General features: G+C 63.7%; 54 protein-coding genes, 1 tRNA gene and 1 pseudogene (1 of these 56 cut by a window edge). 28 read left to right on the top strand and 28 right to left on the bottom strand.

Going from position 1 to position 56827, the window contains the following annotated elements; all coding sequences use genetic code 11:
- The 5 genes from B4F51_RS08120 to B4F51_RS08100 all read left to right on the top strand — a co-directional run.
- Positions 1–197 carry the end of an OB-fold protein gene (locus tag B4F51_RS08120; protein WP_414706713.1) on the top strand. 496 nt of this gene lie to the left of the window's left edge, so only the last 197 of its 693 coding nucleotides appear in the window; the start codon falls outside the window, past its left edge; the stop codon is at positions 195–197.
- A 436-nt stretch (positions 198–633) separates the two neighbouring features.
- Positions 634–1011 carry a hypothetical protein gene (locus B4F51_RS08115; RefSeq protein ID WP_296224613.1) on the top strand — a complete coding sequence of 126 codons (378 nt, stop codon included), beginning with the start codon at positions 634–636 and terminating at the stop codon, positions 1009–1011.
- Between the two features lie 37 nt (positions 1012–1048).
- Positions 1049–1315: a PAAR domain-containing protein gene (locus B4F51_RS08110; RefSeq protein ID WP_296224612.1), complete on the top strand. Its 267-nt coding sequence runs from the start codon at positions 1049–1051 to the stop codon at positions 1313–1315.
- A gap of 639 nt (positions 1316–1954) precedes the next feature.
- The gene (locus B4F51_RS08105; RefSeq protein ID WP_296224611.1) at positions 1955–3019 is read left to right on the top strand and encodes a haloacid dehalogenase-like hydrolase; all 1065 of its coding nucleotides are present in this window, start codon (positions 1955–1957) and stop codon (positions 3017–3019) included.
- Entirely contained in the window at positions 3006–4070 is a 1065-nt protein-coding gene (locus B4F51_RS08100) for a porin (protein WP_296224610.1), read from the top strand. Before B4F51_RS08105 ends, B4F51_RS08100 begins: the two co-directional genes overlap by 14 nt.
- 1 nt (position 4071) lies before the next feature.
- On the opposite strand, the gene B4F51_RS08095 is transcribed toward B4F51_RS08100, so the two are convergent.
- Positions 4072–4986: a LysR family transcriptional regulator gene (locus B4F51_RS08095; RefSeq protein WP_296224609.1), complete on the bottom strand. Its 915-nt coding sequence runs from the start codon at positions 4984–4986 to the stop codon at positions 4072–4074.
- Between the two features lie 124 nt (positions 4987–5110).
- On the opposite strand from B4F51_RS08095, the gene metE reads away from it, so the two are divergent.
- Positions 5111–7432, top strand: coding sequence for a 5-methyltetrahydropteroyltriglutamate--homocysteine S-methyltransferase (metE, locus tag B4F51_RS08090; protein WP_296224608.1), 2322 nt, complete (start codon positions 5111–5113; stop codon positions 7430–7432).
- Between the two features lie 65 nt (positions 7433–7497).
- Here metE and B4F51_RS08085 read toward each other — a convergent pair whose 3' ends face one another.
- The 4 genes from B4F51_RS08085 to B4F51_RS08070 are packed head-to-tail and all read right to left on the bottom strand — an operon-like array spanning position 7498 to position 14189.
- Positions 7498–8283, bottom strand: coding sequence for a crotonase/enoyl-CoA hydratase family protein (locus B4F51_RS08085; RefSeq protein ID WP_296224607.1), 786 nt, complete (start codon positions 8281–8283; stop codon positions 7498–7500).
- Between the two features lie 43 nt (positions 8284–8326).
- Positions 8327–11446, bottom strand: a complete 3120-nt coding sequence (locus B4F51_RS08080; protein WP_296224606.1) for an efflux RND transporter permease subunit — start codon at positions 11444–11446, stop codon at positions 8327–8329.
- Positions 11443–12594 carry an efflux RND transporter periplasmic adaptor subunit gene (locus B4F51_RS08075; RefSeq protein ID WP_296224605.1) on the bottom strand — a complete coding sequence of 384 codons (1152 nt, stop codon included), beginning with the start codon at positions 12592–12594 and terminating at the stop codon, positions 11443–11445. Before B4F51_RS08075 ends, B4F51_RS08080 begins: the two co-directional genes overlap by 4 nt.
- Positions 12591–14189 carry an efflux transporter outer membrane subunit gene (locus B4F51_RS08070; protein WP_296224604.1) on the bottom strand — a complete coding sequence of 533 codons (1599 nt, stop codon included), beginning with the start codon at positions 14187–14189 and terminating at the stop codon, positions 12591–12593. The genes B4F51_RS08075 and B4F51_RS08070 overlap by 4 nt, the downstream gene beginning before the upstream one ends.
- A gap of 269 nt (positions 14190–14458) precedes the next feature.
- On the opposite strand from B4F51_RS08070, the gene B4F51_RS08065 reads away from it, so the two are divergent.
- Both B4F51_RS08065 and B4F51_RS08060 read left to right on the top strand, forming a co-directional pair.
- Positions 14459–15340 (top strand): Rossmann-like and DUF2520 domain-containing protein, encoded by an 882-nt coding sequence (locus B4F51_RS08065; protein WP_296224603.1) that lies wholly within the window; start codon positions 14459–14461, stop codon positions 15338–15340.
- A 107-nt stretch (positions 15341–15447) separates the two neighbouring features.
- Complete coding sequence (locus B4F51_RS08060) at positions 15448–16671, top strand: CynX/NimT family MFS transporter (RefSeq protein ID WP_296224602.1); 1224 nt, start codon at positions 15448–15450, stop codon at positions 16669–16671.
- 7 nt (positions 16672–16678) lie between these two features.
- Here the strand turns inward: B4F51_RS08060 and B4F51_RS08055 are convergent, their stop codons facing one another.
- From B4F51_RS08055 to B4F51_RS08040, 4 genes are read right to left on the bottom strand one after another with little or no spacing between them, the layout of a single operon-like run.
- Positions 16679–17248: a DNA-3-methyladenine glycosylase I gene (locus B4F51_RS08055; protein ID WP_296224601.1), complete on the bottom strand. Its 570-nt coding sequence runs from the start codon at positions 17246–17248 to the stop codon at positions 16679–16681.
- Between the two features lie 11 nt (positions 17249–17259).
- Positions 17260–18231, bottom strand: a complete 972-nt coding sequence (locus B4F51_RS08050) for a magnesium and cobalt transport protein CorA (protein ID WP_296224600.1) — start codon at positions 18229–18231, stop codon at positions 17260–17262.
- A 17-nt stretch (positions 18232–18248) separates the two neighbouring features.
- On the bottom strand, positions 18249–18734 hold the full coding sequence (locus B4F51_RS08045) for a MarR family winged helix-turn-helix transcriptional regulator (protein WP_296224599.1): 486 nt from the start codon (positions 18732–18734) through the stop codon (positions 18249–18251).
- Between the two features lie 59 nt (positions 18735–18793).
- Positions 18794–20386, bottom strand: coding sequence for an MFS transporter (locus B4F51_RS08040; RefSeq protein ID WP_296224598.1), 1593 nt, complete (start codon positions 20384–20386; stop codon positions 18794–18796).
- Between the two features lie 185 nt (positions 20387–20571).
- Here B4F51_RS08040 and B4F51_RS08035 point away from each other — a divergent pair, with 185 nt between their 5' ends.
- Positions 20572–21942, top strand: coding sequence for an APC family permease (locus tag B4F51_RS08035; RefSeq protein WP_296224597.1), 1371 nt, complete (start codon positions 20572–20574; stop codon positions 21940–21942).
- A gap of 374 nt (positions 21943–22316) precedes the next feature.
- On the opposite strand, the pseudogene B4F51_RS08030 reads toward B4F51_RS08035, so the two are convergent.
- From B4F51_RS08030 to B4F51_RS08005, 6 genes and pseudogenes are all read right to left on the bottom strand, one after another.
- Positions 22317–22617: pseudogene (locus tag B4F51_RS08030) on the bottom strand (VOC family protein); the annotation flags it as partial.
- A 51-nt stretch (positions 22618–22668) separates the two neighbouring features.
- The gene (locus B4F51_RS08025) at positions 22669–22971 is read right to left on the bottom strand and encodes a hypothetical protein (RefSeq protein ID WP_296224617.1); all 303 of its coding nucleotides are present in this window, start codon (positions 22969–22971) and stop codon (positions 22669–22671) included.
- Positions 22859–23218: a helix-turn-helix domain-containing protein gene (locus B4F51_RS08020; protein WP_296224596.1), complete on the bottom strand. Its 360-nt coding sequence runs from the start codon at positions 23216–23218 to the stop codon at positions 22859–22861. Before B4F51_RS08020 ends, B4F51_RS08025 begins: the two co-directional genes overlap by 113 nt.
- Positions 23219–23273: 55 nt before the next feature.
- On the bottom strand, positions 23274–24332 hold the full coding sequence (locus B4F51_RS08015) for a DUF4344 domain-containing metallopeptidase (RefSeq protein WP_296224595.1): 1059 nt from the start codon (positions 24330–24332) through the stop codon (positions 23274–23276).
- Positions 24333–24376: 44 nt separating this feature from the next.
- A complete protein-coding gene (locus tag B4F51_RS08010) occupies positions 24377–25003 on the bottom strand; it encodes a tetratricopeptide repeat protein (RefSeq protein WP_296224594.1) in 627 nt (208 codons plus the stop codon).
- A gap of 368 nt (positions 25004–25371) precedes the next feature.
- Positions 25372–26124, bottom strand: coding sequence for a helix-turn-helix domain-containing protein (locus B4F51_RS08005; protein ID WP_296224593.1), 753 nt, complete (start codon positions 26122–26124; stop codon positions 25372–25374).
- A 275-nt stretch (positions 26125–26399) separates the two neighbouring features.
- Between B4F51_RS08005 and B4F51_RS08000 the strand changes: the two genes are divergently transcribed.
- The 7 genes from B4F51_RS08000 (at position 26400) to B4F51_RS07970 (ending at position 32001) form a co-directional block, all read left to right on the top strand.
- On the top strand, positions 26400–27203 hold the full coding sequence (locus tag B4F51_RS08000; RefSeq protein ID WP_296224592.1) for a PASTA domain-containing protein: 804 nt from the start codon (positions 26400–26402) through the stop codon (positions 27201–27203).
- Between the two features lie 70 nt (positions 27204–27273).
- Positions 27274–28008 carry a hypothetical protein gene (locus B4F51_RS07995; RefSeq protein ID WP_296224591.1) on the top strand — a complete coding sequence of 245 codons (735 nt, stop codon included), beginning with the start codon at positions 27274–27276 and terminating at the stop codon, positions 28006–28008.
- Between the two features lie 14 nt (positions 28009–28022).
- Positions 28023–28616: a hypothetical protein gene (locus B4F51_RS07990; protein ID WP_296224590.1), complete on the top strand. Its 594-nt coding sequence runs from the start codon at positions 28023–28025 to the stop codon at positions 28614–28616.
- A 38-nt stretch (positions 28617–28654) separates the two neighbouring features.
- Positions 28655–30529, top strand: coding sequence for a hypothetical protein (locus B4F51_RS07985; RefSeq protein ID WP_296224589.1), 1875 nt, complete (start codon positions 28655–28657; stop codon positions 30527–30529).
- Between the two features lie 34 nt (positions 30530–30563).
- Positions 30564–31400, top strand: a complete 837-nt coding sequence (locus tag B4F51_RS07980) for a hypothetical protein (RefSeq protein ID WP_296224588.1) — start codon at positions 30564–30566, stop codon at positions 31398–31400.
- An 18-nt stretch (positions 31401–31418) separates the two neighbouring features.
- Positions 31419–31607, top strand: coding sequence for a hypothetical protein (locus B4F51_RS07975; protein WP_296224587.1), 189 nt, complete (start codon positions 31419–31421; stop codon positions 31605–31607).
- 97 nt (positions 31608–31704) lie between these two features.
- The gene (locus tag B4F51_RS07970) at positions 31705–32001 is read left to right on the top strand and encodes a hypothetical protein (protein ID WP_296224586.1); all 297 of its coding nucleotides are present in this window, start codon (positions 31705–31707) and stop codon (positions 31999–32001) included.
- Positions 32002–32117: 116 nt separating this feature from the next.
- Here the strand turns inward: B4F51_RS07970 and uxuA are convergent, their stop codons facing one another.
- The 5 genes from uxuA to B4F51_RS07945 all read right to left on the bottom strand — a co-directional run bounded on the left by uxuA (position 32118) and on the right by B4F51_RS07945 (position 38370).
- Positions 32118–33155: a mannonate dehydratase gene (uxuA, locus tag B4F51_RS07965; RefSeq protein WP_296224585.1), complete on the bottom strand. Its 1038-nt coding sequence runs from the start codon at positions 33153–33155 to the stop codon at positions 32118–32120.
- A 51-nt stretch (positions 33156–33206) separates the two neighbouring features.
- On the bottom strand, positions 33207–34754 hold the full coding sequence (locus B4F51_RS07960) for a UxaA family hydrolase (protein ID WP_296224584.1): 1548 nt from the start codon (positions 34752–34754) through the stop codon (positions 33207–33209).
- 39 nt (positions 34755–34793) lie between these two features.
- A complete protein-coding gene (locus tag B4F51_RS07955; RefSeq protein ID WP_296224583.1) occupies positions 34794–36080 on the bottom strand; it encodes an MFS transporter in 1287 nt (428 codons plus the stop codon).
- A gap of 120 nt (positions 36081–36200) precedes the next feature.
- Complete coding sequence (locus B4F51_RS07950; RefSeq protein WP_296224582.1) at positions 36201–37331, bottom strand: mannitol dehydrogenase family protein; 1131 nt, start codon at positions 37329–37331, stop codon at positions 36201–36203.
- A gap of 16 nt (positions 37332–37347) precedes the next feature.
- Positions 37348–38370: a zinc-binding alcohol dehydrogenase family protein gene (locus B4F51_RS07945; protein WP_296224581.1), complete on the bottom strand. Its 1023-nt coding sequence runs from the start codon at positions 38368–38370 to the stop codon at positions 37348–37350.
- 269 nt (positions 38371–38639) lie between these two features.
- On the opposite strand from B4F51_RS07945, the gene B4F51_RS07940 reads away from it, so the two are divergent.
- From B4F51_RS07940 to B4F51_RS07925, 4 genes are all read left to right on the top strand, one after another.
- Positions 38640–39347, top strand: coding sequence for a FadR/GntR family transcriptional regulator (locus tag B4F51_RS07940; protein ID WP_296224580.1), 708 nt, complete (start codon positions 38640–38642; stop codon positions 39345–39347).
- 137 nt (positions 39348–39484) lie between these two features.
- Positions 39485–39916 (top strand): YciI family protein, encoded by a 432-nt coding sequence (locus B4F51_RS07935; RefSeq protein ID WP_296224579.1) that lies wholly within the window; start codon positions 39485–39487, stop codon positions 39914–39916.
- Between the two features lie 11 nt (positions 39917–39927).
- Positions 39928–41244 (top strand): RNA polymerase sigma factor, encoded by a 1317-nt coding sequence (locus B4F51_RS07930; RefSeq protein WP_296224577.1) that lies wholly within the window; start codon positions 39928–39930, stop codon positions 41242–41244.
- A 90-nt stretch (positions 41245–41334) separates the two neighbouring features.
- Positions 41335–42471 (top strand): acyltransferase family protein, encoded by a 1137-nt coding sequence (locus B4F51_RS07925; RefSeq protein WP_296224575.1) that lies wholly within the window; start codon positions 41335–41337, stop codon positions 42469–42471.
- A 76-nt stretch (positions 42472–42547) separates the two neighbouring features.
- On the opposite strand, the gene B4F51_RS07920 is transcribed toward B4F51_RS07925, so the two are convergent.
- Complete coding sequence (locus B4F51_RS07920; RefSeq protein WP_296224574.1) at positions 42548–43366, bottom strand: class I SAM-dependent methyltransferase; 819 nt, start codon at positions 43364–43366, stop codon at positions 42548–42550.
- A 175-nt stretch (positions 43367–43541) separates the two neighbouring features.
- Positions 43542–44492: a LysR family transcriptional regulator gene (locus B4F51_RS07915; protein ID WP_296224572.1), complete on the bottom strand. Its 951-nt coding sequence runs from the start codon at positions 44490–44492 to the stop codon at positions 43542–43544.
- 99 nt (positions 44493–44591) lie between these two features.
- Here B4F51_RS07915 and pcaD point away from each other — a divergent pair, with 99 nt between their 5' ends.
- Both pcaD and B4F51_RS07905 read left to right on the top strand, forming a co-directional pair.
- Complete coding sequence (gene pcaD, locus B4F51_RS07910) at positions 44592–45407, top strand: 3-oxoadipate enol-lactonase (RefSeq protein ID WP_296224570.1); 816 nt, start codon at positions 44592–44594, stop codon at positions 45405–45407.
- 66 nt (positions 45408–45473) lie between these two features.
- Positions 45474–46085 (top strand): TetR/AcrR family transcriptional regulator, encoded by a 612-nt coding sequence (locus B4F51_RS07905; protein WP_296224569.1) that lies wholly within the window; start codon positions 45474–45476, stop codon positions 46083–46085.
- 74 nt (positions 46086–46159) lie between these two features.
- Here the strand turns inward: B4F51_RS07905 and B4F51_RS07900 are convergent, their stop codons facing one another.
- The 4 genes from B4F51_RS07900 to B4F51_RS07885 all read right to left on the bottom strand — a co-directional run bounded on the left by B4F51_RS07900 (position 46160) and on the right by B4F51_RS07885 (position 49353).
- On the bottom strand, positions 46160–47608 hold the full coding sequence (locus B4F51_RS07900) for a DHA2 family efflux MFS transporter permease subunit (protein ID WP_296224568.1): 1449 nt from the start codon (positions 47606–47608) through the stop codon (positions 46160–46162).
- A 28-nt stretch (positions 47609–47636) separates the two neighbouring features.
- Positions 47637–48164 (bottom strand): SRPBCC family protein, encoded by a 528-nt coding sequence (locus B4F51_RS07895; protein ID WP_296224567.1) that lies wholly within the window; start codon positions 48162–48164, stop codon positions 47637–47639.
- Between the two features lie 232 nt (positions 48165–48396).
- Positions 48397–48828 (bottom strand): VOC family protein, encoded by a 432-nt coding sequence (locus B4F51_RS07890; RefSeq protein WP_296224566.1) that lies wholly within the window; start codon positions 48826–48828, stop codon positions 48397–48399.
- Positions 48829–48912: 84 nt separating this feature from the next.
- The gene (locus tag B4F51_RS07885) at positions 48913–49353 is read right to left on the bottom strand and encodes a YybH family protein (RefSeq protein ID WP_296224564.1); all 441 of its coding nucleotides are present in this window, start codon (positions 49351–49353) and stop codon (positions 48913–48915) included.
- 121 nt (positions 49354–49474) lie between these two features.
- On the opposite strand from B4F51_RS07885, the gene B4F51_RS07880 reads away from it, so the two are divergent.
- The 4 genes from B4F51_RS07880 to B4F51_RS07865 all read left to right on the top strand — a co-directional run bounded on the left by B4F51_RS07880 (position 49475) and on the right by B4F51_RS07865 (position 53181).
- Positions 49475–50119 (top strand): TetR/AcrR family transcriptional regulator, encoded by a 645-nt coding sequence (locus B4F51_RS07880; protein WP_296224562.1) that lies wholly within the window; start codon positions 49475–49477, stop codon positions 50117–50119.
- 157 nt (positions 50120–50276) lie between these two features.
- Complete coding sequence (locus B4F51_RS07875) at positions 50277–51107, top strand: hypothetical protein (RefSeq protein WP_296224560.1); 831 nt, start codon at positions 50277–50279, stop codon at positions 51105–51107.
- 5 nt (positions 51108–51112) lie between these two features.
- Positions 51113–52495, top strand: a complete 1383-nt coding sequence (locus tag B4F51_RS07870) for an LLM class flavin-dependent oxidoreductase (protein ID WP_296224558.1) — start codon at positions 51113–51115, stop codon at positions 52493–52495.
- A 173-nt stretch (positions 52496–52668) separates the two neighbouring features.
- Positions 52669–53181: a hypothetical protein gene (locus B4F51_RS07865; protein WP_296224556.1), complete on the top strand. Its 513-nt coding sequence runs from the start codon at positions 52669–52671 to the stop codon at positions 53179–53181.
- 47 nt (positions 53182–53228) lie between these two features.
- Here the strand turns inward: B4F51_RS07865 and B4F51_RS07860 are convergent, their stop codons facing one another.
- Complete coding sequence (locus B4F51_RS07860) at positions 53229–54173, bottom strand: chemotaxis protein (protein ID WP_296224554.1); 945 nt, start codon at positions 54171–54173, stop codon at positions 53229–53231.
- A 114-nt stretch (positions 54174–54287) separates the two neighbouring features.
- Entirely contained in the window at positions 54288–55193 is a 906-nt protein-coding gene (locus tag B4F51_RS07855) for a LysR family transcriptional regulator (RefSeq protein WP_296224552.1), read from the bottom strand.
- Positions 55194–55388: 195 nt separating this feature from the next.
- Here B4F51_RS07855 and B4F51_RS07850 point away from each other — a divergent pair, with 195 nt between their 5' ends.
- Together B4F51_RS07850 and B4F51_RS07845 are read left to right on the top strand one after the other, a co-directional pair.
- Positions 55389–56450 carry an SDR family oxidoreductase gene (locus B4F51_RS07850; RefSeq protein ID WP_296224548.1) on the top strand — a complete coding sequence of 354 codons (1062 nt, stop codon included), beginning with the start codon at positions 55389–55391 and terminating at the stop codon, positions 56448–56450.
- A gap of 98 nt (positions 56451–56548) precedes the next feature.
- Positions 56549–56625: transfer RNA gene (locus B4F51_RS07845), tRNA-OTHER, on the top strand.
- Positions 56626–56827 lie beyond the last annotated feature (202 nt).

Here is a 56827-nt window from a genome sequence, read left to right as displayed (position 1 = left end):
AAATCGCTCAACGAGCTAGCTTGATGTCCCTGGATCGCCCCTGTTCGGACGACCCGGAAAATTGCTTCGCAGCCGCGATGTCACTTGGAAATTTCAGAGAGAGGGGGAATGCCTCAGCCCTGCAAGCTGTTATCGCTAGGTTCAAGAGTGCTGGACTCGACCTGAGCTTGTTCAGCCGCATTCCCATCAACCCGTAGCGGCTTGAACAACGAAATCGAAGAGCAGCAATGAACGGGGAAATCATCCGCGCCGGCAACAAGACCGACCACAGTGGTGTAGTGCTATACGACATCCCTGGCACCCACTTGGACGGTCGCCAGATGGCTTGGGTTATTCAGAGCTGAATATGGCGTCTTCCACATCGACCGCCGACTTCAATGATCGAGTTGAACTCCTTAGAAGAATCCGAGAAAACATGCGAAATCGTATAAAATTAAACTGGCAGTTATTATATTTACCATTCTGTTTCCAATTCTTTGCTATAGCGAGAATATTGACGACTGCCTAGCCATCGCCACAAAGAAAGGAATTTCAGCGCTCTTTCCATTAAAGAAAACAAGAGAAAAATGGGACTGGTATCGATTCGAAATAACAGAGAAGAGATCGGAATATGACTGGATTTCAGAGCCAGGCGTGTTTAAAAAAAATGGGAAGAAAAAAATATTTAAGGGGAATGGATCGGCGTTTGCGATTTCTCTAGGCACTGCGAATTTAATTAATCACAAGCAACAATCTGGCAGCCTAGGGGAATTGATCGAAAAAACCAGCAAGAATGCATATTTTACAAAAAGACCAGAAACACAAGAGGAAGCCATGAAAATCATCGATGCTTCAAACCTGCTAAGAATCTGGGCTAAAGTCTTAGATGGCGATGCAATTGTTATTGGAACCGTTGATAGCAAAACCGCATCTGTGATCAATGCTGGAAACCCAACGCACATGAAGATGACGGCTGTTTTGCCCTACCCCGGGGAGTCTTATGAGTGTTTTGCAAAGATAATGAAAGAATAGTGCTCATTGCCTTCAACCATCAAATCGAACAGCAACAATGAACAACGAAATCATCTGCGTCGGCGACGAGACCGACCACGGCGGCGTAGTGCTGGACGGCATCCCTGGCACCAACTTGGACGGCCGCCAGATGGCTGGACTTGGCAACATGGTGAAGTGCCCCAAGTGCAAGGGGGAGTTCCAGATCATTGAAGGCGCCTCGCACTACACCGTCAACGGCGTGCAGGTCGCCCTGCGCGGCATGAAAACCGCCTGCAGCGCCGTGCTGATCGCTGGCAACCCGCGCACCCAAGTGAGTCGCTAGCGCATGACCACACCTCCGCCAAAACCCACACCCTCATCCCCGCAAGACGCCGTCCACCTCCAGGGCGGCTGGCGCACAAACGACCCTGGGGGCGGTTACACCGTTAGCGCTAAGTGCGGCACCACTCTGCGTCACCTGCCGGATGGCAATATCGAAGGCCGGATGCCATCCATTCACGCAGTCGCAGTGTTGGACTTATCCAAGGTCACTCGGCATGTGATTGTCCACGTATACGACACCATCTCGCACACGCTGCACTTCGTCGGCGGCGGCACGCTCGCAATGGTCACGGCTACGAACTCTCGGGCCACAACATCGCCGTCCGCGTGAATCCAGATGGCGGGATCGTTGTGCTGGGGAGCACATCGGAACACGGCGACAAATAGCCGCCATCGCCTGACAAACCGTCCGAGCCATCGAGCAGCGGCGAGACTTGGCCTCAGCAAATCCGGGGCGGCTATACAGCGCAATTTCTTCTCATCAAAACGGTGCTCTCGCGTACCGCAATCTTTAAGCACAGTTCCATCGCTTCGCCAGCCGCCAGCCCAGATGTCAAATTGCGTGGCGATAAAGCACGCATCCCTCTTCACCGCCTACCCTCCGCGCTTCGCATAAAACAACGCGCATCAAGGAGGCCATATGGCACGCATGCTTGGAAGAAGGTGGTGGATCGGGCTGGCGCTGTGCGCGGCATCATGCCTGGCACGAGCGGACATCGCACTCGACCATTGGCCGCCGCAAGCCGCCAATGCACTGAAGACGGTCATCGCCAACCACGCTCACCAGGGCGCCTATGCCGTCTTCGACATGGACAACACCAGCTACCGTCATGACCTGGAGGAAGCGCTGCTGCCGTTCATGGAGATGCAGGGCCTGCTATCGCGCGACAGGCTCTCCCCCGCGCTGCAGCCAGTTCCGTTCAAGGACACGCCGCTGGCCAAAGAAAGCCTCTACAGCTACTACACACGGCTGTGCGAGATCGACGATCAAGTCTGCTACCCGTGGGTGGCACAGGTGTTCTCCGGCTTTACCCTGCGCGAGTTGAAAACGCAGGTGGATGCGTTGATGGCGCGTGACAAACCAGTGCCGGCACAGCGCCTCGTCAACGGCGAAATCGAAACTGTGCTAGTCGAGCCGCCCCGCGTGTTTGCGGGCATGCGCGAGCTGTACCGGGCGTTGATTGAGAACGGCATCGAGGTCTACGTGGTCAGCGCTGCCAGCGAAGACCTTGTGCGCATGGTGGCGTCTGATCCGCAATACGGTTACGGCGTGAAACCACAAAACGTCATCGGCGTAAGCATGCTGCTGAAGGATCGCCAAACCGGCGACGTGACAACGGTGCGCAAACTGGTTGCGCAAGGCGAATACCAGCCAGAGGCACTGCGCGATCACGAATTGCTCCCCGTGCTTTGGGCGCCGCTCCCCTGGTACGAAGGCAAGCCCGCAGCCATCAATACCTATATCGACGAATGGAAGAAGCCCATCCTGGTGGCGGGCGATACGCCGGCCAGCGATGGCCCGATGCTGTTTCAGAAGACCGATGTCGAGCGTGGCGGCGTGCGCGTCTGGGTCAATCGCAGTGCAAAAGCGATGCGGCTGTTGAACGACATGCGGCAGCAGCACGCCGCACGGCAAGAAGCACTCGGGCTGCCCGTAACGGCCGACAAGAACTGGATTGTGGTCACGCCCGATGCGATCCAGTAACGCCGTCAAATCGTGGGCCGCGCTGGGCGTTTGCGCGGCCGCCCTGGCAATGCTCTCAACGCCGGCGCAGGCATCGGTCTCCGTGTACGGCCGCATCGACACTGCCGTGCGCTACAGCACCAACCAGACCATCTCCGGCAACGATCTGCTGGAGCTGACATCAGGCGCCAGCAGTGCCAGCCGCTGGGGCATCAAAGGCAGCGAAGGCCTTGGTGGCAGCATCAACGCCATCTTTACGCTGGAAAGCGGCTTCCACCCCGGCAGCGGCCAACCCGCGCAAGGTGGCCTCCTGTTCGGCCGGCAGGCATGGGTCGGGCTTTCGGGCGGTTTCGGCACCCTCACATTCGGGCGGCAGTACAGCCCGGTCTATCTGGTCGAATTTGCCAATGAACCCTTCGGCTGGGCCAACCTCTACGAACCCGCCTTCATTTACGACAACTACACCGGTGGCAACCGGTGGAACCACTCTGTGTCGTACACCGGCAAGGCAGGCAGCACCACGGCCTCACTTGCTGTTGGTCTAGGCGAGCAAGCCGGAAATGGCCGCAGCGGCCGCAAGCTCGGCGGCAGCCTCGCATACGCGGCAGGCCCCATCAGCGCAAGCGCCGCCTGGCAGCAAACCCGCAACGCCAATGGAACCGCGAACCACACGGTCTGGACCGCAGGCGGCGTCCTCACCTTTAACGCGCTCAAGCTCTACCTGAGCCACCTCAACCATCGCAGCGCCCTGACGCCACAGCGCAACGAGGTATGGGTGACGGGCGCCTCATACGCAGTCCGCCCCGCCATCGAGCTTTACGCCGCGTTCTACGTCGACCGCCAGCACGCGCAACGCGGCAGCAGACGCACCGTCGCCGCCATGCTCAACTACAAGTTATCCAGCCGCACCAACGCTTACTTGCAGGCGGACACCAGCCGCATTGATGCAGGCTACGCCACCAACGTCTTCAACGCCTATGCGTTTCCGATGGCGACAGACACTGCCGGCCGCGTGACGGGCTTTGTGCGCTCGCGCAGCAGCGTCACCGTTGGCGTGCGGCATCAGTTCTGATTCACTCCAGCGGCATCAACTCCGGCAACTGCGCAAAACAGATCGACTTGGCCGTCTCAATAAAGTCCTGTGCAAACGGCGCCTGCGCGTAGTCGCGCGTCATGGCGGCGTAAAGGTCGCTCCAGACGCCTTCCTTGCCGACGCGCTTGGCGACAACGTATTCGTAGTCGACGTAGTTCTTGATGCCCCAGCTCGGTAGCGCGGCCAGCCCGCGGCGGCTGGCAACGAGCTGCAGCACGGCGATGGTCAGCTCCGCCGTGCGGCGATTGAACGCAATGCCGGCGGGCGTGAGCACTTGTCGGATCAGGTCGATACGCTCTTCCGGCACCGGATACGTGATAAGCGTCTGGTCGGTAAAGTCCTTGGCCTCAAGCCATTTCTTGTTGCGCAGCGGATGGTCCACGGGCAGCACGGCGAGGATTTCGAACCGGAACAGCGGCGCGAACACCACACCTCGGCGCATCTTGGCGTCGGAACCGATGATCACATCAGCCCGCCCTTCCTTGAGCAGCGCCAGCGGGTCGGTATGAAAGCCGGAGACGAGATCCATCTCCACCTCGGGCCAGCGCTGGCGAAAAGCGTCCATCACGGGCATCAGCCAGTCGAAGCAAGTGTGGCATTCCAGCGCAATGCGCAGCGTGCCGGCCGCGCGGCCCTTGATGCGCTCCAGGTCGCGCTCGGCGGTCTGAATGTCGGCAACCACCTTCTGCGCCAGTTCCAACAGGCGTTCACCGGCTTCGCTCAACTCCACGGTCTGGCCCTTGCGGCGCACCACGGCCAGCCCGTAGTGCGATTCCAGCGCGCGCAATTGGTGCGAGAGCGCCGATTGCGTCAGGTGCAGCCGCTCCGCTGCGCGTGAGACCGAGCCGCCATCAGCCAAGGCGATCAAGGTACGTAGATGACGGATTTCAAGCATGTTCGTGCGACTTCCGAATTATGAATTCAATTCAATGTTGTCGAAAATAATATCATTTGATTCATGCTCCGTCGTCGCCCATCATCGCAGGACTCAAAAACACATCTGCACTTTGGCGACCAACATGACGACCATCCACACCCTCGGCTACCCCCGCATCGGCGCACAGCGCGAGCTGAAGTTCGCCCTCGAATCGTTCTGGAAAGGCACCTCCAGCGAAGATGACCTGCGCGCCACCGGTCGCACGCTGCGCGAGCGCCACTGGGCTGCCCAGCGTGACGCGGGCCTCGATTTCGTCACCGTGGGCGACTTCGCCTGGTATGACCAGGTGCTGCAGACGGCCGCCCTGCTTGGCGCCATCCCCACGCGCTACGGCTTCGATCCAGCACAGCTCACGCTGGCGCAATCGTTCGTGCTCGCGCGCGGCAATGCCGAGCATGCGGCCATGGAAATGACCAAGTGGTTCGACACGAACTATCACTACCTCGTGCCGGAACTCACGCCCGACCTTCGCTTCGGCCCGGGCACCGAATGGCTGTTTGACGAGGTGCGCGAGGCGCAGGCGGCGGGCCACCGCGTGAAGGTGGCGCTGGTCGGGCCGGTCACATTCCTGCATCTGGCCAAGGCCCGCAATGGCCTGACCGACAAGCTGTCGTTGCTACCGCAGCTGCTGCAGGCCTATGCAGCCGTGCTCAAGCGTCTGGCCGCACTGGGCGTGGAATGGGTGCAGATCGACGAACCCGCGCTGGTGCTGGACCTGCCCAAGCCGTGGATTGAAGCATTCGGCCCGGCCTATCAGGCGCTGGCAGCGGCCAACGGCCCCAAGCTGCTGCTCGCGACGTACTTCGAGGCGGCATTGCATCACGCTGCGCTCATCAAATCGCTGCCGGTGGCCGGCGTGCATCTGGACCTCGTGCGTGCCCCGCAGCAACTCGACGCGTTCGCACCCTGGCCCGTGGACAAAGTGCTGTCGGTCGGCGTGATCGATGGCCGCAACATCTGGCGCTCGGACCTGGCACGCGTGCTGGAACAAGTGGCGCCGCTGGCCCAGCAACTCGGCGACCGCCTGTGGGTTGCGCCAAGTTGCTCGCTGCTGCACGTGCCAGTGGACCTGTCGGCTGAGACCAAGCTGGATGACGAACTCAAGGGCTGGCTGGCCTTCGCGCGCCAAAAGCTGGATGAGCTGGCCGTGCTCAAGCGCGCGTTGGTCGAAGGCTCTGCCGCCGTGCAAAGCGCCCTCGGCGCGAATCGCGCTGCCATTGCGTCTCGCGCCCAATCGCGCCGCGTGCACAACGCTGGCGTGAAAAAGCGTGTGGCAGCAATCCGCGCGGAAGATGCCGCGCGCGCCGCAGCCTACCCTGCCCGCGCAGAAGCGCAGCAAGCCCGCCTGAACCTGCCGCTGCTGCCGACCACCACCATCGGCTCCTTCCCGCAGACGGCTGAGATCCGCCAGGCGCGCGCCCAGCACAAGCGCGGCGACCTGCCGGCGCTGGACTACCTGCAACGCATGCGTGCAGAGATTGCCGACGTGGTGCGCCGCCAGGAAGCACTGGGCCTCGACATGCTGGTGCACGGCGAAGCCGAGCGCAACGACATGGTCGAATACTTCGGCGAACTGCTGTGGGGCTACGCATTCACCGCCAACGGCTGGGTGCAGAGCTACGGTTCGCGCTGCGTGAAACCGCCCGTCATCTACGGCGACGTCTACCGCCCTGAAGCCATGACCGTCGAGTGGTCCAAGTACGCGCAAAGCCTGACGGCCAAGCCGATGAAGGGCATGCTGACCGGCCCCGTGACGATGCTGCAATGGTCTTTCGTGCGTGACGACCAGCCGCGTGAGCAGACCGCGCTGCAGATCGCCCTGGCCCTGCGCGATGAAGTGTGCGATCTGGAAACCGCTGGCATCGCCGCCATCCAAATCGACGAGCCTGCTTTCCGAGAGGGCCTGCCGCTGCGTGCGTCGGATGTGCCGAGCTACCTGGAGTGGGCGGCGCGCGCCTTCCGCGTCTCGGCCTCGGGCGTGCGCAACGACACGCAGATCCACACGCACATGTGCTATTCGGAGTTCAACGACATCCTGCCCGCCATTGCGTCGATGGATGCCGACGTGATCACCATCGAAACATCGCGTTCGAACATGGAATTGCTCGATGCGTTTGGCGAGTTTGCGTATCCGAACGAGATCGGCCCGGGTGTGTACGACATCCATTCGCCGCGCGTGCCGCGTGTGCAAGAGATGGAAGCGTTGCTCGACAAGGCCACGCAGGTGGTGCCGGTGCAGCGCCTGTGGGTGAACCCGGATTGCGGCCTGAAGACGCGCGGCTGGCCGGAGGTGGAAGCCGCACTGCAAGGCATGGTGGAAGCCACACGCTGCCTGCGCGCCAAGCATGCCAAGGCGCAGCATGCGGGCAGCAAGGTTGTGCTGGCTGAGAGCGCCACGGCATAACGTCGGCAGTACCAAACAAAAGCGCCAACCGGCTTGCGTCGGTTGGCGCTTTTTTTCATACATGCTCAGGCCGAAGTGTCCGGCTGTCCGTGCCGCCCCGCTCCGCCTGCAAACCTTGCTGCACCGGTCACGCCTTCCGCAAATACGATAGGCGTCCCGTGGGCACCCTCCTGGCGCAGCGCCTCTGCCAGTGGCAACTCCCACTGCGCGTAAGCCGATTCGCGGTCCGTCAACATGCACTGCTGCGGAAACGCAGCAATCTCGCGAGCAAGCTGCTGAGCCGCGACAAGTGACTCACCCGACTCGACCACGCGGCTGGCGAGCCCCATGGTGAGCGCCTCTTCGGCGTGCACCGCGCGGCCTGTCAGAATCATGTCCAGCGCGCGCCCCATGCCCACAATGCGCGGCAGACGCACCGTACCGCCGTCGATGAGCGGCACGCCCCAGCGGCGGCAAAACACGCCAAACACCGCATCACGCTCGGCCACGCGCAAGTCTGCCAGCAAAGCCAGCTCCAACCCGCCCGCCACGGCATAGCCGCTCACCGCCGCAATGAGCGGTTTGGACAGTGCCATGCGTGACGGCCCCATCGGGCCAGGTGCCGCGCCATCGGGGTCGAGGTGATTGCGCCGCGCCGGATCGCCGACGGCCGTCAGGTCCGCCCCGGCACAGAAGTGTCCGCCCGTGCCGCCGAGCACCGCCACGCGCAGCGCCCCATCGGCTTCAAAGCGCTCGAACGCGGCGAGCAGTGCAGCGGCGGTTGGCCCATCTACCGCATTGCGGCATTCGGGCCGGTTGAGCAGGATCGTGCAGACCGGGCCATCGGTCTCGAACAGCACGGCATCGGGCATGAGCGGTCTCCGCTTCTGGGTCGATCTGGCAGACCGCCCGATGCTACACCTGCTGCGACGAGCGCTCCTGTGACGGCTCGGGGCTGCGCTCATTGCGCTGACTACGCTCGTGATGCCGCACGCCGCGCACCTTGCGCAACGTCCACTCCTTGATGTCGTCCACCTTCTCGAACACCACCGGCACCACCAGCAAGCTCAGCAACGTAGACGTAAGCAGCCCGCCGATCACCGCCACAGCCATCGGCGCGCGGAAGCCCGCGTCGCCTTCCAGGCCGAGCGCCATCGGCACCATGCCGGCCGTCATCGCCACCGTGGTCATGACGATGGGGCGGGCGCGCTTGTGGCATGCATCGATGATGGCCTCGGTGCGCGACAGCCCCATATCGCGCCGCGCGACGATGGCGTATTCCACCAGCAGGATCGAGTTCTTGGTCACGATGCCCATCAGCATCAGCAGGCCAATCAGCGCCGGCAGCGACAGGCTGAAGCCGAACAGCGCCAGCAGGCCGAACGCCCCACCCACCGACAGCGGCAACGCCGCCAGGATCGTCACCGGCTGCGTGAAGTCATGGAACAGCAGCACCAGCACCGCATACACGCACAGCACGCCCGCGAACATGGCGAGGAAGAAGCTGCCAAACAGCTCCTGCATGCCCTCCACGTCGCCGGAGGCAATGCGGCGCACGCCCGACGGCAAGTTCTTGATGGATGGCAACGCCTCCACCGCCTGGTTGGTGTCGCCCAGCGCCCGGCCCTCCAGCCCCACGCTGATGGTGACGTTGCGGCTGCGGTCGTAGCGGTCGATTTGCGCCGGGCCGCTGCCGATAGAGATATCGGCGATGTTTTCCAGCGGAACGGCACCATTGCGGCCCGGCACGCGCAACTGCCGGATCGTGTCGATCTGGTGGCGCGCCTTCGGGTCCAGCTCGACGCGGATGTACACCTGCCGCTCGGGCAAGTTGAGCTTGGGCAGGTTGACGTCATAGTCACCCGCAGTTGCCACGCGCACGGCTTGACCGATGGCGGCGGCAGTCACGCCCTGCTGCGCGGCGCGCGCAAAGTCGGGGCGAATGACAATCTCGGGCCGCAACAGACTTGCCGACGAGGTGATCGCCCCAAGGCCCGGCACCGTGCGCAGGTCGCGCATCACATCGCGTGCGGCCTGCTGTAGTGTGGCCGGATCGTCGCCGGCCAGCACCACTTGCAGTTGCTCGCCGGAGTTGATGGCGCCAAACGAAATGCGCACCCCCGGCACGCCCCCCAGCATCTCGCGCAACTGACGCTGCACCTCTTGCTGCCTGATCTTGCGGTCATGCCGATCGGTGAGCGAAATCGTGAGCGTACCGGTACGCACCTCGCCACCGCTGGAGCCCGGCACACCAGCCATCACACCCGATCCGATGGAGGTGTATACGCGGCGTACCTCCTTGTGCTGCATGACGATCTGGCGCACGCGCTCGGTGTTGTCGCGCGTCTGGGCAATGGTGCTGCCGGGCGGGCTTTCCACCGTCATCTGCAACTGCGCCCAGTCTTCGGGCGGCAGGAACGTCGCCGGAATCAGCCCGATGATGGCCACCGACACGACAAAGAACGCGCCCGCCATAGCGCTCGTCTTCCACGGGTGCTGCAGGCACCAGCGCGCGGCCAGCAGGTAGCGCGTCATGATCCAACTGTCGCGGTTGGGCTCGTCCTGCGGCTTGAGCAGGTAGGCGGCCATCATCGGTGTCAGCAACCGCGCCACCAGCAGCGAGGCCAGCACGGCAATCGATGCCGTCCACCCGAACTGCTTGAAGAACTTGCCCGAAATGCCGCCCATGAACGCGGTCGGCAAGAACACCGCCACCAGCGTGAGCGAGGTGGCAACCACCGCCAGGCCGATTTCCTGCGCGGCCTCCAGCGCCGCCTCGTAGGGTGGTTTGCCGTCGCGAAGGTGGCGCACGATGTTCTCCACCTCCACGATGGCATCGTCGACCAGGATGCCGACCACCAGCGTGAGCGCCAGCAGCGTAATGCCGTTGAGCGTGAAGCCCAGCATGTCCATGGCTGCAAAAGTGGGGATGATCGACAGCGGCAGCGCCACGGCGGAAACGAACGTCGCCCGCCAGTCGCGCAGAAACAGCCACACCACCAGCACGGCCAGGATGGCGCCTTCATACAGCGCATCCATGGACGCCTTATACGAGTCCTGCACCGGCTTGACGAGGTTGTACACCTCGGTCACGTGCACGTTGGGGCGCTCGGCCTGCAGCCTGGCAATGGCCTCGCGCACCCCCTTGGCCACCGAGATTTCACTGGCGCCGCGCGAGCGGAATACCTGGAAGCTCACCACCGGCTTGCCGTCAAGCAAGGCCATCTGACGCGGCTCCGCAGCCGTGTCGCGCACATCGGCCACGTCCAACAGGCGAACGCGTCGTCCGTCTGACAGCGGGATATCCATCTGCGCCAATTCGCGCGCGCTCTTAACGGTGCCGAGCGTGCGCACCGCCTGCTCCTGCCCGCCGACGTTGCCGCGTCCGCCAGGCGCCTCCTGCTGCATGCCGCGCACCTGCGCGCTGATGTCGGCAGCCGTTACGTTCAGCGCCTGCAGACGCACGGGATCGAGCTGCACGCGCACCTCGCGATCCACCCCGCCCTGGCGCGCAACCTTGGCCACGCCGTGCACGGACAGCAGCCGCTTGTTGACGATGTTGTCGACGAGCCAGGAAAGGTCCTCGGCATCCATGTCCTTCGCTTCCACCGCATACGTCAGCACCGGGAGGCTTGCGAACGTCACGCGCGAAATGACCGGCTCCTGCACATCGGACGGCAACTGCGCGCGGATACGGCTGACGGAATCGCGCACATCGTTCACCGCTTCCTGCACATCCTTCTCCAGCTCGAACTCGACCATCGTGGTCGAGCTGCCGTCATTGATGGTGGACGTGATGTGCTTGATGGCTCCGATGCTGGCAATGCTGTCTTCGATCTTGCGCGTGACCTCGGTCTCCATCTGCGTGGGCGTGGCGCCCGGCAGGCTGGCAGTCACGGACACGGCGGGAAAGTCGATGTCCGGAAAGTTCTGGATCGACAGCATCTTGAACGACACCAGCCCCGCCACCGTGATCAGGATGAACAGCAGGATCGACGGAATCGGCTTGCGGATCGCCCAGGCAGAGAAGTTCATGGCTTGGCTCCTGCCGTGACCGTGGCCGCTGTCGGTACCGCTGCGGCGGAAGCCACCACGCGCACCAGATCGCCATCGCTCAGGAATGCCGCGCCTGCGGCCACCACGGCGTCATTCGGGCCGAGGCCCTGCACGATCTCGACCTGGCCATCCTGGCGGCGGCCGACCGTGATTTTGGTCTGGCGCACGCGGCCCTGTGGGCCGGCCACCATGGCGTAGTCGTAACCGTCGCGCGAGAACACGGCGGTCTCGGGCAGCGTCGTAGCAGGCGCGTCGCCCAGCAGCACATCGCCCGACAGGTACATGCCTGCCTTCACGCCCGATATTGCGGCCTCTGGTGGCAGGTCCACATAGACGAGGCCGTTGCGCGTGTTGGCATCCACCGTGGGGGCGATCTGGCGCACGCGGCCGTTCACGATACCGCCGTCCATGCGGCGCAGGCGCACGGCCTGGCCGGGCCTGATGCCAGGCAGCGCATCGCCGTGCATCTCGGCGCGCCATTCGAGGCGGTTCTTGCGGATCAGCTTGAAGAGTTCGGTGCCGGACGACACCACCGCACCCACGGTGGCCGAACGCGCGCTGATCACGCCATCGTCCGGCGCCACCACGCGGGTGTAACGCAGGCGCAGTTGCTGGCTTTCAAACTGCGCACGCGCCGAGGCCAGCTTGGCCGCAGCGGTCTTGGCCTGTGTGTCGTACTGGACAAGATCCTGCTGGCTGATCGCGCCGCTCTTGTCGAGTTCATGCGCGCGGCGAGCCTCACCGGCGGCTTGCGCGGCGGAGGCTTCGGCCTCGGCCAGGGCCGCACGCTGTGCGGCCACGTCGGCACGCACGGTCTCATCCGACAGACGCGCGAGCAATTGCCCCTGCTTGACCACATCGCCCACGTTGACAAGCACCTCGGCCAGCTTCAGGCCGTTCACCTCGGCACCGATGCTCGCTTCCTGCCACGCCTGCACCGCGCCGCTGGCCGTCGCGGTGCGCGGCCAGACATGCTGCGCGAGATGCGCGACGTTGACGGTCAGCGCCGGCTTGACCGCTGCGCGGTCCTTGGTCTCCTTGGCCTCCGATGTCGGCTTGCCGCACGCCGCGAGCACACCGGCCAGCACCACGGCCAGCCCGGCCATCCAAACACGTTGTCCTGTCATGAAGCGTTTCCGGTATGCGCCAGACCTTGAGCGGCCGGCGCGGGGGCATTGGAAGAATTCTGGTGAGGTTCGGTGGCGGCATCGGCACCCTCAACGTGCCAGCCCCCGCCCGCGGCCTTGTAGAGCGCCACCCACGCCTGCGCCCGCTCGAGCCTGACGGCTGCCAGCGACTGCGACGCCTGCAGTGTCGTGCGGCGCACGTCTTCGAGCTGCAGCAGGCTGCCGGCACCCAGGCGGTAGCGCGCACTGGCCGCTTCCAGCACCTTCGCATATTGCGCGTCCGCCGTGGTGGCGGCGTCGAGCCGGCGGTCGGCGGCATCCAGGCGCACCAGCGCGTCTTCGACTTCCTGTACGGCCTGGCGCACCTTGGCGCGGTAGCTCGCCAGTGCCTGGTCGTAGCGTGCGCGTGCCGTCTCCACGCGCGCGGCTCCCGCACCGCCATCGAAGATCGGCAACGACACCGACGGCCCGAACGACCATGATTTGCTCGTCAACGATTGCCCGCTGAGACGGAACGAATTGATGCCGATGGAGCCCGCCAGCGTGAGCGATGGCAGGCGGCTCGCCACGGCCACGCCGATGTCGGCGCTCGCCCCCGCCACCGCGCGCTCAGCCGACGAGACATCGGGCCGCTGCGACAACACCCGTGCCGGCACATCAGGCACGCCGGCATCGGGCGGTGCTGGAATCTGCCCATTCGCCCTGGTCAACAGGCTGCCGAGCGCATCGTGACCCAGGCCGGTGAGCATGACGAGCTTGTCGATGCCCTGCGCGCACTGCGCCCGCTGGCCCTCCAGCGCGTTGACGGCATCGGCCACGCTGGCCTGCGCTTGCGCATAGTCGGCCGGGGCGACAAAGCCCACGCTGAACTTGCGCTCGGTCAGTTGCAGCGTCTCCTGCCGCGAAGCTAGTGTTGTGGCATCAATATCGACGAGCGCCTCGCACTGGCGCTGCTGCAGATACGTGTTGGCGACCTCCGCGGCGAGCGTCACGCGCGCGTCGTGCCAATCGGCCTCGCTTGCCGTGAGGCGGGCATCGGCGCCCTCCAGGCTGCGGCGCTTGCCACCAAACAGATCAAGCTCCCACGAGGCGTCGGCCTGGGCCGCCAGCGTGGTGATTGTGCCCAGCCCCAGCGTCGGGCTCAGCGTGCCGGCTGACAGACCACCCAAACCCGCGCTGCTGCCAAGCTGGCTGCTGCCGAATCCGCCCTGGCGCGTAGCCGAGCCGGCACCAGTGAGCTTCGGGAACAGCGCTGCCTGACTGCTGGCAACCGTGGCGCGCGCCTCGCGCACGCGGCCGACGGCCTGGGCGATGGTCGGGCTAGAGGCGTCGGCCTGCTCCACGAGCTGTGTGAGAATCGGGTCGCGAAACTGCTCCCACCACCGCGCCAGCGCCATGCGGCTGCCGTGGTGGGGCAACGTAGCGTGCCAGCCCTGCGGCGCTTCAGTGCCGCTCAGTTGCGGTGTACGGTAATCGGGCCCGACGGCGCAGCCGGCCAGCAGCATGGCCAGCATCAACGGCGCACATCGGGCAGGACCGCCGGACAGCCTCCTACCGGCGTGTCGGCCTGTCTGGTCTGTTTGGCCTGTCTTCATGGGAAGTGTCCTTCAGGAACGCAGCGGAAATTATGCCCAGACAGGCGCTCCCGAAACAGCCGGCCCAGTACAGTGCTCAGGCAACCCGCAAAGATGGATCAGGCGATCCTCAGAGAGATGTGCGCGGCGGAGATCATCCCGCAATCGGGTTCAGCTAACCCCCTCTCATGTCGGCATGTTTGTGGTTGCGGCAAAATCCTGGCGGTTAATTGCGAATAAGTGGAGTCACCAAGCTTATGATCCGCCCGTTCTGACCAAGGGCTTCAGGTATGACTTCTTTTGCGATCGAATCGCCGGTCTCGATCGGCTGGATCGGAGCCGGGCGGTTGGCGCGAGCGCTGGCGGTGCGAGCGCACGATGCCGGCGTACGCAACGCAGCGGTGGCCAGCCGTACGCCAGCGCATGCGCAATGGCTGGCGCAAGGGATTGGTGCGAAGGTGCGCGACGCGCAAGGCGTGGCAGACGCGGCGGACTGGGTGTTCGTGACCGTGCCGGACGACGCCATTGCCAGCGTGGTGGCCGGCGTGCGCTGGCGCCCTGGGCAGCTCGTGCTCCACTGCAGCGGCGCCGGCGAGCGTGACCTGCTGGATGCCGCGCGCCAGGCCGGCGCAGACACGGCCAGCTTCCACCCGCTGTTCCTCTTTGCCGGCCTGCCGGACGATGCCGAGCGCCTGGGCGGCGCATCCATCGCCATCGAGGCCGACACGCCGCACGACGCCGCGCTATCGAACTTCGCCCTGCGGCTTGGTTGCACGCCGCTGAAGGTGCAGGCCGGACAGCGGGCGCTGTATCACGCGGGTGCCAACTACGCCGCCAGCTTTCTGCTGTGCGCGCTGCATGAGGCTGCCGCGCTGTGGCAGGCCGCTGGCATCGACCGCGAGGCCGCCGTTGCAGCCATGTGGCCGCTGGTGGACGGCACGTTGGCCGCTGCCCGTGCACGCGGCCTGGCCGGCGCGCTGGCGGGGCCGGTGTCGCGCGGCGACGGCGGCGTCATCGAGCGACACCTGCATGCCCTCGAAACGCTCGGCGCCGATCATGCCGCGCTGTACACCGCACTCACCCGGCGCGCGCTGGAGCTGGCGGCCGAACGCGGTGCCCCCTCCGCCGATGTACTTGCCGACCTCGCCGCTCGGCTTGAGCGCCCGCAGTAAGCGCCTGCAATACCAACGTCGGCATCATTTGTGATTTGCGGGAGGTGAATGCACCGATCTGGCGCACGCACTTACAATCGACTGCTTGTCCTAATGCCCGCCCCACCATGTCCCGCACGCCACCGCCTACGACTGCTTCACACACCGATACCGCTGAACGTCGCTCGACCGGCGCGCTGGCGCAGCTGGTGGTCGGGCTCGTGCTGGTCGGCGTGAACCTGCGGCCGGCGCTGTCGAGCCTGTCGCCGGTGCTCAAACAGGTGACAGCGGGCACGGGGTTGTCGGGCGCCACAGCGGGCTTGCTGACAACGCTGCCGGTGGTCTGCCTGGGCGTGTTTGCGCCGGCGGCGGCAGTATTGGCCAGGCGCTTCGGAGCGGAACGTGCCGTGGGCGGTCTGCTGATCGCGCTGGCCGCGGGCATCGCATTGCGCAGCGCGGGCGGGGTTGCCCCGCTCTTCATCGGTACGCTGGCGGCGGGTGCCTGCATTGGTGTGACGGGCATCCTGCTGCCCGGCATCGTCAAGCGAGACTTCGGCCGTCAGGCCGACCTGATGACGGGCGTCTACACCATGGCGCTGTGCCTGGGCGCCGCCATTGCCGCCGGAGCCAGCGCACCGCTGTCGGCATGGCTGGGTGGGTGGCAGCCGGCGCTGGCGTTCTGGGCCTTGCCCGCGGTGCTGGCCTTTATCGGCTGGTGGCCGCACATGCGACATGCGCACGGCAAGGGCTCGGCCGCACGCATTGAACGCGTGTCACTGTGGAACAAGCCCATCGCCTGGCAGGTCACGCTGCATATGGGGCTGCAGTCGTCATTGGCGTATTGCGTGTTCGGTTGGCTGCCGGTGATCCTGCAAGACCGCGGCCTTTCGGCCGTGCAGTCGGGCATGGTGGTGGCGGTGTCGATTCTCGTGCAGCTCATCACCGCACTGGGCGGTCCGTTCATCGCACGGCTTGGGCGCGACCAGCGCCCCGCCGTGCTGATGATGATGCTGATGTGCTGGATAGGCCTGCTCGGCTGCCTGTACGCGCCGCTCTCGACGCTGTGGTGGTGGGCGGTGCTGCTGGGCCTGGGCCAGGGCGGCAACTTCAGCGTGGCGCTGTCGCTGATCGTGCTGCGCTCGGCCGATGTGCGGGTGGCGGCCAGCCTGTCCGCCATGACGCAGGGCATCGGTTACGTGATGGCTGCCGCCGGGCCGTATCTCATGGGTGTGCTGCACGACCTGACCGGTAGCTGGGCCGTGATGGGATGGCTGTTCAGCGCGATTGCGTTGGCGTCGATGGTGATGGGATCGCTTGCCGGGCGCAACCGTACGCTGCACGCCGACGAGTAGGCGCCGGTTACTTCGCCTTCTTCACCTTGCCCGCACGAAAACACCCAGCCTCGTGATCATCCACCATGCCGGTGGCCTGCATGAAGGCATAACAGATGGTCGGGCCGACAAACTTGAAGCCGCGCACCACCAGCGCCTTGCTCATCGCCTTGGAGGCATCGGTGACAGCGGGCGCATCGCGATAACTCTCCCAGCGATTGACCACCGGCTTGCCTCCGACAAACGCCCATAGAAAGGCATCCAGCGAACCCGCTTCTTCCTGCAGTTCCAGCACCTTGCGCGCATTGATGACGGCGCCTTCCACCTTGGCGCGGTTGCGCACGATGCCGGGGTCGGCGAGCAGCTTTTCGATGCGTGCAGGCGTGAAGCGCGCCACGCTCGCCGGGTCAAACCCGTCGAACACTTCCTGGTAGCGCGCCCGCTTGCGCAGAATGGTCTGCCACGACAAGCCTGCCTGCGCGCCTTCGAGCACGAGCATCTCGTAGAGATGGCGGTCGTCGTGCGAGGGCGTGCCCCATTCGGTGTCGTGGTAGTCGATCATCAGCGGGTCATCGCCCACCCAACAGCAGCGGGACATATCAACGTCTCCTAGATCCAGCCCGACTTGCGCAGCTTGCGATACAGCCACACACAGGCCGTGGCCGTGCAGCCCAGCACAATCGGGTAACCGGCCGGATGCGCAAGCTCCGGCATGTGGGTGAAGTTCATGCCGTAGTTGCTGAACACCACGGTCGGAATCGCCAGAATAGCGCCCCAGCCCGCGAGCCGCTTGACGATGTCGTTCTGCGTGACCGACACCAGCGCAACATTCACGGAGATGGCCGTGGTCAGCATTTCGCGAATCACGTCCAGCGCGCCCACCAGGCGATGCGCGTGATCGGCAATGTCACGGAAGTACGCGCGCAGCTCCTTGGGCACCACGTCTTCATGCAGGCGCACAAGCTGGCCGGCGATGTCCTCCACCGGCAGCGCGGCACCGCGCAGACGCAAGAGCTGGCCCTTGAGCGTGTACAACCGCTCGATGGAAGCTCGGTCGAACGAATCGCCAAAGATCCGGGCCTCGATGGATTCGAATTCTTCCTGCAGGCTCTCCAACACGGGCTGGTAGTTGTCGACCACGAAGTCCATCACCGCATACAGCGCGAACGGCGCACCCTTGGCCAGCAACTGCGGCGTGCGCTCGCAGCGCTCGCGCACCGGCGAATACGAGGCGGACGGACCATGCCGCACAGAGACGAGGAAGTCGCGGCCGACAAACAGGTGCGTCTCGCCGAAGACGACGTTGCCGTGCTCAATCTGCGCGGTGTTGAGCACGATGAAGAGCGTATCGCCGTAGACCTCGAGCTTGGGGCGCTGGTGGGCGTTGCGGGCGTCTTCAATAGCGAGATCGTGCAGGCCGAATTCTTCCTGCACGCGCGCAAGCATGGCGTTGTCCGGTTCGTGCAGGCCGAGCCAGACAAATGAACCTGGGGTGTGCAGGACGTCGCTGATGGCTTCGACCGAGAGATCGCGCTCACGCTTGCCGTTGCGGTACAGCGCGCTGTTGATCACCATGGGCATGGGTGTCTCCTGTCGCGTCAGCGGTCTTCGGGCTGATCGGCGCTCTTGGCGTTTGGCGCGCCGGAGTCGACCGGCACTTGCGCGATGCGTGTTTCAATTTGCGCCAGCGCCTCGGACAGTGCATGGACGAGGTCGTCCGGCAGCCCGTCGAGCGTGGCATTGAGAAAGGCGACGCGACGCGGCATGCATTCGAGCACCACGGTCAGTCCGGCGTCGGACAGCGATACGTTGGTCAGGCGGTTGTCGCGCGCGTCCGTCGTCCGTTCGATCCAGCCGAGCTGGTCGAGCACCTTGAGCTGGCGGGTGAGCGCGCCGGGATCCATCTGCAGACGTTCGGCCAGTTGTTTCTGGGCCATGCCGCCGCCCGTGTGGTCGTGCAGCGCCAGCAAGATGCGCCAGCGCGGCATCGGCTGGCCAACATACGCCTCGAAGGCGGCCATGAACGCACGGTAGGTGCGGCCGAACTGGTGCATGACGGCAAAGCGTTCGCGTTCAGAGGTCATCGATCAGGCGTGAAATTGCGGGAATGCGCGCATCGTAACCGGTGCGAGGTGCAAGCGCCCTATTCTGTGTGTTGCACGGGCTCCACATGATGCAACACAACCGGCGGCACCCAACGCACGCGCCACAGGCCCACGAGCGCCACCACCGTCGCCATGATCAGGCCGATGTGGATCGCACCTACCAGCACATGCCGCGCCGCCTCAAGCAGCGCAGCACCATCGTGGCCCGCGGCGTGCATCTGCGCGAGCAAGGCCGTCTGCGCGTCATGATCAATAAGAATCTCGGGGTCGGCAAGCCGGTGCAGCCATTGCGTCGCGTTGTCTGCACGCAGCGCGTTGCCCACGCCGGAGGCATACCGCTCGCTCACCAGCGTGCCGACCAGCGCCGTGCCCACCATGCCGCCCACCATGCGCAAAGATTGCAGCAGCGCCGTGGCGATGCCCAGGTGCGCACGCCCAGCCGTCTGCTGCGCAAACACGGTCAGGTTGGGCAGCACAAAGCCGAGGCCCAGGCCCGCCAGCAACATCAACCCCGTCAACACCACATGCGGCATCGTCTTGGACGACACCGCCATGCCGGCCAGTGCCAGCGTCAGCAGCGCAAATCCGGCGTACAGCATGGCATTGGGCTTGGGGATGCGCGTGACAATGCGTCCGTTGATGATGCTGCCCAGCGTGATGCACACCACCAGCGGCGTGATGACCAGCCCCGCCTCCTGCGGCAACATGCCGAAGCCGCCCTGGAACAGCAACGGCGTATAGAACAACACCGCGAACATGGAAAAGCCCGACAGCGTGGCCAGCACGAACAGCGTGGCCAGCGCTGGATTGCGCAGCATGTCGAACGGCAACAGCGGCTGCTCGGCACGCTGCTCCCACCACCACAAACCCACGAAGGCCGCCACCGACATCGCGAGCCAACCCAGCAACGGCAGCGACAGGCCATGGCGCGGCAGCCATTCCACAAAGAGCTGCAGCGCCCCCAGCGCAACGGTGATCAGCAACGCACCCTGCCAATCCAGGCGGATGCGCCCCGTGTGCACGTTCTGACGCAGATGCGGCAGGAAGCGCCACGCAAACCACAACCCCAACACACCGAACGGAATATTCACGTAGAACACCGAACGCCAGCCGAACGCCTGCGTCATCCACCCGCCCAGCGTCGGGCCGATGGCATTGGCGATGCCAAACGACGCGCTCAGCATCACCTGCCAGCGCAAACGCACACGCGCGTCGGGGAACAGATCGGGAATGCACGCGTAAGCCGTGCCGACCAGCATGCCGCCACCGATGCCCTGCAATGCACGCGACCACACCAGAAAGCTCATGCTGCCCGCCAAGCCGCACATGACCGATGCCAGCGTGAACACTACGATGGACGCAATCACGAACGGCTTGCGTCCGTAGAAATCCCCCAGCCGGCCGAAAATCGGTACCGTCACCACGGAGGTCAGCAGATACGACGTCGCTACCCACGCATACAACTCGAAGCCCTTGAGCTCGGCCACCACCGTCGGCAACGCGGTGCCGACCACGGTCTGGTCAAACGCCACCAGCACGACGACAAAGCAGATGCCGATCATCGCCAGTAGCGATTCCTTGAACGGCAGGACTTGGGTATGGGAGTGCGGGAGCGCGGTGTGGACAGCCATGATGGGAGCGCAAGAAGCGTCCGATACAACAAATGATACATCAATGATTGATACGTCAATCATTAGTGTAGCCGAACCCGGCGCGCTTTGCTGGCGCTGATGAGAGGAAATACCAGCCCTCTTGCCAGCACATTCTGCACGGAGTAAAAGTCGAGCCATCAGTGTCGACCGCGAGTCCCACGCCCATGGACCAACCCACCGAACTCAACGCCAATTCGCTGGGTATCGTCGAATCGGTGATCATGGGCATCGCCGGCACCGCGCCGGCCTACAGCATCGAGATCACGACTTCCACAATCATTGGAACAGCCGGCACGCTTTCGCCGGCGAGCATCCTAGTCTGTGGGCTCATCATGTTTGGCATCGCGTACGCGTTCATTAACATGAACCGTGCCCTGGCCAGTGCCGGCACCTCGTATTCATGGGTAAGTATGGTATTCGGACGTGCGCTCGGCTTCTTTGCCGGCTGGGCGCTTCTGGTCCTGTGCTGCGTGTTCATGGTTTCTGCCATGATTCCGGCGGCAAACGCCACGCTGCTCATCTTTGATCGGCCAATGATGAATAACGTCCACTACGTGACGTTGATTGCGGCCGCGTGGCTTACGTTTGTCAGTGCTGTCGTCGTCAAGGGCATTAAGCTCACCAGCTACGTGCAGGTGCTGATGACGATCATCGAGGGTGTGATCCTGCTCGTAATCATCGTTGCGAGCTTCTTCACGTTCCCATATGCGCCGCAGCACCCGTTCTCGTTGGTCTGGTTCTCTCCTTTCGAGTTTTCGCCAAAGCTGTTTGCCAACGGTGCGTTGGTGGCGATCTTCTTTTTCTACGGCTGGGACGTGACCATGAACCTCAGCGAGGAAACGCGCGACTCGAACCGCATCCCGGGGCGGGCTGCGTTCTGGTCGATGGTCTTCTTGATGGTGTTTTTCCTGGTATTCATCGTCATCACGCTACTCGGCCTGTCGGATGCCGAGGTCCAGCACTACAACACGAATATCATCTTCGCCATCGCGGAGAAGCTATTCGGACCGACTTGGGGCTACGTGTCCATCATCGCGGTATTGCTGAGCACGGTGGGAACGGTGGAGACGCAGATGCTGCAGTTCACGCGCACACTTTTTGCCAAGAGCCGTGACGGTGCACTCCACCATCGCTATGCGCGCCTGCATCCGCGCTGGCGAACGCCACACGTCGCCATCTTCTTCATCTGGATCACCGGACTTGCGCTCCTATTCGTGTCGTCCTACCTGCCAACCATCAACGTCATCCTGCAGGACTCAATTACTGCCATCGGCTTCCAGATTTGCTTCTATCTTGGGCTAACCGGGCTCGCCTGCGGCTGGTACTACCGCAAGGTGCTGACGCAGGGACTGTGGCTTGCCGTGAGCCATGTCATTTGGCCGGTGGCTAGTGGGTTTTTCCTGTTCTTTATCGCGCTCTACAGCATCCCGACCTTCGACTGGGTCACCAATGTCGTCGGTATGGGAGGCATTGCCATCGGCGCCATTCCGCTGCTGCTGAACCGCAAGAAAATCTGGGTGACTCCAGCCGCCTGAGCCGGATCGGTGCTGCGCATCGACTGCCATCGTCACCATCTGACCAAGTGCTGGCGGTTGCGCAAAAGACGGACTGACGATCCAGCAATCCCTTGAGCGCAGATGCGCACGCTAATCCGGGTGTGGGCAGACGCAAGCGCTTGGTGTGCAAGCACGGCAGCGACAAGGTTAAGGATGACGGGGGACTTCAAACTTGAACATTCCTCGATCATGTAAGCACATCGTGCTGTTTGGCGCGGTGAGTGTATGACAGAGTTTGTAGCTTGGCTGCGGGGATCGACACGGCGCCCCTGAAGGCGGCAGCCTGCCGCCCTCGGTTCGGGCACGCATTGATTTTGTGGCTGCACACATTCCCGCAGCGGCGCAGTCAATCGGTCGTCAAAGGTCCCCTGATATTCCAGTGCAGCATCCGAGCGCGTGTTCAGCTCAAACATCACGCCGCCCGGCGCTCGGCAGCTCGAAACCGACATGGAAGTTCCGAGGCCAATCCGGAGCATCGCCGCTGACATGGTCGATGACCACATCGAAGCCCGGCCGCTTGAGGATGCAGGACTGGTCCCACATCCCCGCGATCGTGAAGCCCAGGTAGCGCTCGAAGAATCTGGCCGTCGCAAGGGTGTCGGCCGAAGGAAAACTCAGGTGATTGAGCTTCATGCGTTGAGTGATTGCTGTCATCGTCGTTCTCTCATCGTGGCGGTGGCCCCATGGCGTGACCGCCTGACGACGTCAGAATCGATGCCGGCTGACCGCAAACCCGCACTGCTGTGCCGTTTGTGGCACGAGATGGTTCATGGCGAACAGATCATCCGCCGCCAGCGGCTGCGGAAGCCGAGGAGCCGCTCGCAGAACGATCGCACCGACAAGCGCCTGCAAGTCCGTGCTATCCGCCTCACTGTGCAATGCGGGGCGACCTTCCTCAATGTCGAGCAGCGTGGCCAGCACCGGACGCTGCAGTTGCTGCCGCACCGAGGCCCGGATCGCGGACTCCAACGCTGCCTTGCCGCTGCGCAGGGTGAGGGCAGCGGCCATGTCTTCGCGAAATCGCGTCTTCTCGCGGCGGATGAGCGCAGCCGTGAGCGCATCCTTGCCAGGGAAGTACCGATAGCGAACCGATGCTGACGCCTGCCCGCCGAGCCACCGCATTCGTATTGAACCCGTCAAACCCGCGGGCCTCCAGAACCTGGGCAGCGGCGTACGTGGTGACCGTGAACTCATGCGCGCGCCAGATGATCGAGCGAGATATCCATCCAAGTCGGCAACGACCGATAGAGCGCACCGCTCAAGTGTGTGCCCCAATCAACCGAGGCAAGACATGCTTCCGACACCCCCATTCAATTCCCAAACGGATTCGACTTCCCGTCCCACTCCAGCGGGTTCCTGACCGCTTGGCGCGGCGCAGCCTGCGCGCGTGCCGGCGCGGCATTCGCGCCACCATCATCCTTGGGCGCGAACCGTGGGGAGAAATGCGGCAGAAGCAATCTTGCCCACGAGCGATAAATCTTGGGGGACTCCTCCTTGCAACGCTCGGCGCGCTCCGGCGGCAGCATGCCGCGCCTGACAATGCCGCTGTTCGTCTCTGGCTCTACGCCGTAGACCATGCAAAGCAGGTTGTGGTAGCGCTGCGCATCGAGGGAGTGCTCATCCGCAAACGCGCGAGCATCCGGAGAGTCATTGGCGCTGTTGACGCGGAACCACACGGACGCCAACTGGAAGATCCGTGCAATATCGCTCTTGGTTTCACTGTTCTCCGTATGCGTCAGCAGCATGACGGCGGCTAGCTGGTCCACCGAATCTTCTTCCCGCCCCACGGCCGGCAGGTCCAGCAGATCGATCAACGCGTGCCCCGATTCATGCAGCGCGATGAAGCGAACGTTGTCCCGCACAAACTCCACCATCAAGGCCTTCGGGTCGGTTGCGCCCTTGGACAGGGCCGAGCCCATCTTCAGCAGATCGTCGATCATCTCGTAGCAGAAGATGACGGCACCCAGCTTGCGCGAATAGAACGCGTTGACGGCACCGCATTCCATCGTCACGTAATTCAGCGACCGGGGGAGAATGAAAAGCCCGTCGAGACCGGAAATTTCCGGAATGTCAGCGAGCATATGTGTGTCGACCGCCCACTGATAGGCGTAGTTGAATTGCGGGTTCCTGGGCTTGAAATAGCGATAGACAAAGCGCAGCCCCTTGCCGTCCGATGTGATCAGGACCCCATCCTTGGACGGCACTCGCGCGTCAGATGACATCTCGATCACGCCGTCCTCGGTGGCCTGCTGCGGCCCGGGCACAGCATGCGCCATGCCCACCTGGAACGAGAACAGAGCCGACAAAAGCGCGGCGGCAAGCTTGGGAAGCACTCCCTCACGAAACAGACGAGATCCGCTGATCGACATGATTCATGATTCAGGTGTTGTTGGCGTTCAGGAACAAGACAGTCTCAGTTTGGCTTGATCAGCCCGTACACGACCAACCGCTCGTGCAGCAACGGCATGCGCAGCCCGTGGCTGTAGGCGGTGACGAAATCAGCTCTCGCCTTTTCGAACATCTTGTTGTGCTCGTACGCAATGCCACGGTTGTAGTACACCTCGCCCTCATCGGGGCTGAGCTCAAGCGCCTTGGCGTAATCGGCCATGGCGCGATCGAACTGGCCAGCGTCGTCGTAGGCGTTGGCCCGGTTGATGTAGTCGCTCACGACGTCATCCGGATGCATGGCGATGGCCTTGTTGTAGGCTGCGATGGCCTTCTCCGGAGCCTTGGCGTTTCGATAGGCGATGCCCATGTTCCGGTACGTCCGGGCCAGCGATGCGTCGCTCAAACGCCCGTCCTTGATGCATGTATCGAACAGTGCGATGGCGTGCTGATGATCGCCCGCCTCTGCGGCATCCCAACCAGCCAGGCACTTGGACAAATCCTCAGCAAATGCACTGGCCGGTAGCAGCGCCGCCAGCAGGACAGCGCAGGCAAGACATTTCACCCCCGCTCTCTCAGGACGACGCAAATGACCGGCGTCGATTCTCCACCGGGCCGCAGGGTCGCGATATAGAAGTGACATGCTGAGGTTCATGGCCGTCGCGCAGCCGGAAAGGCGTTTTGGTCCCGCCGCAAGTTGCGTGAATATATACCGATCTATATAGTTTCACCAGATCATAATTGACTAACCGAAAAGAGCGGCCATGACCAACATAATCGATTTATTTCCATTTATTAACATTAATCTTGCGAGCGATTTGAAGAGGGGCACAACTAATCCCCGATTGATTTGAAACAAGAAACATGCACCATGAACGCTCCAGAAGAAGAAGCGATTGCACCGGTAAATCCCGCCGCCCCTCGCCGGACGGAGAGGATTAACCACGACAGCAGATACCCCCGGGGCTTGCCATCGTGACGCCATACAAGAACGCGCACCGTTGCACCGCCATTTCGCAAGTCTTACCGCTTGCGGGCGTCGGCATTGCGCCGCAGCCGCGCGAAACCACGCGGCTCCCACTCCCGCAACGCCAGCAGCAACCCTGTGCCGCGCTTCTGCGCGAGCGGCAACGCCATCGATTCCTGATGCAGCGCGGCGAACTTGCTGCGCAGCCGTCGCAATTCGAGCCGAAGCTCCGCCGCTGCGGCCGGCGTCAGCATGCCGTGCGTAAAGGCGAGGGTTTCGTCATCCCGCTCGAAGCGGCAGTCGAGAAAGTCGTTCAGCCCCTGCTCCAGGAAGTACTGGCGAATCGGGCCACCCGGCAGCCAATCGAAATCGCGCGCCACGCACAGGCGAATGCGGTCGCCCGGCTGCAGTGCGATCAGCCCGATGCGATCCAGCCGCAGCAGGTGCTTGAGGCATTCCGCCCGCGTGATGCGGTACGTGGCGACGATGTCGTCCACCGTCCAATGGTTCAGCGCGCAGACCGTCACCAGCAGCAGCGTCTCGCTGGAGACAAGCTGCGCCTCCTGCGCCTGCGTGAGCATATGCAGCGGCGGCACGCTGTTGGCCGACTCCTGCACCAGCTCGGCCAGCGTGAAACCCAACAACTGGCTGACCTGCACAAGCCGATCGACCGTGAAGCGGCCACTGGCAAACAGACGCTTCACGCTCGGCTCGGACAGCTTCAAGCCTTTGGCAACGTCACGGTACGTCAGGCCCTGCGCGCGGAGCTGCCGCTTGAGGGCATCGATGATCTGGTTGGCTTCGTTCATCAGCGGGTATCGATAAATGATACTTGGCGTGGAATTCCATGCGACTGCGCCGGAAATATACGTCACTTTTGATACCCGTCGAGATAATGCCACCCATCCTACGATTGCCCGCTGTTGCCAAGGCACACCGAAGACACGCCACCCCGGCCAACCAGAGGCGGCACGTCTTGAACCCTGCTTCCTGAAATCCCCCGATGCAATCTCTCGTCATGCCGTCACGCTTGCACACGAACACCCTCGCGACCCCTGTCGCTTCAAAAGCCCTGTGCGGCGTCATGCTGACGCTGGGCCTGGCGCTATCGTTGCCAGCGCTTGCGCAAACGAATGCGCCCGCGCCGCGCGTGGTTTCCGAATTGACGGACATCCGCATGAAGGCGCTTGCCAACCTGCCCAAGGCTGGCGGCAGCGCCAGCGACCGCGACGATTGCCCACAACGGGTCATCCAGCCGAAGTCGGCTGCAGCCAAGCTGGTGGCGGCACAAGGTTGGGCCGTCATGGCCGACGTGCCGCTGGGCTCCTACCGGGTCGTCAGTTTTGCCGGCCAGATGCAATCTGCAACCAGCGGCACCTGCAACGTCACGCAAGGCAACGTAGCGGTGTTCGACAACGAAAAGCTCATCGCGCTGGCCGATGGCAAATCGGCCGACGACACCGCCATCGGCCACTTGACAGCGCTCGAAGGTGGCGCCGTACGCGTGTGGGATGGCGACATCGTGGAATCCCCGGCGGGTGACCTGCACCTCGACGCCGACGGCACGCTGCGCCTCGCCAGGATTGCCGACGAAGACTCCGTCTGCCACGGCCGAGCCAAGGTGCCGAACGTCTACAACATGCCGATCGACAAGGCCCGCAAGGCTCTGGCCGCCAAGGGTTGGAACCCCGTGCGCGCCAAGCCGGAAGGCGAGCCGCGTCAGACCACCCTGATCAAGCGCGGCATCGTCGAAGCCGAAGCCTGCTCGGGAACCGGCCTCGGCTATTGCAGCTTCAACTACGCCGGCTCGGCCGGCACCCTGTCCCTGACCACGGTGGGCGACAACGACCTCCCGAGTGTCGTGGACTACGGCGTCAAGTGCCGCTGACCGCCCCGCTTTCGATCCAATCACGGAGCCCCTTATGCGTCGTCTGTCTGTACGAACACCCGGTATCGGCTTGCGCGCGCTGTCGGCCTGCGCCCTGCTGGTTTGCCTGAGCGCATGTGAGCGCTCTGCATCACCGGCCGATTCGTCGGGGGCGGCCGCCTCAACTTCCGCCCCGAGCGCTTCTGCCGCTCCCTCGCCGGCACCGGCCAAGGCCGCAGCCGCGTCGCTGCACACACTGCTGCGCGTATTCGGCGGACAGAGGCCGGCCATTTGGTCCGCGTTCGACAACATGTCCGGCGTGCATTGGGATGACCCGAAACCGCTCGACAATCCCGACACCGTTTCGCGTGACGCAACGCATTACCGCGGCGGAAACATGCTGCTCGCAGGCTTTGACGAGGTGGATGTGCCCGATGGCAAGGTCGGCTCGGAAGCCGGTATCAAGAAAGACAACGAAGGCCATGTTGGCGTCGTACTCAATGGGAACGACAGCACCGTTCTCTCGATCGTGCTGGAAAAGTTCTACCAGACCGACGACACGCAGAGCATCCTCCAGCGGCAGTTCGGCAGCGATGCCACGATCAAGCTGATCGCAGGCAGTTGCACAGTCGACTACATCACGAAGGCGCGGAACCTCCAGAAAAACGCGTTCTACCAGATCAACCTGCCCAGTACAGCGATCCCGCTGTATGCAGAGACCTTTGTCGACGACCGGGGCCCCCTGAGCCCTGGCGTGACGATCTTCGAATTCACCCGGGCCAGGCCGGAAGGGCGAATCACGGACATGCAGTGCAGGACTTCCTGAGATGGAGGGCACCAATGAACCACGCCACACGCAAGCTTGCACACAACCGCCCGCATGCTGCCGCGGCCATGCGTTCGCTCTGCGCGGGCCTGTTGCTGGCGGGTAGCGCATCTGCCCAGCCAGTGCAGAACGAAACCCTGATGGTGGCAGCGCCCGATGGCTACACGATCGCCAACAGTGGCCGACGCAACAACGCCGAGGTGACCCAGATGGTGCCCAGCGGGCAAAACGTCAACGACTGGACGGAGATGGTGACGGTGCAGATCTATCCCGACGTCAACGCGTTCACGTTCAACACCTATGCTGCCGGCCTGGAGGAACGCTTCAAGGCCGCATGCGAAAGCGCTGAAGCCCACGCGCTCAAGCGCGCCGAGAAGAACGGCTACGACACCGAGTATTGGGAGTTGAACTGCCAGGTCAAGGACGGCGCACACACGCCTTCCGTCACGTGGTTCAAGATGCTTCGCGGCAATGATCGGCTTTACGTCGTGCTCAAGGCCTTCCTCATGGAGCCATCGAAGGAGCAGATCAAAACGACCGCGCAATACCTGAAGAACATCTCGGTTTGCGACACGCGATTGAAGGACCGCCCATGCGTCGCGCGTTGACGCTTCAGCCTGAAGAACCTGAATACGAGAGAAACCGCATGATGAATGCCACTCATCTGCGCCCTGTCCTGCTTGGACTGGGCCTGGGTCTTATTCTGCAGCACGCCGCGCTGGCGGCGGACTGCAATGCCAATTTCAAGAGCGAGGCCGACACCGGTGCCGGGGCGCGTTTCTCGACGTCGACGGTAGTCCCAGGCCTGGATGCCCGCAACGCCATCGCCCAGCTCAAGCAGATCGCGGTGGGTGACGGTTTCCAGATCGGAGCCGAGAACTACACGGGTACCACGGGCGAGCTGACGATCCAGCAGAAGCAAAGCGACCGTGCCCGCGGCTTTGCCATCAACATGACGGCCAATCAGGATACGAAGACGATCTCCGTTGCGACAACGCTGCCGCCAGGCATGATCGCCAAACCGGAAACCATTCGCAGCGGCATGTGCGGCATGCTCAGCCGCGTCGACATGAGCCGTAACGCCGTGGGCGCCGATTTGGCGGCCGCGCCAGCAGCACCGTCCGCCGATCCCTTCCAGGGCGTGTCCACATTCGGCGCGTGCACCTACAACTTCCGCGCCGCGCTGGACGGCGTGATCGGCCGCCACTACACCACGTGGGTACCCGTCAAGAATGTGAACCCGGATGATGCCGCTGCGCGTCTGATCGAAGTCGCCAAAGCGGCAAACCTGAGCGCGGGGCCAAAAGAACAGCACGGCACGCTGACCAGCGTGACGGTCATCCAGCCGTTGCCGGCGGCACCAGGCGAGAAGGCCGCTTTCCCAATCCGCTTCATGCTGGAGGATGCGCTGGGTGTGATCTCCGTTGCCGTGCGGCTGAACCCGAAGCAGGAGATGGATGACGAGAAGCTGCGCAAGGAGGTCTGCGGCATGGTTGCCGCCATGGCGGGCGCACCGCTGAATGAGCTGAAGGAGCCACCAAAACTGACGAAGCAGCGCCAGCTTGAAAGCTGGCATACCGGCATCGACTGGCTCATCAGCCGCACCGTGGCGGCGGGCAAATCTCTCGTGGTGGTGCCCGCTGTCAACCTCGACAAAAAGTACACCGGCGACGAGTCCGTCTCCAAGAAATGGACGTTCCGCACTGACCTGACCGCCACCACGATCTGGCAGAACAAGGCCGACCCGCGCGACGTCATACGTGTCGGGCCCGATGAGCCCTTCAATGAAGTGGGCTTGGGCGGCTACGTGTCGACTTTCGTGGCAGGCAACGCCCAGTACTTCGTCTTCATCGTCAACCCGGGCACCTACACCGTGGCCGGCAACACGTACGAGACGACGTCCGAGAACATGTCGCAGTTGGGTACGAGCCAGAAGCCGGGCAGCTCACCGCTCGGACAGATCACGCTGCTGCCCAAGAAGAACACCGACTTCGTCCAGACGCAGGAATGGTTCAATGCCCAATATCGCGACCGCGAGGTCACGAACACCTACTGCTCATCGGTCTATGTCTACTACGGCACCTGCGCGTTCTGGGCGACAGAAAAGCGCACGGTGTCGGAGATGACCGAGCCTGCCGGCTGGCGCAACGTCACCCGGGCCAAGTCGATCGATGGCCTGGCCGTCTCGACCAAGCTCAAGCGCGAGTTCGCCTCCTTCAGCGTGGCGTCCGGCGAGGCCATCGTGATCGACGGCCTGTACCCGACCCCGCCCAACGCCGACTACAACAAGCAAGCCTGCGAAATCGTCAGTGGCCAGATACAGTGCGACCTGACGCGCTTCACTCTCACCCGCATCCCCGCCAGCATCGCCGACATGCAGGCGCTGGCATCGGACCCTGGCCTCTATCCGCGATCCACTCGGATCCTGGCGAACGCGAAGTACCGTCCGCTCAAGCTCCTGGGTACGCCGGGTGCGTTGCGCTCGGTGTGGGGGCAGGACTATTCGATCAGCGTGCGTTGAGCACGCATCCGCCATCCCCCTCCAAGGAGCGACCATGACCATCAAGTCACCCGCTGCGCACGGCCTGCTGATGGCCGCCGCTCTGCTACTGGGCGCGCAGGCCGCTCATGCTGACAGCGATACGTGCGGCAGGCGTGCCTCCTCCATCGTTCGCAAGGCCTACCCCAACGCCAAGCCCAGCGGCGACCACTTCGTCCTCGACGGCCTGAACATCGAGACGCCCGAAAGCGACATGAACGGCGAGGTGGCGCACGTGGTCTGCCGCACCTGGCCCGGCCACCCCGATGTCATGCTCGCGGCCATCCCGTTCACCAGGGATTGGGAGAGCAAAGAGCCCGGAGGCCATCTTGAGCTGCTCGTGCTCGACAAGCGCAGCCTCAACGTCAAACAACGGTTGCGGCTGAACACCAATACGACCGGTAGCGGGCTGTCGATCAAGACGATCCGCTTCGACAACACACGCTATACGCTCGCGCCTGGACAGGCCGCCGTTGGCCTGCTGATGACGCGGGGGCGCCAAGTTGACCCGAAGACCTTCTCCGAAGACGTCCTCTGGCTCTACGCACTGGAGGGCGATCAGGTCAAGCCGGTTGTGGATGGCCTGGTCATGCTGGCGGACACCACAGTGATGGCCGAGCAGTGCTCCACCACATCCGTGGGCGGCCGACGCACGCTGTCCGTGGACCCGTCGGCACACAGCGGCTATGCCGACATCGTTGTCACGGAAAAGCGGCTCTCCCGGCGCGAGACCAAGGGCAAGGACGGCATGTGTGAAATGCGCCCGACCAAATCGGAAACGGCAACGCATCGGCTGATCTACAGCGGCGCACAGTACGACGTGCCCAGCGCGCTTCTCAAGCCATTGGAATAACGGCGCCAAAGAGCACCCATGAAAATGACAAACTTCGTTGCGCGCAGCCTACTGATCAGCGCCACCGTGATGGCCGTGCTGCCGGCTGCGTATGCCGCCATCATCATTCGCAACGCCTACCTCGATGCCAAGCCTACTGACCAGGGCTTCACCGTGGGCGGCGCCACCATTGCCGCACGCAGCCGCCCGGTAATGTCTTCGACATGACGCTGACCACCCGGCCGACGCCCTGACCTCCTCCTTCCGATACTCCTGAGGAACGCAATGATCCAACTCAGAAAGATGGGGGGCAGCCGCTGCACTGTTGGTTCTGTATCCGATCTGCCAGGCGCAGCCTGCCGCCCCGTATCAGGGCGAATGGGCCTACTGGCAAGGCTGTGCATGGGGCCACTCGGCACACCTTGCGCTAGAGCAGGAGGGCGACCGCGTCACCGGCACCTGGAACGACGGCACCCGGACCGAGAGCTGGGAAGGCAAGCTCAAGGGCACCGTACGCGATGGCAAGCTGCATGCCGGCCAGTGCTACGACAACTCCGACGACAAGGACGTGAAGGTCTGCCCCCAGTACGCCCCGGAGACCGAGAACACCTTCGTCCGTTAGGGTGCCCGCCTTGTCTGGTATCGCGGGTCGGAACGCTATCTGGTGCTGCACCCCTTTGCGAAGGGCAAGAAGGTGCCGGTAGAACACAACTGCGCAGACGAATAGCGCTTCTGCGCTCAAGTCTTGGCGAGCCCCTCCCAGATGCCGTTCAGGTACACCGCGCCGAGTGCACGGTCATACAGGCCGTAACCGGCTCGCCCCGTTTCACCCCAGATCATCCGCCCGTGGTCTGGGCGGGCATACCCGTCAAAGCCGGTCTCAAAGTACGCCTTGAGAATCTCGGCCATGTCAAGCGAGCCGTCAGCCGAGCGGTGAGACGTTTCATGGAAATCGCCCTCGGGGTTGGTCCGCACGTTACGCAGATGGGCGAAGTGGATACGACCTCGCGCCCCGAACTCGCGCACCATCGCCGGAATGTCGTTGTGCGAATCCGCACCCAATGACCCGGAACATAGCGTCAGGCCATTGGCCGGATCGTCGACGATTGCCAGCAGTTGCCGCAAGTCTTCGCGGTTCTTGACGATGCGCGGCAGCCCGAAGATCGGGCGCGGCGGATCATCCGGGTGGATCGCCATCTTGATGCCCGCCTCCTTTGCCACGGGGATGACCGCGTGCAGGAAATACGCAAGATTGGCCCACAGCCCCGATTCGTCGAGCGCTTCGTACTCACGCAACAACGCCCGAAGTGCCTCTGGGCGGTAGCTCGTGTCCCACCCGGGTAACGCAATCCCTCGGCTGGGGTCGAGGCGCTCAACAGCCTGCGCATCGAAAGCGAGCGTGGTCGAGCCATCGGGTAGACGCATGTCCAGCGAGGTCCGTGTCCAGTCGAACACGGGCATGAAGTTGTAGCAGACCACCTTCACACCGCATGCAGCCAGGTTGTGCAGCGTCTGCCCGTAGTTGGCGATCAGGGCGTCGCGCGTTCGCTTGCCAAGCTTGATGTCCTCGTGCACGGGCACGCTTTCGATGACTTCAAGCGTGAGCCCGTGGGCTTCGATCCGGTGCTTGAGCGCCTGGATCTTGTCGATCGGCCACACCTCACCAACCGGCACGTCGTAAATGGCCGAGACTACGCCAACCACGCCCGGAATCTGGCGGATGTGTGCGAGCGGCACCGGGTCGGTATCGCCGTACCAGCGAAAAGTCATCTTCATGACGGGTTCCTGTGTTGATGCGAATAACGCGAGGCAGAAAGCTGTTCCGCTCTATGTCACCACGCCCACCTGCCAGGGCACGAACTCATTCTGTCCGTAGCCGTGCAACTCGCTCTTCGAGCGCTGCCCCGAGGCGCAGTCGAGCATCTTGCGGAAGATCGCTTCGCCGAGTGCGTCGATGCTGTCAGAGCCATCGATCACGCCGCCGCAGTTGATGTCGATGTCGTCTTCCTGCCGCTCCCACAGCGCCGTGTTGGTCGCGAGCTTCAGCGATGGGGATGGCGCACATCCATAAGCCGAGCCGCGCCCGGTGGTGAAGCAGATGAGGTTGGCGCCCGAGGCAACCTGCCCCGTTGCGGACATCGGGTCGTAGCCGGGCGAATCCATGAACACGAAGCCCTTGGCGGTAATCGGCTGCGCATAGTCGTAGACGTCGACCAGGTTGGTGGTGCCGCCCTTGGCCACCGCACCAAGCGACTTCTCCAGAATCGTCGTCAGGCCGCCGGCCTTGTTGCCGGCCGATGGGTTGTTGTCGAGCGCCGCGTTGTTGCGCTCGCAGTAGGTTTCCCACCAGGCGATGCGTGCCAGCAGCTTGGCGCCAACCTCGGGGCTCACCGCGCGGCGCGTCAGCAGATGCTCGGCGCCATAGATTTCCGGCGTTTCCGACAGGATGGCCGTACCGCCATGCCGCACGAGGCGGTCAACCGCCGCACCCAGCGCCGGGTTGGCGGAGATGCCCGAATACCCGTCGGACCCGCCGCACTGCAGGCCAACACACAGGTGCGATGCAGACACCGGCTCGCGTCGCACACGATTGGCGTCGGTCAACATCTCGCGCACCATCGCAATACCGCGTTCGATGGTCTTGCGCGTGCCGCCGCTGTCCTGGATGGTGAACGCGCGCAGGCGCGACGTGTCATCGGCCAGACCACCCGCCTCCAACACGCTGCCGATCTGGTTTGTCTCGCAGCCGAGCCCAATGAACAGAACCGACGCGAAGTTCAGGTGCGCGGCATAGCCGGCCAGCGTGCGGCGCAGGATCGAGATGCCCTCGCCCTGCATGTCGATACCGCAACCGAGACCGTGCGTCAGCGCTACGACGCCATCCACGTTCGGGAAGTCCGCCAGGGCGTCCGGGTGCACATCCTGCCGAAAGTAGTCCGCTATCGCACGTGCCACGGTTGCCGAGCAATTCACGCTGGTCAGCACGCCGATGTAGTTGCGGGTAGCCACGCGCCCATCGTCGCGGCGGATACCGAGGAAATGGGCGGGCTCGGCCACGTAGGCGGTCGGGCGCGCATCGGCGCAGAAGGCATGCTCGCGCGCGAAGTCCGCCATGCCGAGGTTGTGCACGTGCACGTGCTGCCCGCGGGCAATGGCCTCGCGTGCCACGCCGATGATCTGGTTGTAGCGCTTGATGGGCTCGCCCTTGGCAATGGCACGTGTGGCGATCTTGTGCCCGGGTGGAATCAAGCCAGAGACGACCAGGTCCTCCGCGTCTATCCGGGTACCGGACACGAGTTGCCGGGTGGCGATGACGACGTCGTCATTGGGGTGCAGGCGGATCACCGCGTGCGCAGCAGAAGCTAGAGTCAACATAGGCCGATTGCAGGAACGATGGAGAACGCGCTTCAGCGCTCAGGCTGACGAGCCTGCACCTTCGGGCACGCCAAGGCGCGCCGGCTCGATGGACAATGGCTCGATCTTGCCGACGATCACGAGATAACTGAACGCGCCCAGGAAGCAGAACCCGCCTGCAACCACGAGCGGAATCGTGAACGAGCCCTTGGTGATGGCCAGCATCAAACCGGTGAACGTGGTGATGAAGATGCCGGCCAGATTGGACGCAAAATTCTGGATGCCCCCGATGGAAGCGACATGGCGGGGCGTGGGTGCAATGTCGCCGGGCAGCGACCAGATGCTGGCTGCGGCAAACGCGAGGCTGCCGTAGGAGATACCAAAGAACAGCAATACCAGGTAGACATTCGCGGTGAACGCCGACAGCGTAATCGCCGACGACATCAGCATGCCGCCCACCATGCACGTCTTGCGCGCGGCGGTCAGGCTCCAGCCGCGCCGGTACAGCCCGTCGGACACATAGCCGCCCAGCCAGCCACCCGGAATGGCAATCAGCGCCGGAATCATCCCCAGCGTGCCGAGCGCCTTAAGCGAGAAGCCGTGTGTCTGCACCAGATAGCTCGGAAACCACGTGATGAAGAAATAGATCACGAAGTTCAGGCAGAAGAAGCCGAGCATCATGCCCCACAGCGTGCGATGACGGAACAGCGAACCCCACGTGATTCCGCTGCCGGCTGCATGGGTCAGCGGCGTGTGCACGACATCGCGCTCGCCCGTCATGTCGCCGTGGTCGGGCGCGCGGTAGATGACCAGCCAGCCCACGATCCACACAGCGCCCAGTACGCCGGTGATGACGAATGCAGCCTTCCAGCCCAACTCGCTGATGATCAGTGCCACCACCGGAATCGACAGCGCGGAGCCGACGCGCGAGCCGCTATCGAAGATGCTGGTGGCCAGCGCCCGCTGTTCTGGCTTGAACCACTGGCTGACGAGCTTTGCGCACGACGGATACGCCCCCGCCTCGCCCACACCAAGCAGCAGGCGGCAACCGAACATGCCGGCAACGCTGGAGGCAAATGCCGTTACGGCCGTGAAAAGCGACCACCAGCCCACGGCCAGCGGCAGCGCGATGCGCGCGCCGACACGATCGACAAACCAGCCAAACGGCATCTGCATGAGCGCGTAAGTCCAGAAAAAGCCGCTCATGATCAGGCCCATCTCGGCCGGGCCGATGCCAAGCGCCTTCTCGATCTCGGGCGCCGCGACCGCAAGATTCGCGCGGTCGATGTAGTTCACGGCAATTGCTAGAAAACAAAAGAGAATGACAACCCACCGCATCTTCCTCATTGCACTGTCTCCTTGGGTGCTGGCATCTGTCGTGTGGTGTCAGCGGCCCGCCGCGATGCCAGCTTGCGGGCCGTCTTGTATGCCGTGCCGTCTGCTCTGCCGGCAGCTCGGCACGGCCTGTCAGGCAGGGACCGGTGCGCGCAGCGCGGCGCGCAGACGCGGCTGGCCGATGCCGAGGCCGAGTTCGCGCGCAAGATCCATCACAGGTTGAAAACGGCGCAGCTTCTTCTCGTCATGGTTGCGGGCAATGTCCGACAACCGATGGTCGAGAAACGGGTTCTGAAAACGCTCGCGCACGGCCTTGAGGTAGTCGCGCGCATCGCTGCCCTTGCCCAACGCATCGAACACGGGCAACACCTCGTCGCCCCAGAGCAATTCCAGTTCCGCACGCAGGTCCGGATCGCGCATGGCGTGCAGCGTGTTTTCATCAGCGGGGCGGCCGTCGACCTTCCAGCGCTCTGCCAGATAGGTGTGTCCGAGATTGAGCAGCAGGAGCTTCAAGCGCACGTAGTGCGCAAGGTCATCCGTCACCACCATGGCTGCGTGCTCGCATGGCAGCACCATGCCCGGGCGCCGCTCAATTGCCCACAGCGCATAGGGCTCGGCAATGGCGCCCACTGGCGCGATCGGCTCCGAAACGATGCGGTCCACCAGCGAATTCACCCAGACGCACGTGTGCTCGATGTAGTCGACCAGGGCGGGGGCGGCGCCCCACCCCCGCGCAATGTCCGCAACGAGCCCGCGCAGCGTGTCACCATTGTTCGACACCAGTTCGCACGGCAGCAGCGTCAGCGGTGCCGCGCCCGCCAAAAAGCGCGCCTGCAGCAGAACAACGAGCTTGGCTGCGAAGCCCCGCGGGGCGCAAGCGCCGGGCGCCAGCAAATCAGCCGTGTCCTCGGCAAAACACGCGTAGCCGCTGTCGCCCGTGTTCGAGATGACGACGCGCGCATCGCGAGCAAAGCGCTCGCACACGACAGGCCAATCGGTGTTGGCATCGAGTGCCTCGCTCACGGCGGTGCATTCGATCGTGGTATCGACCACGGCATCTCGCTGCACACCGCGAACGCGCACCGGATACCGCCCTTGCGCACGCAGAGCCTCAATGCGAGCGCGGCTTTCCGGGTTGCTGGTGGTCTGCACCACCGTGACATGGCCGAGCGCGCGGCCGGCATGCAGTGCTTCGGAAATAAACAGATCAGCATGCGCCTGCAGAAAGCGGCTGGTACCGAACTGGAGGATGGGATTGTCCATGCTGATTGCCCCCACCTCAGCACGCAACCAGCGCCTTGATGACGCCGGCTTCCGGGTTGAGCAACTTGGGAAACTCGACCGGCAAATCGCCCAGCGCGAGCGTGTGCGTGTTCAGCACCGCGGTGGGAATCTTGCCTGCACGCATGGCATCGAGCACCGTTTCAAAATCGGCCAGCGTTGCATTGCGACTGGCGAGCAGCGTTGTTTCGCGCTTATGGAACTCCGGGTCGGAAAATGAAATACGGTTGCTGACAATCGACACCAGCACGTACTTGCCGCCATGCGCCACAAAGTCGAGCCCGCGCTCCATCGCCTTGATGTTGCCGGTGGCATCGAACACCACGTCGAAGAACTCGTTGCCGGTGAGTTCTGCCAGGCACCTGGCGTCGGTGGCGTTTTCGGTCGTGTCGAGCAGCACCGTGTGATCTGCATGCAGTGCCGTCGCGCATACGCCCAGCCGGTCGGCTCGACCGTCGAGCACCGTGACCTGCGCACCGCGCAGCTTGGCGAAGATCACCACGGCCATGCCGATGGGCCCCGCACCGACCACCAACGCACGCTGCCCGGCAGCAATGTCGGCCCGGGCGACAGCGTGCGCACCGATGGCAAGGAATTCGATCATGGCCGCCTGATCGAGCGTGACGCCATCGGCCTTGAAGACAAACGCTTGCGGAACGGCAAGGTATTCGACCATCCCGCCATCGGCATGGACGCCGAGCACGCGGATGTTGGTGCAGCAATTGGTCTTGCCGGCCCGGCAGACGACGCATTGTCCGCACGACAGATAGGGCATCACATAAACCTGATCCCCCGCCTGCACGCGCGCCCCGGCCGGTGCCGATTCCACGATGCCCGACAACTCATGCCCCATCACCCGTGGATACGACAGATACGGCTGGTTGCCGGTGAAGATGTGCAAGTCGGTCCCGCACACGCCAACACGCTTGATGCGGATCAGGACGTCGTCCGGGCCAGGCTCCGGCATGGATTGTTCGGCAACGGCAAGCTTGCCGGGGGCTTCGCAAATGACGGTTTTCATCGAACGAGATGGAGGAGATCGGGGAGATGCCCCAGATGCTGACCAGTTGGGCAGACCAGTCGTTTGCGCCCCATACTGGCCTGACCAGTTCGTAAACTAGTGAAATCATTCAAACTGGTCAAGCCACTTTTTTTTGCGACCGAGGGAAAGCCCTGACCGCCGTCCAGCGAGTGCACGAACGACCGCGTGGCGACGGCTTCGTTCTACAATCCCCGCTCGTGGCACCGGCAACCCAGGCTAGGCTGGCGCCTCCCGAAAGGAACCTGCACGTGGCTGTCAAACCCGCCGAGACACGCCGTCTCTACCTCCAGATCGCCGACAAACTGCGCGCGTTGATCGATCAACCGGATTTCGCGCCCAACGGCCGCCTGCCCTCCGAGCGCACGCTGGCTGAACAACTGGGCGTATCCCGGCCATCGGTGCGCGAAGCGCTGGTGGCGTTGGAGCTGGAAGGCCGGGTCGAAATTCGCATGGGCTCGGGCGTCTACCTGTGCGCCACACCCAACGCGGCAACCAACACCGCACCGCCCGAAGCGGAACTCGGCGACAGCATGGTCGACATCATGGGGGCGCGCTCGATGATCGAAGGTGCGATCGTGGCAAGCATCGCGCCCTTCGCCAAACCGAAGGCGCTCAAGGCGTTGCGTGGCATCTACGATGTGATGGCGCGCGAAGTCGAGGCCGGCCTGATTCCGATTGCCGCCGACCGCGCATTCCACGTCGCCATTGCCCAGATGACCAGCAACGAGGTTCTGGTGCGCACCGTCGCGGCGCTCTATGACGAGCGGCACAACCCGTTGTCGACCAAGCTGCGCGGACACTTTGAAAACACCGATACCTGGATGGGCGCGCTCAACGAGCACCGCGAGATCCTGGAAGCACTGGAAGCACATGACGCAGTGCAGGCGCAGGCGGCCATGCAGCGCCACTTGAGAGCGTCGGTCGAGCGGGTCATGACGCAGCTCAAGCCTGCCTGAATGGTTGGCGGCGCCATCCGGTTACATCTCGTTACACATTGCACCATCGAATTTGTCGATTCCGCCCACCTGCCATTCGACGTACAGGTAGAGAGGCGCGAACATCTTGCGGCTCCCCCAACCCAAGGAGAAACAGCATGCGATTCATGGTTCTGCGACTGGCCGACAAGGACACGGAAGCCGAGGTGATGCCCACCGAAGAACTCTTCACAGCCATGGGCAAGTACATGGAAGACCTCACCAAGGCCGGCGTGCTGCTCGGCGGCGAGGGCCTGCACCCTACCTCGCGCGGGGCACGCGTGGAGTTCAAGGACGGCAAGCCGACGGTGATCGATGGCCCCTTTGCCGAGGCCAAGGAACTGATCGCCGGCTACACCATGCTGCAGGTCAAGTCGATGGAAGAGGCGCTGGAATGGGCCAAGCGCTGGCCCGGTCTGGATGCGGGTGGCAACGTGCGCCTGGAGATCCGCCGTGTGTTCGAGGCCGAGGACTTCGGTGCGGAGTTCACGCCGGAAGCGCGCGAGCGTGAGGAGCGCCTGCGTGCTGAACTGGCGGCCAAGCAGCAGTAAGCCACGACACGATGGCCGATTCAACGCGGGCGGCGCTCGCCATCCACCGCACCATCGACGCTGTCTGGCGCATGGAATCGGCCAGGATCATTGCCGGGCTTGCGCGCCTGCTGCGCGACGTAGGCCTGGCCGAAGAGCTGGCGCAGGATGCACTGGTGGCCGCGCTGGAACAATGGCCTGTGTCGGGCACGCCCGACAACCCGGCGGCATGGCTTACGGCCACCGCCAGGCACCGCGCCATCGACCGCTTGCGGCACCACACGCTCACCGAACACAAGCTTGCGCTGCTGGCCATCGAGCTGGAGGTCGAGCAGGAGCTTGCCCAAGCCGATGCCGAAACCACGCGCGACGAGGCCATCGGCGACGACCTGCTGCGGCTGGTCTTCATCGCCTGCCATCCGGTGCTGCCGCACGAGGGCCGCGTGGCGCTCACACTGCGCCTGCTCGGCGGCCTGACCACCGACGAGATCGCCCGCGCCTTCCTGGTGCCGGAGGCAACCGTGGCGCAGCGCATCGTTCGTGCAAAGAAGACGCTCTCGGCGGCGCGCGTGCCATTCGAGCTGCCCGAACCTGCCCAGTTGGCGGAGCGGCTGTCCGCCGTTCTGCAGGTGATCTACCTCATCTTCAATGAAGGCTACGCCGCCACCTCGGGCGACAACTGGACGCGCCCGACGCTATGCGAAGAAGCGCAGCGCCTGGGCCGCATCCTCGCGGGGCTGATGCCGCATGAGCCTGAAGTGCACGGGCTGCTCGCGCTGATGGAGCTGCAGGCCTCGCGCCTGCGCACACGCGTGGGCCCCGGCGGACGGCCCATCCTGCTGATGGACCAGGACCGCAGCCGCTGGGATCACCTGCTCATCCAGCGCGGCTTTGCAGCCCTGGCCCAGGCTGAGGCCTGCGGACAGGGGCTTGGGCCCTACGGATTGCAAGCGGCCATCGCCGCCTGCCACGCCAGCGCCCGGACCGCAGTCCAGACCGACTGGACACGCATCGCCGCGCTGTACGACGCGCTTGCGCAGCTCGCGCCCTCGCCCGTGGTCGAGCTGAACCGCGCAGTGGCCGTTGCCATGGTCTACGGGCCGGCGGCGGGGTTGGAGATCGTCGATACGCTGCTGACCGAACCCGCGCTGCGCGGCTATCACCTGTTGCCCAGCGTGCGTGCAGATCTTCTTGCGCGTCTCAACCGCCTGGACGAGGCCCGCGCGGAGTATGAGCGCGCCGCCACCCTGGCGCGCAACTGGCGGGAGCGTGCCCTGCTGCTGGAACGTGCGGCCAAATGCATGTCTGCGCCCGCCACGACCCCAATTCGCCCGGAGTGCCCGGAGTGATGGCGCGGCACGCAGCTTGCTGACACGGGTGGGTTGCCTATCACCCGATGGCGGCGAGACTTATGTGTGCGCCGCCTGCGTTCGTCCTGCGTGAATCGTTCTTCGTCATCCCTTCAAAGCATCCAGGCACTGCGAGGTTTTGCCGCCCTGTACGTCGTTGTGTTTCATTCCGGCCTGGCACTCGCCCATGCCGACATCCCCGCCCTCGCGTGGTTGACCACGCATGTGATCAAGCGTGGGTATGTGGGCGTGGATGTGTTCTTCGTCATCAGCGGATTCAGCATTGCCTGGGTCGCCATTCTTGGGCAGGGGGTGGGAAAAGGGCCGGAGCCGCCCGGCGAGTTTCTCGTCAAGCGAGTCTTTCGGCTGGCGCCGCCGTACTGGCTGATGTCGGTGCTGCATGCCGCGTGGCTCAATCCGGTGTCGACGGGCGTACTGCTGACTTCGCTCGCCTTCCTGCCCCAAGCCAATGCGGATGCGCCGTATTTCGGCTACCCGGCGCTCTATGTCGGCTGGTCGCTCAACTACGAGGCGTTCTTCTATGCGCTATGCGCGTTGGGGCTGGCAGTGTTCGGCCGGCGCGCGCTATGGCTGGTAGCGCTGGCACTGTTCACAACCACGGTGATCGTGCCGTTCTGGCATAGCGGCGTGGTGCTGCGCGACCCGGAAGCGCTTTATGCCTGGGCCACGCCCATGCAAGCGATGGCTGCCAATCCGTTGGTGCTCGAATTCCTGTCAGGGGCGGCATTGGCCTGGGCTTATGCAACGCATCGACATCGCCTAACGCCGCCTGTTGCGCGCGTGCTGGTGGCGTTGGGCTTGACCACCTTCATCGCCTCGGTGATCGGCCCGGTGCCCAAGTTCGACCTGCTTGCACGCGGCCTCCCTGCGGGCGCCCTGCTGGTCGGGCTGGTGGCCATGGAACATTGCGGCGAGCTGCGCGTGCCGCGCATAGCCGTGTGGCTGGGCGAGCTGTCGTATGCCCTGTACCTCGGCCACCCGAGCGTGATTGAGGCTACGCACCGCCTGGTGGGCGTGCTGGCGCCGGAGTGGCTCAGCACGCAGTTGATGCTGTTTGCAGTCAACCTAGCGCTAACGCTTGTATTGGCCACGCTGCTGCATCGATATGTCGAGCTGCCCTCCATTGCACTGGGCCGCCGATGCATCGAGTGGAAGCGCAGCCGGCAACACGCTTGGCGTGCGCGGGTGGGCCAGCAAAAGCCCTGAGCCCTGCGCTGCCGGCTGAATAAAGAACCTAGTGAGTTCGCCTTGCCCCGAGCGTCTGCCCTCCTTCCGGCAGGCTTCAAGCCATGACACTGAAAACGTGAGCCTGAATCTTTCCGTCGACGGGTCCATCGCCGAACCGCGCAGCCAATGCATCGGTACATGCGTCGGTGGCGGCGGATAGTGCGTCGGAGCCGAACGCCTCCAGTTCGCTGCGCAGCGGTGTCCCCTGACAGTAGGCAACCGCCGGCACGCGGGCCGTATCGGCACGGCTACGCGCAGGCACGGTTGCACACGCCACTTGCGAAGTAAAGCCACCGAGCCGCAAGTCTGCCTCCACAGCCGAGCGCATGTGATAACCGTGCGGAGTGCGGGCCAAGAACGCCGGCGGCTTGGCGGGGAAGCAATTCGCCAGAGCGAGCGTGACCACATGTGCAAACTCGTTCTCTTCGATCCGGTCCCACACGTTGAAGAGCAGCATGCCACCCGGCCTTAACACGCGACGCGCCTCGGCAAAGGCTTTCGGCCGATCGGGAAAGAACATCGCGCCAAACTGGCAGATCACCAGATCGAAGCTGCCGTCGTTGAACGGTAGCTGCTGCGCGTCGGCCTGCTGCCACGATACGGGCCGGCAAGCACCGATGGCGGCGGCACGATCAAGCATCGGCGGGTTGAGATCGGTCGCCACAATGGTTGTCGCCTCAGGAAGGGTGCGCGCCAACGCCCGCGTCACGGCTCCCGTCCCTGCCGCTACCTCGAGCACCTGGCTGGGCGCACGGATAGCAGCCCGCGCGGCGATGTCCGCCGCATAAGGCTCAAAGATCAACGGGACCATCAAGACGTCATACAGCTCCGGGATCGAGCCGGCGAAAACTTTATCGATGCCTTGCGTTTCCATCGTCCACCACCTTTGCCCGAGATGATGGCCGGGCATGGCTGGTTATAGTCCGGATTATCGTGCCCGGCACTCCGCCAAGTCGACTAGATTGCGCATGCGAAGCATGCCTCACGCGAGGCAGTTGCCATGACATTCGCCCCTGCCCGGGCAACGACGCCGCGGCCTCGACACATGACTACCTTGTCTTACCTGTTGAGACACCCGACTGACGAGGCATGCGGCCCAGCGCCGGCTTCAGCACCGGCGCTTGCTGGGCCAGGAATTCCCATAGCCGGCTGGCGACCGGCCCATGCGGCCGATCGCGCCGGCGGGCGGCCACCAGATCTTGCACCATGCCCGGGAAATGGCGCCCGGCAATCGACAGCAGCCGCCCTTCGCGCAACTCTGTCTCGATCATGAAGCGGGGCAGATGCCCCCACGCCATGCCGTGCAGGATCAGTTCCTTCTTCATCAACTGATCCGGCGCGAAACACTGCGGGGCGCCCTCGATCACGTAGTGCGTCTGCGGTGGCGGTTGCCTGGCGGAATCGTTGATCACGCATTGCATGTAGCGCTGCATCTGCTGCGGCGTCAGGGCAGACGTCGGCAGAGAAGCCAGGAAGCCAGGCGCCACCACCGGCACCATCGCGATCCGGCCCAGGTCGATCCACTCCATGCGCAGGTCGTCTTTCGGCACGCGATGCACGATCAGGTCGGCCTCGTCCTCCAGCAGTCGCTCCCACGGTCCGGTCACCGATTCGAACTGCAACTGCAGCCGCGTTTGCCGGCATTGCCCGAAGAACTGGCTGAGCAATGCCAGCACCGGCTGCAGCGGACACAGATCGCCCAGCACCACGCGCAGCTCGGGCTCATCGCCCATGGCCAGTTGGCTGGCGTGGGTGCGCAGCTCCTCGCACTCCCGCAGCAGCGCCTGGGCTTTCCGATGAAAGGACTGGCCGGCTTCGGTCAGCCGCACACGGTAGCCGCTGCGGTCCAGCAAGCTTAGGCCCAACTGGTCCTCCAGCTTGGCCACCGCCGCGAACACCGAAGGGTGCGAGCGGTGCAGGCGTTCGGCGGCGGCCTGGAAGCTGCCCCCAGCCACGACCGCATCGAAGCACTGCAGCTCATGGAGCGTGAAGCTCAACATTGTCGTCAACTCCTACAGAGTTTTTCCAAACTTCATAGTATCCATGGAAGGGCACGGATTCTAGGATGACGTCACCAACATTCACCCGAGGAACCCATCATGGAATCCCACAACGCACGCGCATTCATCACAACCGGCGACGGTGCACGCATCGCGTATCGCTTTGACGGCACGCCTGACAAGCCCCTCCTGCTGCTGTCCAACTCCATCGGGACCGACCTGCACATGTGGGACGCGACAGTGCCACGGCTTGCCGAGCACTTCTACGTGCTGCGCTACGACGCGCGTGGCCACGGCGCCTCCGACGCGCCGTCGGGGCCGTATTCGATGGACCGGCTGGGCCGCGACGTGGTGGAGCTGCTCGACGCGCTCGGCCTGCAGCGCGTACATATGCTGGGCCTGTCGTTGGGCGGCATTGTTGCGCAATGGCTGGCCATCCACGCGCCTGAACGCATCGACCGCCTGGTGCTGTCGAACACCGCTGCCCACATCGGCCCGACGCAGTACTTTGACAACGCCATCGCAGAACTACGCAAGGCGCCCGACATGCAGGAAACGGCCGAGACGTTCCTGCGCAATTGGTTCCCGGCACACATGCTGGAAGCGAACGATCCCGTTGTCGAACCGTTCCGTCGCGCGCTGCTGGCGACACCGCGCGAGGGCATCATCGGCGGCTGGGCTGCGGTGCGCGATGCGGACCTGCGCCGCACGATCTCGCTCATTCCACACCCGACGCTGGTCATTGCCGGCCTGCACGATACGGTGACGTCCGCGCGCCACGGCGAGGAGATCGCAGCCGCTATTCCGGGCGCTCAACTGCGCGTGCTGGACACCGTGCATCTTGCCAACGTGGAGCAGCCGGAAGCCTTCCTGGGCAGCGTGCTGGACTTCCTCGCCGTGCACGAAACGGCCTGATGCGGCATCGACACGCCGCAACCAGCCCGGTTAACATGGCGGCCATCCAACCGATGGCCGCCTGACATGTCCCGCGTCAAGAACGAAGACGAATTCGAGTCGCGCCGCGAAAGCGTGCTCGACACCGCCGCTGAAGCCTTTGCAGCCGACAGCTACCCGAGCGTATCGATGAACCAGCTCGCCGCAGCGTGCGGCGGCTCGAAGTCACGCCTGTACCACTACTACGAAGGCAAGGAAGCGATCCTGTTCGATCTGCTCGACCGCTACACCAGGCGGCTGGCTGATCTGGCCGAGCGCGCACAGAGCGACGCGCGTCATGCCAAGCTTTCCGCCCGCGCCACGCTGCACCTGCTGATCCGCACGTTCCTGGCTGAATACGCGACCTCGCGCACGCGGCACATTGCGTTGCTCAATGACGTGAAGTACCTGTCGCCAGAACAGCGTGACATCGTGCTGGCGCGCGAGCGTGAAGTGGTGACGGCCGTCGGATTGCAACTCGGAGCCGCCTACCCGGACAAAGTCGACGAAGCCAACCGCACGCCCGTCACGATGATGCTGTTCGGCATGATGAACTGGACGTTCACCTGGCTCAAACCCGATGGGCCGTTGTCGTACGAGGGGTATGCCGAAATGGTGATCGACATGCTCGAAAACGGCCTGGGCGGAAAGGAAAACTGAAGTACAGCGTGTCGCTCTGGCAGAAAGCGACACGCTGCGGACTTGATGGCGCGGGCTTCGCCGCGTGCCTCAACTCAGATGGACGCCGCAGAAGACGCTTCGCCCTGCGCTTGCCCGTGCGTGCGCGTACGCACGAACGCCCCGGCCAGCGCCGATGCCACGACCGCCGCAATGGCGCCCAGCAGGAAGGCCAGGTGGTAGCCGCCGTTGAGCGCGGTCGCGGCATCGGCCCCCGCGGCGGCCAGACTTTCCGTGCGCGCAGCAGCCAGGCTCGCCAGAATGGCCAGCCCCAGCGCACCGCCCATCATGAACGACGTGTTGACCACACCCGAGGCCAGACCCGACTCATCCGGCGCCACATCGCTCATCGCTGCCAGCAGCACCGGGTTGAACGCCACGCCGGCACCCAGGCCCAGCAGCACCATCCCGGGCAGCACGTCCAGCACAAAGCTGCCGCCCGCCGGCGCGCGCGCAAACAGCACAAGCCCGACCGTCGCCACCAGCAGCCCCAGCGATAGCGGCGCGCGAATGCCGAAACGCATCACTAGCTTGGCCGACAACCCCAGCGAGAACACCGCCATGATGATGTTGGCCGGCAGGAACGCGAGCCCCACCTGCATGGCGCTGTAGTTCAGCACGCGCTGCATGTACAGCGCCGAGATGAAGAACCACGCGAACATGGCCGCCGCCCACAGCACGCCCACCACGTTGGCGGTAGCCACATTGCGCAGCGCGAACATGTGCAGCGGCATCAGCGGATGCGACACGCGCGATTCGATGACCAGGAAGGCAACCATCAACACAACAGCAACGCCCAACTGGGCAAGCGTTTGTGTCGACGTCCAGCCGGCTTCGTTGCCATGCACGATGGCGTATACCGCCAGCATCAACGATGCGGTCACGGCAATGGCACCCGCCACGTCCAGCTTGGCGCGATCAGCCAGCGATTGCCCAGCCGGCAGCAGAGCCACGCACGCCGCATACACCGCCACGCCGATCGGCAGGTTGACCAGGAAGATCCAGTGCCAGCTCAGCGCGCTGGTCAGCAGCCCGCCCAGCAGCACGCCGATGCTGCCGCCGCCTGCGCACACGAACCCGTAGATGCCCATCGCCTTGGCACGATCCGACGGCGAGGTGAACAGGTTCATGATGAGCGACAGCGACACCGCCGACACCACCGCACCGCCCAGCCCTTGCACGGCACGCGCCGTGATCAGTAGCCCCTGCGAGTTGGCCAGCCCGCAGGCGGCCGACGCCAGCGTAAACAGCGTGATGCCCAGCAAGAACAGCTTGCGATGTCCGAACAGATCGCCCAGCCGCCCGCCCAGCAGCAGAAAGCCGCCGAAAGTCAGCATGTAGGCGTTGACCACCCACACGAGCGAGGTTTCGGTAAAGCCCAGATCCGCCCGGATGGACGGCAGTGCGACGTTCACGATGGTCGTGTCCAGCACGATCATCAGCACGCCCAGGCAGAGCACGATGAGGGCAAGCCAGCGCTTGCGTTCGTCGATGCCGTGCGTCATGGAACAGCTCCTATTGGAGGCTGCGGATTCAGGACTCCGCAGCCGATTTGAGGTTGGCGAGACCGGCTTCAAAATCCTTGCCGACTATCGCATCCATACTGAAGAGCAGGCCCATCACCTTGGAGATGAATGGACTCGGGCCGAACATGGCCCAGGTCACGTGGGTGAGATCGCCCGCAGGCTTGAGCGTGAATTCCGCCGTGTTGTGGGCTTCGAAGGGTTTCAGAAAATCCAGCTGGATCTGAATGCGGCCGGGCGATGCCGTATCGACGATCTCCATGCGCCCTGCGCCCACTTTGCTGGAGCCTTCCCACGCATAGTTCGTGCCCTTGCCGTTGGTCGGACCGCCATAGGTACGCTTCATGGCCAGGTCGAGCTTTTCCCACGGCGACCAGGCCGTCCAGTGGTGGAAATCGTCGATCAGGGCAAACACCTTTTCTGGCGTGGCCTTGATGTCGATCTCGCGCTGCACGCGAAAGCTGCCCGGGCGCGTGGCGGCAAAACCGAGAATCGCAACGATAGCGACGGCGATGACGATCGCAATGATCTTCAGCATGAAGAATGCCTCCAGGAAATGGGAGCCGCAGTCAATGGGCGCCTTCGCACAGGTCTTGCGAAGGGTCACGGCCAGAACTGCCGGTCAACAGGGGTGGTTTCGTTGATATTGGTAAGGCCCCGGCGAAGACCCAGCCTAGCACCAGGCGCACGCCCCATGCCAAGGCAAGCTTCTTGACGGCTTTGCGCAAGACGGCCACCGGTGGTGGCCGTCCTTTGGTGCGCAGGTCCGATTACATCGGCTTGGGTGCAATTACCATCCAGCCCACGCCAAAGCGGTCGACCAGCATGCCGAACGCACTGGCGAAGAAGGTTTCTGACATTGGCATCGTCACCTGGCCGCCGTCGCCCAACGCCTTGAACGTGCGCTCGGCTTCCGCCTTGTCGGCCACGCTCACCGACAGCGAGAAGCCCTTGAACTCGGCCTTGCCCGAGGCCATGCCGTCAGAGGCCATGACGACGGTATCGCCGACGCGGAACGCGGCATGCATCACCTTGTCTGCCGGGGGCACCACCCCACCGCATTGCTCGGCCTTGGGCTCGGCTCCGGGGGGCGCTTCCTTGTAGCGCATCAGCATGTCGACCTTGGCGCCAAGCGTTTTCTTGTAGAACTCGAGCGCCTCTTCGCAACGGCCTTCGTAAAACAGATACGGTTGAACTAGCATCACAACTCCTTGCGTAGGGGGACTGCAAAGCCGCATACCGTAAGGCAGATCAGACGGTGCGGTCGGGGGAAAACATCAACCCATTCAATTGCATGCCGGCTCGGACACCGGCATCGGCACCGAGGCGTGCTCGTGCACGACCAGCCAGCGACCGCCGATCTTGCGGAAGCACACGGTGGCGCGCGTTTGCGCATCGTGCTTCGCACCGTCGCGATAGCGCGCGCGCAGGCGGTTCACGCTGAAGCAATAGGCCAAGTCGCCACGGACCTCAAGGTGCAATTCGATGAACTGGAAATCGGCCTGACCCTCCAGTGCATCGAACCAGCCCTGCCAGTTGCGGCGATACGCGTCCGCGCCCTTCACGAACAGCGGCGGCATCACGTCGAACACCACTACGTCAGGCGCGTAATACTGCATCACGGCGTTGATGTCCTTGGCACGCACGGCATCGGCCCATGCTTCGATCAACGCGCGTAACTGCGCTTCATCTTCAGCCGTATTCGTGACACGCGTGACGTTCGTCATCTCAGTCTCCTGAAAGTGCTTGGAATCTTCCGTGGCAACGCCTAGGGTTGATTTGTGAACACTGTCCACAAACCATAGCAGACATAATGGACGGCGTCCACATCAAGCTTGCGGAGATTGCATGACCAAGGAAGCACCCCGACCGGCCACGCGCACCACGTATCGTCACGGCGACTTGCGGCGTGCGCTGCTCGACGCTGGCATCGAACTGGCGCGCACAGGCGGGCCGGATGCCATCGTGCTGCGCGAAGCCACGCGCCGCGCTGGTGTGGTGCCGAATGCAGCCTACCGGCACTTCGCCAGCCGAAACGATCTGCTGCAGGCCGTACGCGCCGCGGCACTGGCTGCCCTGGCGCGTGCAATGGAAGCGGAGCTGAACACCATCGACCCGTCCTGGCCCGAAGACGTGCAGGCCCGCGCATCGCTGCGCGCGATCGGCGTCGGGTATCTGCGTTTTGCGCAAATGGAGACCGGCCTGTTCCGTACAGCATTTGCTGTGCCCGATGAAGTGGAAAACGACGCCGACCCCGACAAGGCCGGCAACAGCGGTCTGAACCCGTTCCAATTGCTGGGCGCGGCGCTGGACCGGATGACCGCCGCCGGCGTGCTGCCCGCCGAGCGCCGCCCGGGCGCCGAATACCTCGCGTGGTCTGCCGTGCACGGGCTGGCCTTGCTCATCATCGACGGCCCCTTGCGAGGCCGCCCCCCCGAGCAGACAGGCGCCATCGCCCTGCGCGTGGTGGAGATGGTGGAGAACGGCCTGTAGCTTCAGCACGTTCTGCGCCAGCCTTCTGACGACATGCGCAACGCTTCGTTTGCTGGCGCAATCTTCAATGCAACGATGACAGCCTTGCCACAACCGCTCACCGTGCGGCTGCGTGCCCCGCTCAACCGGAGCAACCCTCCGCGACCAGAATGTCAACGTGACCCAAGCCGATCTCGAGATCGATCCCGCGCGCTACGGCGCCGCATTGGAGAAAGACCTGTTCGACCGCGTGGCCGCCGTGCATGCACCGCACCTGCCGCCCGCACGCACCGAGCCGCCGCGCGATGCGCAAACGCCGGAAGAATGGGAAGGCGTGATCGACTATGCGATCTGGAACGCCGCACACGATCTGTTCATCGTGCAACTGGCCAGCGCCGGGCTGGATAGGCTCTTTCGCGACGAGCCCGACTTCCAGCTTGCGCTCTCGCGCCAGATTGGCGACGACGGCTTTCACGCGGCGGCCTCGCGCGAACGCATTCGCGTGCTGTCGGGGCGCGACCAGATCGAACGCATCGCGCAAGACGTGCGCCACCACTGGGACATCCTGGGCGACACTCCGCTGACTAGCCAGGCGGCTTTCCTCGCCTGGGAGTTCCACTACGAGCACCACATCCTCGCGCGGCTGCAGGTCAACCGGCGCACGGCTCGCGTGCTCGATCTTGCCAATCGGGACTTTGCGGAGAACCGCATCATGCCGGACGAGGAGGTGCACCGCATCCTCATCACCGAGTGGTGGCACAACAAGCTCAATGCCGCCTCGGATACGCAACGCGAGCAGCTTGTGGGCGAAGTGCTGGAAGCCGACGACAAGCTGCAGGCACTTCTGGGCGACTACCTGCGTGATTCGTGGGCGCGCAACGAACGCGCAGCCGGCATCGACACGCGCAACCACATCCCGCTGTATGACGCGTGGCGTCGCGAGATCCTGGGCGTGCTGCTCCTGCGCCCAGCCGACAGCCTGCCCACGCTCACCAGCCTGGCCGCTTGAGCACGATGGCAAGGAAACCGATCCTGCTGAACGCGTTCAACATGAACTGCGTGGGGCATATCAACCACGGCCTGTGGACCCACCCGCGCGACCGCTCGGCCGACTACCGCAAGCTCAGCTACTGGACCGACCTCGCCAGGCTGCTGGAGCGCGGCCTGTTCGACGGCTTGTTCATCGCCGATATCGTGGGCGTGTACGACGTCTACCAGCAGTCGGCCGACCTCACGCTGCGCGAATCGATCCAATTGCCGGTCAACGATCCGCTGATGCTGGTGTCCGCCATGGCGGCAGCCACGCAGCATCTCGGCTTCGGCTTGACTGTCAACCTGACGTACGAGGCACCGTATCTGTTTGCGCGCCGCTTCTCGACGCTGGACCATCTGACCGATGGCCGTGTCGGCTGGAACATCGTCACCGGCTACCTGGACAGCGCCGCGCGCGCCATGGGTCTGCGCGAGCAGATCGCACACGACGAGCGCTATGACCGCGCCGATGAATTCCTCGAAGTGGCATATCAACTCTGGGAGGGAAGCTGGGAAGATGACGCCGTGGTGCGCGACCGCGCCGCACGCGTGTTTGCGCGGCCAGACAAAGTGCACCGCATCCGCCACCACGGGCGCTATTACGATGTCGACGGCTATCACCTGAGCGAGCCTTCGCCGCAGCGCACGCCGGTGCTGTTTCAGGCGGGCTCGTCTGCGCGCGGCCAGGTCTTTGCGGGCCAGCATGCGGAGTGCGTGTTTCTGTCAGGCCAAAGCCCCACCGCCACGCGCGATCAGGTAGCGCAGTTGCGGCAAGCGGCGGTGCAGGCCGGGCGCCGCGCCAGCGACGTAAAAGCCTTCATGGGCATCACGGTGGTGGTCGACCAAACTGAAAAGCTCGCACGCGAGAAGCTGGCGGAGTACCAGCGCCATGCCAGCGCAGAAGCCGGCCTCGCACACTTCTCGGCGGGCGCGGGAGTCGACTATTCGACCTATGCGCTCGATGACCCATTGCGCGCGGTCAAGACGAATGCGATCGAGTCCTCAGTGCGCCGCGCAACTGGTGGGGACGCGCAATTCACCATGCGGCGGCTGCTCGACCAACTGGCGCTGGGCGGCCGCTACGCCACCATCGTCGGTGACCCGCAGCAGGTGGCAGATGCACTGCAGCGCTGGATGGGCGACACCGACATCGACGGCTTCAACCTGGCGCGCACGGTCACGCCGGAAAGCTACGCGGACTTCATCGATCTGGTGGTGCCGGAACTGCAAAACCGCGGCATCTACAAGACCGAGTACGCGCCGGGCACGCTGCGACGCAAGCTGTTCGGCCAGGACCGGCTCCCGAGCACGCATCCGGGTACCCTGCGGCGCCGACACCCCGCACCCGAACCGGAGCAGCCGTAGCCGACAAGCGCTCTTGCACTGCACCACCTCAGTTTCGGCTGACTGAATCGTGCCTGCCGCTGCCTTGTCGGGTGTCCGGCGCCCTGTCGGATGGAATAATTCCCTCGCCTGAGGCGTTTACTATCTCGGTAGGAGAGGGCACTCAGCGCCCGGGTCGACACCGGAGGATGGTCATGCACACTCAACTTGCCAGATGGATCAGCATTGCTGCGCTCACGCTTTGCGCCTGCGCAACGCTGGAACCCGTCCAGACCGCGCAAACGATGATCGGCAAACCCGAAGCCGCCGTGCGCGAAGCCTTTGGCGCCCCCACTGAGACGTATCAGCTCGCCGACGGCACCCACCGTTGGATTTATTCGAAGCAACCCATGGGGCATGAAGTCTATGCCGCGGATTTCGACGCCAGTGGCAACCTCACGCGCTTTCGCCAGATGCTGACCGAGAAGGAAATCTACGAGGCACGCCCAGGCGTGTGGACCAAGCACGACGTGGCCGAGCGCTTCGGTATGCCGCGCGAGCCGACACAGTACTACCGGCTCATGAAGCGCGAAGCGTGGTCGTATCGGATGTATGTCGCCGGTTATCAGCAGGCGCACTTCAGCGCCCTCTTTGACGACAATGGCGTGCTGGACCGCACGATGATCGTCGTTGACCCGCTGGGCGGCGACCACCACAGCCGCAAGTGATGCCGATGCCCGGCGGCACATTGCATGCCGCCGGAACCTGTCAGCAATCAGCCCAGTGCCGAAGCAATCGCCTGGGCCAGTTCGTTGGCTTCGAACTTGGCTACGTAACCGTTGGCACCCACGCGGCGCACGTGGTCTTCATTGGCCGAGCCCGAGAGCGAAGAGTGGATCACCACCGGGATCGACTGGAACGCCGGCTCGGTCTTGATCTTGCGCGTGAGCGTGAAGCCATCCATTTCGGGCATTTCCAGATCGGTCAGCACCAGCGCGATCTTGTCGCGCACGGTCTTGCCCTCACGGGCAGCATCGCGGGCGATGTTCTGCAGCGTGTCCCATGCCTCCTGGCCGCTCTTGGTCATCACATACGGCGCGCCCATGGCCTCCAGGCCGTTGGCGATCAATGTACGAGCGAGGCCCGAGTCGTCGGCCACCAGCAGCTTGGCGCCAGGTGGGAGCTTGATCGGGCGCTCATCATTGTCGGGCGCCAGGTCAGCTCGGCGGGTCGGGAACACATCGACCAGGATCTGCTCGACGTCGATCACCTGCGCCAGGCGCGAGTTGTCGGCGTTGCCGTCCAGGCGTGCGAGGCTGGTGATGTTGCTGCTGCCGACGCTGGCCTCAGCCGGGAAGATCTGGCTCCACTCCAGGCGCACGATCTCGTCCACCTCTTCCACCGCAAAACCCTGCGTGGAGCGCGCATATTCCGTAATCAGCAGGATGTTGGCGTTGCCATTCTTGGTGCCGATCACGCTGGCCAGATCGATCACGGGAATGATCTGGCCGCGCACGTTCACCGCCCCCAAGATATGGGCACCGGCGTCCGCCACGTGCGTCACGGGCGGCATGACCATGATCTCGCGCACCTTGAACACATTGATACCGAACAGCTCGCGCTGATTGGAGCGCTGCGATTCGCCCAGACGGAACAACAACAGCTCGAATCGGTTGTTGTTCGTCAAATTGGTCCGTTCATCGACTTCGTGCTGCGACATCGTCTTCCCCCGTTCTTGCACGCGATATGTCGCGGTAAACGGCATGCTGCTGCGTAACTTGAAGCGGTTTTCGAATGTGCTCGCTGCGCCCCTCCAGGGTGGGGACAAGACAGCCTAGGCAATCTTCACATGGGCAACCAGAAAGTCGAGAAACGCCCGCACGCGTGCCGGCAGATGCGCGCCGTGGCCAACATAGACGGCGTGGACGTCTTCGGTTTCGCCGGGGTCGTAGTCTTCGAGCACGGGAACAAGCCGGCCCGCATCGAGATCGGCACGCACCTGGAATTCGGCAAGACGCGCAAGGCCCAACCCGGCCACCGCCACCGCGCGCAAGGCCTCGCCGTCGCTGATCTGCGTGTTGCCTTGCGGGGTGAACACGGTGCGGTGGCCGCCCCTGACGAAGGGCCACCCGTTGACCGCCCGCACGTAGCTGAACGCCAGGCAGTTGTGCTTGACCAAATCGGCCGGCGTGCGAGGAGTACCGGCGCGTGCCAAGTATGCGGGTGATGCCACGATCATCAGACGCGTCTCGCCCAGCTTGCGCGCGACCAACCGCGAGCTCTTCAGCGGGCCGCTGCGCAGTGCCACGTCGGTACGGTCTTCAAGCAGGTCGACCACGCGGTCGGTGAGCACAATGTCGAGCGACACCTCCGGATGGCAAGCCAAGAACGCCGGCACGACAGGCAGCAGCAAATGCGTGCCGACCGGCACATTGGAGTTGATTCGCAAGCGCCCAGACGGCTGCGTACCGGATGAGGCCTCACGCTCGGCCTCGTCCAGATCGGCCAGCACCGTCACGCTGCGCTCATAGAAGGCTGCCCCCTCCGGCGTGAGCTGGAAGCGGCGCGTGGATCGGTTCACCAGCCTCGCGCCCAGACGCGCTTCCAGCCGAGTCACCAGCTTGCTCACCGCCGACGGCGTCATCCGGCACGCCCGCGCGGCAGCCGAGAAACCGCCCTGCTCCACCACCCGCACAAAGACTTCCATCTCGCCAAAGCGATTGACCTCAAGCCGCGCCATTGTGATTTCAATTCATCAATGTTGTTCTTCCAGGCAGTCTATCGAACAAAAAGCCACGTCCGCATACTGGCCCCATCTCGCACATGCAACACACACGGCCTGAATTGAGGACACAGATATGCCCATGGCTTTACTCGCCGCGACAGCCGGCGCATTCGACACCCCGCTGCTCAACCTTTCAACTTACGCCTCATCATGACTGCACAAACCAAGGTCGCGCTCGTCGTGGGCGCCCAGGGCGTGATCGGCCGCAACCTGATCGACCACCTCGTCACGCTGGACGACTGGCGCGTCATCGGCCTGTCGCGTCGCGGCGGCGAATCGACGGAGCGCCTACGCCAAATCGCCGTCGACCTGCTAGACGCCACGGACACGCGGGCCAAGCTCGGCACGCTCACCGAGGTCACTCACGTCTTCTACGCCGCCTATCAAGACCGGCCAACCTGGGCCGAACTGGTGCCGCCCAACCTCGCCATGTTGACGCATGTGGTCGACGCCATCGAAGCCGCCGCGCGCAAGCTCGCACACATCAGCCTGATGCAGGGCTACAAGGTCTACGGTGGCCACCTTGGCCCGTTCAAGACCCCCGCGCGGGAAACCGATGCGCACTTCATGCCGCCCGAGTTCATGTTCGACCAGCAGACCTTCCTGGAGCGCCGCCAGCAGGGTAAAGCGTGGACATGGTCCGCCATCCGCCCGTCGGTGGTGGGCGGCTTCGCTCTGGGCAACCCGATGAACCTCGCGGTGGCGATTGCCGTATATGCGTCCATGTCGAAAGAGCTTGGCCTGCCGCTGCGCTTCCCCGGCAAACCTGGCGCATACAACCACCTGCTGGAGATGACCGACGCCGGCCTGCTCGCTCGCGCCACGGTCTGGGCCGCCACCGATGTGCGATGCGCCAACCAGGCCTTCAACATCAACAACGGCGACCTGTTCCGCTGGAACGAGATGTGGCCCAGGATCGCGGGCTATTTCGATCTGGAAGTCGCACCGCCCCTGCCGCTGTCGCTCGATACCGTGATGGCCGACAAGGAATCGCTCTGGCAAAACATGATCGCGAAGCACAACCTGGCCAACACGCCGTATCGCGATGTGTCGTCGTGGCGCTTTGCCGACTTCGTTTTCTCGTGGGACTACGACATGTTTGGCGACGGCTCCAAGGCACGCCGGTTCGGCTTCCATGAGTACGTGGAAACCGAAGCGATGTTCACGCGCATTTTCGACGACTTGCGACAGCGCAGGATCATTCCGGACTAGAACGTCTGGATGCCTCGACCAGCCTGATCAATTGGCCGATCGGGCTAGGTGGATGTCCCGACTCGGGTTCCCTCACGGCGGGCCGATATAGTGAATGCGGGACGGTAGCTCATGGGTCGAGCGGCAGCGGACAACCGCTGCAGGCAGGCAGGTTCAAATCCTGTACGTCCCACCATCTGATGATTTATTGAGAAGCAACAAAACTGTGCCGTTAAGCATAAAGTGGCCATCTGGACAGGTTATGGTTGTTTACCCGTTGGGCCACATTATGTTTTATCGAAAAACGGTGCTAGCCTGACTGGTTTTTCCCTCGTCGCAGCGGGAACGATGGACGCAAAAAAGCCGGCCACCTGGCCTAATGCCGTTCAGTTAAGGTC

Source organism: Ralstonia sp. UBA689 (genome assembly GCF_002298975.1).
Lineage (GTDB): Bacteria > Pseudomonadota > Gammaproteobacteria > Burkholderiales > Burkholderiaceae > Ralstonia.
Note: the sequence above shows the minus strand (reverse complement) of the source record. Positions and strands in the feature narration are given on the sequence as shown.

Bases quoted from the DNA above. Each gene is read 5' to 3' on its own strand.
- B4F51_RS08110 (WP_296224612.1), top strand. From the start codon at position 1,049: ATGAACAACGAAATCATCTGCGTCGGCGACGAGACCGACCACGGCGGC.
- B4F51_RS08105 (WP_296224611.1), top strand. From the start codon at position 1,955: ATGGCACGCATGCTTGGAAGAAGGTGGTGGATCGGGCTGGCGCTGTGC.
- B4F51_RS08100 (WP_296224610.1), top strand. From the start codon at position 3,006: ATGCGATCCAGTAACGCCGTCAAATCGTGGGCCGCGCTGGGCGTTTGC.
- B4F51_RS08095 (WP_296224609.1), bottom strand. From the start codon at position 4,986: ATGCTTGAAATCCGTCATCTACGTACCTTGATCGCCTTGGCTGATGGC.
- metE (WP_296224608.1), top strand. From the start codon at position 5,111: ATGACGACCATCCACACCCTCGGCTACCCCCGCATCGGCGCACAGCGC.
- B4F51_RS08085 (WP_296224607.1), bottom strand. From the start codon at position 8,283: ATGCCCGATGCCGTGCTGTTCGAGACCGATGGCCCGGTCTGCACGATC.
- B4F51_RS08080 (WP_296224606.1), bottom strand. From the start codon at position 11,446: ATGAACTTCTCTGCCTGGGCGATCCGCAAGCCGATTCCGTCGATCCTG.
- B4F51_RS08075 (WP_296224605.1), bottom strand. From the start codon at position 12,594: ATGACAGGACAACGTGTTTGGATGGCCGGGCTGGCCGTGGTGCTGGCC.
- B4F51_RS08070 (WP_296224604.1), bottom strand. From the start codon at position 14,189: ATGAAGACAGGCCAAACAGACCAGACAGGCCGACACGCCGGTAGGAGG.
- B4F51_RS08065 (WP_296224603.1), top strand. From the start codon at position 14,459: ATGACTTCTTTTGCGATCGAATCGCCGGTCTCGATCGGCTGGATCGGA.
- B4F51_RS08060 (WP_296224602.1), top strand. From the start codon at position 15,448: ATGTCCCGCACGCCACCGCCTACGACTGCTTCACACACCGATACCGCT.
- B4F51_RS08055 (WP_296224601.1), bottom strand. From the start codon at position 17,248: ATGTCCCGCTGCTGTTGGGTGGGCGATGACCCGCTGATGATCGACTAC.
- B4F51_RS08050 (WP_296224600.1), bottom strand. From the start codon at position 18,231: ATGCCCATGGTGATCAACAGCGCGCTGTACCGCAACGGCAAGCGTGAG.
- B4F51_RS08045 (WP_296224599.1), bottom strand. From the start codon at position 18,734: ATGACCTCTGAACGCGAACGCTTTGCCGTCATGCACCAGTTCGGCCGC.
- B4F51_RS08040 (WP_296224598.1), bottom strand. From the start codon at position 20,386: ATGGCTGTCCACACCGCGCTCCCGCACTCCCATACCCAAGTCCTGCCG.
- B4F51_RS08035 (WP_296224597.1), top strand. From the start codon at position 20,572: ATGGACCAACCCACCGAACTCAACGCCAATTCGCTGGGTATCGTCGAA.
- B4F51_RS08025 (WP_296224617.1), bottom strand. From the start codon at position 22,971: ATGGCCGCTGCCCTCACCCTGCGCAGCGGCAAGGCAGCGTTGGAGTCC.
- B4F51_RS08015 (WP_296224595.1), bottom strand. From the start codon at position 24,332: ATGTCGATCAGCGGATCTCGTCTGTTTCGTGAGGGAGTGCTTCCCAAG.
- B4F51_RS08010 (WP_296224594.1), bottom strand. From the start codon at position 25,003: ATGAACCTCAGCATGTCACTTCTATATCGCGACCCTGCGGCCCGGTGG.
- B4F51_RS08005 (WP_296224593.1), bottom strand. From the start codon at position 26,124: ATGAACGAAGCCAACCAGATCATCGATGCCCTCAAGCGGCAGCTCCGC.
- B4F51_RS08000 (WP_296224592.1), top strand. From the start codon at position 26,400: ATGCTGACGCTGGGCCTGGCGCTATCGTTGCCAGCGCTTGCGCAAACG.
- B4F51_RS07990 (WP_296224590.1), top strand. From the start codon at position 28,023: ATGAACCACGCCACACGCAAGCTTGCACACAACCGCCCGCATGCTGCC.
- B4F51_RS07985 (WP_296224589.1), top strand. From the start codon at position 28,655: ATGATGAATGCCACTCATCTGCGCCCTGTCCTGCTTGGACTGGGCCTG.
- B4F51_RS07980 (WP_296224588.1), top strand. From the start codon at position 30,564: ATGACCATCAAGTCACCCGCTGCGCACGGCCTGCTGATGGCCGCCGCT.
- B4F51_RS07975 (WP_296224587.1), top strand. From the start codon at position 31,419: ATGAAAATGACAAACTTCGTTGCGCGCAGCCTACTGATCAGCGCCACC.
- uxuA (WP_296224585.1), bottom strand. From the start codon at position 33,155: ATGAAGATGACTTTTCGCTGGTACGGCGATACCGACCCGGTGCCGCTC.
- B4F51_RS07960 (WP_296224584.1), bottom strand. From the start codon at position 34,754: ATGTTGACTCTAGCTTCTGCTGCGCACGCGGTGATCCGCCTGCACCCC.
- B4F51_RS07955 (WP_296224583.1), bottom strand. From the start codon at position 36,080: ATGAGGAAGATGCGGTGGGTTGTCATTCTCTTTTGTTTTCTAGCAATT.
- B4F51_RS07950 (WP_296224582.1), bottom strand. From the start codon at position 37,331: ATGGACAATCCCATCCTCCAGTTCGGTACCAGCCGCTTTCTGCAGGCG.
- B4F51_RS07945 (WP_296224581.1), bottom strand. From the start codon at position 38,370: ATGAAAACCGTCATTTGCGAAGCCCCCGGCAAGCTTGCCGTTGCCGAA.
- B4F51_RS07935 (WP_296224579.1), top strand. From the start codon at position 39,485: ATGCGATTCATGGTTCTGCGACTGGCCGACAAGGACACGGAAGCCGAG.
- B4F51_RS07930 (WP_296224577.1), top strand. From the start codon at position 39,928: ATGGCCGATTCAACGCGGGCGGCGCTCGCCATCCACCGCACCATCGAC.
- B4F51_RS07920 (WP_296224574.1), bottom strand. From the start codon at position 43,366: ATGGAAACGCAAGGCATCGATAAAGTTTTCGCCGGCTCGATCCCGGAG.
- B4F51_RS07915 (WP_296224572.1), bottom strand. From the start codon at position 44,492: ATGTTGAGCTTCACGCTCCATGAGCTGCAGTGCTTCGATGCGGTCGTG.
- pcaD (WP_296224570.1), top strand. From the start codon at position 44,592: ATGGAATCCCACAACGCACGCGCATTCATCACAACCGGCGACGGTGCA.
- B4F51_RS07905 (WP_296224569.1), top strand. From the start codon at position 45,474: ATGTCCCGCGTCAAGAACGAAGACGAATTCGAGTCGCGCCGCGAAAGC.
- B4F51_RS07900 (WP_296224568.1), bottom strand. From the start codon at position 47,608: ATGACGCACGGCATCGACGAACGCAAGCGCTGGCTTGCCCTCATCGTG.
- B4F51_RS07895 (WP_296224567.1), bottom strand. From the start codon at position 48,164: ATGCTGAAGATCATTGCGATCGTCATCGCCGTCGCTATCGTTGCGATT.
- B4F51_RS07890 (WP_296224566.1), bottom strand. From the start codon at position 48,828: ATGCTAGTTCAACCGTATCTGTTTTACGAAGGCCGTTGCGAAGAGGCG.
- B4F51_RS07885 (WP_296224564.1), bottom strand. From the start codon at position 49,353: ATGACGAACGTCACGCGTGTCACGAATACGGCTGAAGATGAAGCGCAG.
- B4F51_RS07880 (WP_296224562.1), top strand. From the start codon at position 49,475: ATGACCAAGGAAGCACCCCGACCGGCCACGCGCACCACGTATCGTCAC.
- B4F51_RS07870 (WP_296224558.1), top strand. From the start codon at position 51,113: ATGGCAAGGAAACCGATCCTGCTGAACGCGTTCAACATGAACTGCGTG.
- B4F51_RS07865 (WP_296224556.1), top strand. From the start codon at position 52,669: ATGCACACTCAACTTGCCAGATGGATCAGCATTGCTGCGCTCACGCTT.
- B4F51_RS07860 (WP_296224554.1), bottom strand. From the start codon at position 54,173: ATGTCGCAGCACGAAGTCGATGAACGGACCAATTTGACGAACAACAAC.
- B4F51_RS07855 (WP_296224552.1), bottom strand. From the start codon at position 55,193: ATGGCGCGGCTTGAGGTCAATCGCTTTGGCGAGATGGAAGTCTTTGTG.
- B4F51_RS07850 (WP_296224548.1), top strand. From the start codon at position 55,389: ATGACTGCACAAACCAAGGTCGCGCTCGTCGTGGGCGCCCAGGGCGTG.